Here is a 52657-nt window from a genome sequence, read left to right as displayed (position 1 = left end):
ACGCACAGCGGTTGAGCCTTCAGGCCCTCCATCGCGCTCCCTCCTCGTTATTACTTAGAACTCTACATATTTACGGAGAGAGGGGAACTCCTCCTTCTCTTGCGAGCGAAAGATGTGCGGAGGTTACCCCTGCACCAACCGCACCTGGGTCCCGCAGAGCGTAACCTCTCCGGCGGCGTTCAGAGTGCCGCGTCGCTCGGCCCTCGCTTGGACATCGGCCACATCCCGCACCTTCACGTCGAAGGCCCTAAGCCCTTCGCCGCGGCCGTCCGAAGCCTTCACGAAGCGGATCTCGCCGCCGTCCAGGCCCAGGCTCACCCCGCCGTCGCGGAGCGGCAGTCCCAGCACCTCGCCCCAGCGCTTCGCCATGGCCGGGGGGTCGTCGGCCTGGACCTCGGCGCCGACGATCTCCAGCGAGGTGTCGGTCTTCACGTTCTTCCGCCAATCGGGACCGCCCCACTCCCAGCGCTCGCGCGGCTCCATCCAGTCGACGGAGACGATGGCGCCGCCGACATCCTTCGGATGCAGGTGGGTGAATGCGACGCCCTTGCCGTCGAACTGGTCGGCGATCCGGACGCGCTGTTCGGCGATTCGCGCGCGGGCGCCGGCCAGATCGTCGGTCTGGAGGATGACCATGTAGCCGCCGTCGCCGCTACGCTTGTCCAGCAGGCGGCCGGCCGTCGTGCCGTCCTGGGTCGGCGAGACCACTTCCAGGAACGTGTCGCCGACCGGCCAGACCGCGTTGTGCAGGCCGTACTTGCCGACGCCCGGGTCGGCATAGGCCGCGCCCAGGCCCAAGACGTCGGTGATCTCGGCGCGGGCCGCCTCCAGGTCGGCGCCCACCAATGCGATCTGCCGAAGCCGCATCTTCTTCCTCCCCTGTCTTTTGCCCAGACTAGAGGAGCGGCCGGGATGACGGTCAAGCGCGCCCGCCGTATCGTGCCGCCAACGAACGGACGGAGGAACGCCATGGCCGACATCGACACCGGCACGAACGACCTGCTCGCCAATCTGGAGGCGGGCGTGCTGACGCTGACGCTCAACCGGCCCGAGGCGCGCAACGCCATGTCGGGCGAGATGAACGACGCGCTGGCCAAGACCCTTGCCTGGGCCGAGTTGGAGGCCTCGGTGAAGGTCGTGGTGCTGACGGGGGCGGGCAAGGGGTTCTGCGCGGGCGGCGACGTGAAGGGCATGAACAGCCGCAACGAAGGCGGCGGCGCCGGCGAAGGCATCGACGCGGCCATCCACCGCCAGCGCGTCAACCAGCGGGCCACCGCCGGCAAGCTGTTCAAGATGCCGAAGCCCACGCTGGCCGCGCTGCCCGGCGCGGCCGCCGGCGCGGGCCTGGGCCTGGCGCTGGCTTGCGATCTGCGGATCATGGCCTCCAGCGCGATCATGACCACCGCCTTCGCCAAGGTCGGCTTTTCGGGCGACTACGGTGGCACATACTTCCTCACCCAGCTCGTGGGCTCGGCGAAGGCGCGGGAGATGTACTTCCTTTCGGACCGCATCGCGGCGGACGAGGCGCTGCGGTTGGGCCTGACCAACTGGGTCTGCGAGTTCGACGAGCTGCAGGCCAGGACACGCGAGATCGCGCGACGCCTCTCGAACGGGCCGACCATCGCCTACCGCTACATGAAGGAGAACCTGAACCGCGCGATGGCCGGCGACTGGGACGACTGCCTCGACCTGGAGGCCACCCACCACGTCCACTGCGGCCAGACGGCGGATCACAAGGAAGCGGCCAGGGCCTTCGTCGAGAAGCGCGAGCCGGTGTTCGTGGGGCGCTAGAACACTGACCAACCCATCCGCATCGCCAGCCGCTCCAGCGCCAGCGTGCCGACCTGGGAGTTTCCCACCTCGTTGAGGCCGGGCGACCAGACGGCCACCGCCGCCACGCCGGGCACGACGGTGAGGATGCCACCGCCCACGCCGCTCTTGCCGGGGAGGCCAACCTGGAAGGCGAACTCCCCCGAGGCGTCGTAGTGGCCGCACGTCATCATGATGGCGTTGATGCGCCGCGCATGCTCGGGACTGATCACATGTTCGCCGCTCAGGGGGTCCGTTCCCTCGTTGGCCAGGAACAGCCCCGCCCGCGCCAACTGGCGGCAGGTGATGCGTAGCGAGCACTGGTGGAAATAGGTCTGCAGCACGTCCTCGACCGGACTGTTGAGGTTGTCGAACCCCTTCATGAAGTTGGCGAGGCTGTAGTTGCGGAAGCCGGTGGCGGCCTCGGAGGTCGCGACCTCCTTGTCGATGTCGATGGTCTCGTTGTCGGCCAGCCGCCGCAGGGTGTCGCGGATGTCGGCGACGGCCTCATCGGGCGTCCGGCCGGCCAGCACCGCGTCCGTCACCACGATGGCGCCAGCGTTGATGAAGGGGTTACGGGGCACGCCCTTCTCGGCTTCGAGCTGGACGATGGAGTTGAAGCGCGACCCCGACGGCTCGCGGCCGACGCGCGCCCACAGCGCCTCACCCATCCGCTGCAGCGCCATCGTAAGCGTGAAGACCTTGGAGATGCTCTGGATCGAGAACGGCATCCAGGCGTCGCCGTACTCGGCCATCTCGCCTTCGCAGGTGATCACCGCCAGGCCGAAGCGGTTGGCGTCCACTCGGGCCAGCGCTGGGATGTAGTCGGCGACCTTGCCCTCGCCGCGATGGGCGTCGGCGACCTGCTTGCCCACCTCGGCGACGATCTGGGCAAGGCTGGCGCTCATGGGATCCTCTAGAAGCTGGCCTTCAGGCTTACCGCCACGCGGCTGCCGTAGGTGTCGCCCAAGCTGTGCTTGTCGGTGTCGTGATAGCGCAGATCGACGCCCAGGTGGTCGGTGAGCGCGTAGCCGACGCCCACGTTCCAGGTGGTGTAGTCACCGGCGCCGCTGACTTCCTGGCGGCCCAGGGCGGCGCTGAACGACACCTTCTCGGTCGGCGAGATCGAGCCGTTCACCTCGTAGTAGAAGCCGTGATCCATGCCCGAGTAGTAGTTCGGCGAATAGTAGGCTTGGGCGCCCAGGGTGGCCGGGCCCAACGGCAGGGCGGCGGCGGCCTTGAACTCGAAGTAGTCCAGATCGGCGCCCGAGGGCTGATCGACGTAGCCGTAGTAGAGGACGCCCAGGTCCAGCGAGAACAGGCCGACCGTCGGCTTGAACCCCGCGTAGAGGTCGAACTCGGCGTCCGTGCTGTCGTTGAAGTCCACGTTCGAGACCCAGGTCCCGGCGTAGAACTGGCCCATCGAAAGGTCGGCGCCGGCGAACACCTCTGGGTGCTCGTCGGTCTGGCTCACGCCCCGAAAGACGTAGTCGCTGGCCGCGCCCAGGTTGAAGCTGAAGCTCGGCGCGTCCTGTGCGGCGGCCGGGACTGCGAACGCCAGCGTCGCCAGCGCGGCGAGGGCGAAGGGCTTCTTGCGAAGGGTCATGCGGCGTCCTTGCGAAACCATGGGCCTATCAGCAGCCGATTCACTTAACGGGAGCTTGGCGCGTCACGCCGGCAGCAGCATCTCGGTGAAGTCGCCCCGCATGCAGTGGTTCGAAGCCATAGAGGCGCCGTACGCGCCGGCGTTGATCAGGGCGATGCGGTCGCCCTCGGCCAGCTCAGGCATCAGCTTGCCATGCGCCCAGACGTCGAGCGCTTCGTTGATGTTGCCGGCGAGGCTGACCGGTCGCCACGTCGAGGTGTCCAGGCTTCGGGGCGCACAGGCCACGGGCTCGCAAGGCAGCTCGTAGTAGGCGGGCTCGGGCGCGAGGTTGAAGCCGCCGTCCAGCCCGGCGAACATCACGTCCTTCTTGCGCTCGACGTCCACCACCTGCAGCAGCAGGACGCCGGCGTCCTTGACGATGTACTCCCCAGGCTCGGCCGCGACCGTCACCCCGCGGCCCGCGAACCGGCGCCGCAGAACGGCGCTCCAGGCCGCGAGGTCGAGCGGGACGTCGCCCTCGCGGTGCGGGACACCCAAACCACCGCCGACATTGACCGTCCGCACCCCGGGGCAGGCCTCAAGGAAGCTCGCCGCCGACGCCACCGCCGCCTCCCAGGCGTCCAACTCCCGGCTCAGGTACCCGCAACCCACGTGGAAATGCAGGCTTGTAATGGAAAGGCCGTGCGCCCGGGCCATCGCAAGGGCGTCGGCCCACTGGTCGCGGTAGATGCCGAACTTGGTTACGGCGGCGCCCGCATAGGTGAGCTTCTCGGCGCCAGCGTAGCCCGTGCCGCGCTCGGGATTGACCCGCACGCCGATCGCCCGGCCCGGGGCCCGCTCGCCGATGCGCCGGATCATGCCCACGGAATCGCAGTTGATGGTCAGATCGGGCTCGGCGAGCAGTCGTTCCAGGTCGCGATTGGCGACCGCCGTCCCGGTGAAGCTGATGTCGGCCGGGGCGAATCCGCAGTCGAGGGCCCGATCCAATTCGTTGGGCGAGCAGATATCCGCCCCCCAGCGGCTCGTCCTGGCGATGGACCGCAGCAGCGGCTCGAACCGGTTGGCCTTGATCGCGTAATAGGCGCGCGTGGGACAGCCGCTGGAGGCCAGCGCCTCCCGCAGTCGGGAGAGGTTGGCGTGGACGCGCGCCTCGCTGACCACGTGCAGCGGCCCTTCGACCGCGGCGGCCAGGGCGCCGAGGTCGCGCCCGCCCAGGTGCAGACGGCCCTCGATGAAGCCGAGGTCGTCGCGGGTCCACCAGAAGGCGGCGGCGGGCTGCGGGCCGCTCAAGGCGCCGGCCGGGCGATGTAGGCCCGCCCCTCCGCGTTCGGCCCTTCGAGGCGGCCCGTGATCCAGTGGCGGCAGGTCCGCGCGCCGCAGTGGCAGGCGAACTGCCGGAACAGCACGTCCTCGGTCTCAGCATAGTCGATGGTGAGCAGGTCGCCGGCGGGGATGTCGCGAAGCGCCACAAGCTCCGAGCGTTCCATGTCGAGCCGGCAGTCGGGGTCGCAGCTATGCGACAAGAACCCGATGATACTGGTCTCGGAGATATGCAGCCCCGGCTGGACCTGCAGGCTGTGCTGCTTCAGCTCCGGCCCGACGACGCCGGTGAACCGGTGGATCACCTCGCCCTTGCGCCGCGCCCTCAGCGTGCGGACGCCAAGGCCGTACTCGGAGTCCGTGTCACAGACTTCCAGGGCCTCATCCGGCGCGCCGCGGGCCTGCGATTCGTTGGGTGTCGGCATATCGCCCTAGGATGTCCCGCCCGCCCTCTGTCGGGAAGGCGACGGTGGCGCATAGCTCTTGGAAAACTGCAAACAGTTATGGTTGCCCACGCGCCGGTAGACCACCCGGTCCATCATGCGGCGCACGAGATGGATTCCCAGGCCGCCGACCTCGCGTTCATCCACGCCCAGCGTGGTGTCGGGAGCCTCCGCCGCCAGCGGATCGAAGGCGGGTCCATCGTCGGTGATCGTCAGGGTGACCTGCTCATCGGTGACTTGCCCAGCCACCTCCACCGAGGCATCCGCTCCGCCGTGGTTGCGCACGTTGCTGACGAGTTCGTCCACCGCCAGCAGGACGGAACTCACCGTCGCCATGGGCACGCCGCGGCCGGCCAGTTCCTCTTCCAGGGTGTCGAGCAGGACGGAGGGGCCCTTGCCGCCGGGAGGCAGCGTATGGGCGAAGTCGGGTTCCATAGCGCTCGCCGGCTCGGGGCCCTTGCGGGGACTCACGGTTGCCAGTCTAGTCGGCCCGCGAATTATCTCAACGGCCGCGCGAAGGCCGGACCCGCGAGGTGTCCCATGCAGATCCACGAACAGACCCGCGGCGGCGTACTCCTGCTCACGGCGTCCGGGCGGCTGGATTCCGGTTCGGCCGGAGAGCTGGAGGCCGTCCTGCCTCCGCGCGTCCAGGCGAGCGAGAAGGTGGTCCTGGACCTGGCGGAGGTGCCCTACGTCAGTTCTGCGGGGCTGCGCGTGCTGCTGATCGGGGCCAAGGCCGCCCGTGGCAAGGGCCACAAACTGGTGCTGACCGGCCTGTCGGCCTCCGTCCAGGAGGTGTTCGACATCTCGGGCTTCACCAGCATCTTCGCCATCGAGCTCGACGTGGAGTCAGCCCTCGCCGCGCTGGCCTGACCGCGGCCGGATCGCCGCCGCGACACCCACCGGCTCCAGCAGCGTCGACAGGTCGTCCAGGACGGCCGCCGCCCCCAGCTGGGCCGCAGCGGCGTCGTAGACTTCGGCGCGCTGCGCCTTGTCGCCGTCGATCACCAAAAGCAATCCGGAAGGCGCATCGCCGCTAGCCCACGCCCGCCATGCGAGGCGGGTGATCCCGAACGCGGCGGTCGCCTGCGCGATCAAGGCTTCGCCCTCGCCCGCCAGCCGCGCCTCGAACAGGCGCCTGGCCGCCAGGGCCGACGCCAGCGCGGCGGAGGGGCTTTCCCCGCCGCACTCGCCGACGACCACCGCCGCGCGTCCCGCGACCAGCGACAGCGCATGGAATACGCCTGGGGGAGCGCCGCCCATGACGCGCATCGCGACGCTGGCGCCCGCCGCCTCGGCCGCCTCCGCGGGGAAGGCCGCGTCGCGGTAGGCCGCGGCGCTGACGGCTTCGTCCCGCGCACGATCGCGCCGGGCCAGTTCGCGCCGTCCTCGCGCGATGCGGCTGGCCACACCTGTCGCCATGAGCCGGACCGCCTGGGCCAGGTCTCCGGTCTCCCGGATCGCGAAGCGCCCCGTGGTCTGAGCCGACCCATCGGCTCGGATGGCCGCGATCGCGCCGCTGTTGCGCGCCAGCTCGCCCGTGATGATCCGCGAGATCGCGAGCGCCAGGACGAGGCCGACGAGGCCCGCGGCCGCGACAAGTCCGGCCACCAGTCTCTGAAGACCCTTCACCTGGGCGAACAGCGGCTCGGCGTCGATCTGGGCGATCACGAAGCCCCCGCCCCTCACCGGAGCCAGGCCAGTCGCGCGCCGAAGACCTTTGGAATCGGCTCTGACGCCGGCCGCCGCCGGCGTCCTTGGCGTCTCGAAGCGGCCTGGCCAGTCGCGGGACGGGTCGCCGGCGAGCCGTAACGTCCGGCCATCGGGTCTGACGAGGTAAAGGCCCTGTAGCCCCTTCACCCGCCGAACGGCATCGCTCAGCGCCGCGCCGCGGACCGGATCGGCCAAGGCGCGCGCAAGGTCTTCGGAGGCGTCGGCGAACGCCGCTACCGTGACCGCCGCGGCGATGGCCTGGTTGGCGAGGCCCCGTTCGGCCTCGGCCCGCTCCCAGATGTAGAGCAGCGCCCCGTTCACACCCGCCAACAGCAGGAACAGGGGCGCGATCAGCAGCAGGAAGGTGCGACGGATACTCATCCGGCGGCCCCGTCCAGCAGATCGCGCAGGCCGACGACGAACTCGGGGCATTCCCGGGCGATGGTGAAGACGTGCGGCTTTGCGATGACCAGCGCCTCCAGTCCGTCGGGCCCCGCCACGTGGTCGGTCCGTACGGCGAGGCCAAACAGCAACCCCGGCGCATCGAACACCGCCGGCGCGGCGCTCCCCGCCGTCTCAGCATGTCCGGCCAGGGTGACGAACAGCGCCTCGGCCACCGTCCCCGCGGGAAGCACGAGCTTTCCGGGGCCATAGGCGCGCGGCCGCGCGTGGCGGGCGATCAGCAGCAGCTCGGCGTCATCGAGCCGGCGGAAGGGCCCGGCCTCGCGCAGGGCGAACAGGCGCTGGACGACATCGACGCCGATCATGCCGACGCGTCCGTGAGCTCGCCGTGTACGACGAGCGCCAGACCTCGCCAGGCCTTCGCAAGGGCCGGGTCGGCGGCGACGCGGCGCGCCAGGTCCGCCATGGCCCGATGCTCCAGGCGCGCCTCAAGGCCGTCGTCGAGAGGGCTCCAAACCGCGCCGTCCGGAAAGTTGACCGGCACGGCGGGCGGCAGCGCCGTTTCCAGGCGCGCGGAGTTTCGCACGCGGTCGGCAGCCAGCGTATCGCTCCACGCCTGGCGCATGGCCGTCGTCAGGTGTGTGGCCAACTCGCCGAGGTCGTCGCGAAGCCGGGAGACCTCCCGCGGGCCCTTGAGGCGCGCCGGCGGAGCGCGATCACCCGCGGCGATGCGCAGGGCGTCGGCCTTCAGGCCTTCAATCGGCGCCGCCACCCAGCGCACGATCAGGAAGGTGACGAACGCCGAGGCCGCCAGCGACGCCACGCCGATCAGGGCGCTGGCGAACAGGGCGTTCTGGGTGGCGACCTCGATGACCGAGATGTTCACGTCGGCCCCGGCCGTCGCCACGATCTTCCCCGCGCGGTCGCGTATGGGCGCAGCGGCGGTCTTCAGCAGGCCCCAGTGCTCCTGGAACTCGATCGGCGACACGTATATCGGGCCGCCGTCCATCGTGCGCCGCAGGCCGGCCCGGGTCTCGGGGGTCAGTTCGTCCTCCGACCCCAAGGTAGAGTGTTCGTCCCCGACCGTGGAGTCCAAGACGTAGACCACGTCCTTCAATCCGCCCAGCGCCTGCGAGTAGAGGTAGGTCAGCCCCAGTTCACGGCGGATGCGCCGCATCGGCTCCACGTTGCGCCGGTACTGCGGCATGGCCTCGACGGCGTCGGCCGGCGCCTTGACCATCGCCGCCTGCAGCAGGAAGTCGTGATCGGCGGGGTCGATGAGGGCTCCGGTAAGCGCGCTTGTGGCGATGAGCTTGCGCGAGAAGCCGTCCAGGATCGTTTCGTACAGCCGGCTGTAGACCAGCGCGCCAAGGGCCACGGCGAGCACCAGGATGGCGGGAGTGATCGTCCGCCACAGCAGGGTTTTGATCGGCGTGCCGTCAGAGCGCATAGGATCGATCGTCCCTGGCCTTGAGCATGCTGAGCGCGAGGTCGGCGTAGCGGGCGGCCACCTCGTCCACGTCGGCCCGGCTGAGCCAGAACGAACGTCCGGCCAGCCGCAGCTCCACCGGACGGCGGGCGGGCGGTTCCGGCGTGGCGCGCTCGGCGAGCGCCACCTGGGCGTCGATGGATGCAGCCGCGAGGTCGGGGCTCGCACGCACCGCCGCCACGAGGTCGACCACCGTCGGACGTCCGGAGTCGAGCGCGAGCAGGCTGGCGAAACTGTCGCGGAAGATGGGCGCCATCCCGGGACGAAGCCCGTCGCGCAGGGCGGCGGCCAGTTCTCCCGGCGGAACCATCTCGCGCAGCGCCTGGGCCGCGGCGGCGGCCTCGAAGCCGCGCCCACCCGCCACCGCCGCCTTCAGCAGGTGGGCCAGTTCGCCCAGCGCCGGCGCGGTCTCGCCCGAGCGCCGGATCAGGGGATCGAGCCGCCGCCATGTCGCGTGGCCGACCCCGCTGGCGATGGTCTCGACAGCATTGCCGCGGACCTTCGGGTTGGCCGAGTGCAGCGAGACGATCAGCAGGTCGAAGTCGGGCAGCAGACCGCCAAGGGCGAGCAACTCCAGCGTGAAGTCCACGGACTCGCCGATCTGTTGGCGATAGGCCTCCGCCAGAAGGCCGAGCGCCGCTGAGCGACCGGCTTCCCGGTCGAAGCGTGCGGCGACCGCCAGCCGGCGCCTGGTCTCGTCCAGCTCCTCCCGGACCAGCTTGTCGAGCTGGGAGACGAACTGGGCGTGCGAGAGCGTGCTCAGCGCCCGGGCCGCCACGGCCCGCGCCCGGTAGGGCGTCTGATAGCTCGTGAGCGCCTGCATGAGGCGCGGGATCGCCGCCTCGCCGAGGCCCACCAGCAGGGCTTCGACCGCGCGCAGCTCGCGCGGGCTGAGGCGCGCGGCGGCCGTCAGGATCTGCGGGATCGCCTCCACGTCGCCGATGGCGCCAAGGAGTTGCAGGATGGTTCCGCGGCTCTCGCGATCCATCGCGGGCAGAATACGCGCCAAGGGCTCCACCAGGCCGATGTCGCCCGGGCCCACGAGACTGGTCAGCGCCTGCAGCGCCGAGCGCCGCGCAGCGGGCGAAGGATCGTCCAGCCTGGCGGCGAACGCCTCGGTAGCGTCGGACGCATCGGGCGCGTCCTCACGGGCGGAGACCTGCCGGGACGGGGGATTGAGGAGCGCGCGCGCCGCCGCGGCAGCGCCGGAGTCCGCCCCGGCGAGCCGGCCGCGAAGGGCCGCCTCGGCCTCCGCATCGAACGCCGGCGCGTGCAGGCTGGGGTCGCCGAAATTCAGCCAGCCGCGCCGCATGTTGGCTTCCATCGCCGCCGGATAGAGATGGCGCAGGGCCATCACCACCGCGATCAGGGCCGCGCCCAGCAGCAGGCCGATGCCGGACAGCTCGCGCATGTCGGCGTTCTTGGCCGCGAGCAGCAGGAAGGCGCCCGAAAGCAGGCTGGCCAGCGGCTCGGCCAGGCCCTCCACCACGGTTCGGAAGGGCCGCTTCACCTGCGACGGCGTCGCGTTGAACAGCAGGTTCTGGTTGTTGTATTCGATCGAGGTCAGGACGCCGTGATAGGCGAAGAAGGCCGCCAAGGCGGCCGGCGCGCCGCCCGCCAGGAAGAAGTAGGCGAAGACCGCGAAATATGTCAGCGGCAGGACCAGGGCCACGTTGCGCACGCCGATCCGCGTGACCAGCCGGTTGAACACGAACAGGCAGATCACGAGGTTGAACACGCTGGCGCCGGCGTAGAGCTCGCCGAAGAGCTTGGCGAGGTCGGCTTCCGAGCGCCCTTTCTGCAGGACGGTCGAGTACTGATACTCGGCCAGGTTGGTCATCAGCAGGGTGACGAAGAGGGTCGCCACAAGGGCGACCGCATAGCCCGAACCGCGGAACGCCTTGGCCACCTGGACGAGCTGGCTCACCACGCCCGAGTCCTCGCCGTCCAGGTCGGTGTCGCTGTCGGAGATCCGCTGCCAGCGCCGGCGCAGCATCACGGCCACCGGGGCGGTGGCCAGGGCGACACCCGCCCAAACCAGCAGGAAGCCGTGCATCGGTATGACGGCGGCGAGCCCGCTGACGATCAGCGCGCCGACGGTCGTCCCCAGGGCGCAGAAGGCGGCGAAGAGCGGGAACAGCCGCTTGGCGTCCTGGATGTCGAAATAGGCGTCGGTGAAATTCCAGAACAGCGAGTAGAGCGCGATGTACCACATGGCGAGGTACAGCTTCAGCACGTAGTACAGGCCCGTCTGGAACGGCTCGGGCAACCCGATCTGGATTAGGCCCCAGAGGACGGCGCCTCCCCCGATCAGCGCCGCCAGCGTCACGTCGACGACGTGGTCGATGGAGAAGCGGACCATCAGATACGAGAAGATCGCCGTGTAGACGATCATCACCGCCGGGGTCAGGAGGAAGATCACCGGCAGCTTGTCGGAGCCCACGTGCGTGAGGAAAGCGGCGTCCCCCGCGGCGAACCCGATGCCCATGCCGGTCTGCAGCAGCAGGCCGAACAGGCCGAACTGCAGGAGCTTCGGCCACTCGCCGCGCTCGACCCGGAACAGGCGGTTCAAGAAGACCTGCACGTTCTTCCTCAGACCCGGCCCCCGCCGCTCGCACCGCGTTAACGACCGCGCCCTAATTTTCTATAGACTAGCGGGGATTCCCCGAACCCTCACACACAGGCGCCGCCGCACGATGACCGAGCCCGCCGCAGAGATGGCCGCGCGCCGCCGGCGGTTCGGGTTGAAGACGCAGCTCCTGCTCCTGCTGTTCGCGCTCAGCCTGATTTCGGCCAGCGCCTATTCGGCGATGCTCTACAACATCGACCGCAAGGAGATCATGGCCGGCATCGACGGGCGCCTGCTGACGGCGGTCCTGGCGGTGAACGAGATCGTCCCCGATGAGTATCACGCCCGCATCATCGGTCCGGATTCGATCCCCGAGGCCGAGTACGACCGGCTGCAGTACCGGCTGTCGCGCTTCGCCGCCCGCTCGGACCTGGTCTACGTCTACACCTACATGCGGTTCGGCGATCAGATCCGCACCGTCTCCACCAGCGCGACCCCACGCGAGATCGAGACCCGCAACCAGACGAAGTTCTTCGCGCTCTACGACACGGCGCCGGACACGCTGAAGAAGAGCTTCGACGACCTTCAGGTGCGCTACGACGAGTACAGCGACAGCTTCGGACGGTTTCGCTCGATCTACCTGCCCGTACGCGGCGTGGACGAGCGCACCTATGTCGTCGGGGCCGACGTCGACTTGGCCATGGTGAAGAAGCGCCTGACCGACGCCATGGAGCTGTCGGTGGGCGTGGGCGCCGCGATGTTCGCCCTATCGATGGCGCTCGGCTGGCTATTGGTCGACCGCATCGTCGGACCGCTGATGCGGCTCACCGAATTCACCCGCAACATGGGCCAGCGCAACTTCGAACCCGACGAGCGCGAGCTGGCGGCCATGAACGCCATCAGCCGCAGACGCCCCGACGAGGTCGGCAGCCTGGCCGAGGCCATGACCGCAATGATCGCCCGCCTGCAGCGCTATCTGCTGGAGATGCAGCAGGCCACCGCGGCCCGCGAACGGGTCGAGGGCGAGCTGTCGGCCGCGCGCGACATCCAGGTGGGCATGCTGCCCCGGGTCTTCCCGCCCTTCCCCGAACGGCGCGACCTCGACCTGTTCGCCCTGCTGGAGTCGGCTAAGCATGTCGGCGGCGACCTCTACGACTACGCGCTGCTCGACCGAGACCGGCTGTTTTTCGTCGTCGGCGACGTCTCCGGCAAGGGCGTGCCGGCCGCCCTGTTCATGGCCATGACGACCACACTCTTCAAAGCGACGGCGCTCTCGGCGAACTCGGTCGCCGAGGTGATGTTTCGGGTGAACAACGAGCTGGCGCGCGACAACGCCCAGGAGATGTTCGTCACCGCCTTCTGCGGAATCCTGGACCTGCGAACCGGGACTGTGGAGTACTCGGACGGCGGCCACGAGGCGCCGTTCCTGCGGCGCGCCGACGGCAAGGTGGAGCGGCTGCCGAAACTGAAGGGCATGGCCCTGGGGGTGATCGAGGATGCGCCCTACCCGGCCGCGACCTTCAGGCTGAACCCTGGCGATGCGCTGGTCCTGTTTACCGACGGAGTCTCGGAGGCGGCCAATGCCGAGGACGAGCTGTTCACCACCGGCCGCATCGAGACCGCGCTGGCGACGGCGCGCGCCGAGACCGATGCTCGGGCCCTGGCCGAGGGGCTGGCCGGCGATGTTAGGGTATTTGTCGGGGCCACGCCGCAGTCCGACGACATCGCCATCCTGGTCGTCCGCTACGAGGGCTGAACGGCCCGCTATCCGAGCTTGAGCGGCGGACGGTCGCGACCGTGCATCTTGCGCAGGAAGTGGCGCATGTCCTCGATCAGGCGGCGCAGGTCTTCTGGCGAGGCAGGCGACATGTTCATCGCCCGGGCCATCAGCGGGTCCTGCTCCACCTCCCACGGCAGGAAAGAGAAGCCGTCGTCGGCCGCCCGCATCCAGACGATCGGATAGGGCCGACCGAACATCACGCCCTTCAACGGCTCGCGCCCGATGACGTAAAGCGCCGCCCTGTCCGCGTTGCGTGCGCCCAGGACGATCTCCAGCACGTCGAGCGAGATCACGAGACTGCCGGGCTTGGCGAACTTGCTGATCCTGAAGCCCAGGTCGATGTCGGGGCCAATGAAATCGAGGTGCGCGCCCGTCCCGCTGGACAGCTCCGGGATCTCGATCTGGATGTTCTGACCCTCGAAGTCGGCCAGCCAGGCCGTGCCCTTGAGCCGAAGGGGCAGCTTCTCGAAATGTCGCTCCTCGTAGAGGCGCATGGTCCGCAGCAGCGCGATCAGGATCGAGGTCAATTCCTCCGGAGCCGACGGCTGGCAGACGAACACCACCTCGTCGCCCATGACCTTCCAGACGTCGATCGCCGGCGTGGCGTCGTCGTCCAGGAACTCGATGCCGATCTGGCCGGCAGCCATCAGTGGGAAGCTGGTGAAGAAGGTCTGGAAGATGCCCAGCCAGCCCTCGGAGCCCTGGCCGGTGAAACGGGCCTTGAACTCGGTCGATCCGACCATGTCGACCGACAGGAACAGGCGAAGCATCGAATCCCCCGGCGCTGAAGCGCCGCCATATTAGACAGTTCGGAACCGCGCCATAGCCGCGAGGTCGGGTGACCCACGAAACGTCTGTGCTAGGGTCGCGGCCAGCGTCCGGGGCGAGACATCGGGCAGGGGGAAGCGAAGGGTGGCGGTAGGCACCTCCACAGCAGCGCGCAGCGTCACGGGCGGTCGTCTTGACGCCTGGCTAGCCGGCTATCGGCCGCTGCCCGGCGTTCCCGACGAACTCTTCGACGCCGAAGGCCAGCCGCGCGAGCACTGGCTGGGGTTCCTGCGCGAATTCGCGAGCTATCCGGACGCCGAATCGGACGGGCGCTTCGGCATGGCCGCGCGCCACATCCGCGACAGCGGCGCCTCGTACCGGATCTACGGCGAGGAGACGGAGCGTAGTTGGCCGCTGGACCCGCTGCCGCTGATCATTCCCCAGGCCGAATGGGACCAGATCGCCGCTGGGGTCACCCAGCGCGCCGAGTTGATGGAAGCGATCCTCCGAGACCTCTACGGCGAGGGCCGGCTGGTGAGCGAAGGGGTGTTGCCCGCCGCGGTGGTCACCGGGAGTCCGGACTTCCTGCGTGCGATGCGGGGCGTGGCGCCCCCCGCCGGTCGCTACCTGCAGATCTACGCCGCAGACCTTGGACGTGGCCCCGATGGCCGCTGGTGGGTGCTCGACGACCGGGCGCAGGCCCCGTCCGGCGCGGGCTACGCTCTGGAGAACCGGCTGGTGGTCAGCCGCGCCTACCCTAATCTCTACAACAGCCTGAACGCCCACCGCCTGGCGCCCTTCTTCGACAGCCTGCGCCGAGGGCTCGCCGCCACCGCAGACCGGGCCGAGCCGCGCATCTGCCTGCTGACGCCCGGCCCCTTCAGCCAGACCTACTTCGAGCAGGCGCACCTCGCCCGCTACCTCGGCTTCCTGCTGGTCGAGGGCGACGATCTGGTGGCGCGCGACGGGAAGGTGTGGGTGCGCACCATCGCCGGCCTGAAGCGGGCCGACGTGATCCTGCGCCGGGTGGACGCCGACTTCCTCGATCCGCTGGAACTGAACGCCGCCTCGCGACTGGGCACCCCGGGGATGCTGGAGGCGATCCGCGCCGGCGGGGTGACCGTGCTGAACATGCCAGGGTCGGGGCTCGTCGAATCGCGTGCGTTGATGAGTTTCATGGGCTCGCTCAGCGAACGGCTCCTGGGCGAGCCGCTGAAGCTGCCCAACATCGCCACCTGGTGGTGCGGCCAGCACGCCGAGCAGGCGCTGGTCGAGCAGCGCCTCGATGAACTGGCGATCGCTCCCGCCTTCCAGAACGCCGGCCTCTTCGGAGGCCCGCGCCTCGCGGCTGACCTGGCCCCCGCCGAGAAGGCGGTCCTGCGACAGCGGATGACCGAGCGCCCGGGCGATTTCGTGGGACAGGAGATCGCGCAGCTCTCCACCATGCCCGTACTGCGGGACGGCCGCCTCCAGCCGGCGCCCTTCACGCTCCGCGTCTTCGCGGCCATGACGCCCGAGGGCGTCCGGATCATGCCCGGCGGCTTCTGCCGCACCTCGGACCACGTCGACGCGCGGGTGATCTCCATGGGCGAGGGCGCGCGCACCGCCGACGTCTGGGTCATCGACGACAAGCCGGTGGAACGGCTGACCCTGATCGCCAGCGCCGAGGAGGTGAAGGTCCGCCGAATCCTGGGCCACCTGCCCAGCCGGGCCGCCGACAACCTGTTCTGGCTCGGCCGCTACATCGAGCGGACCGAGGCGACACTGCGCATGGTCCGCGCCCTGTGCTCCAGCCTGATGGATTCCGAATCCTCGCTGCACGGCCGCGGGCAGACCTTCGAATCCCTGCGCAAGGTGCTAGTCGACTGGGGCGCCCTCAACGGCGAGGTTCGGCCGGCCCGCGCCCTCGATTCCGCCCGCGACGCGCTGCACGACGCCACCGCCTGGGGTTCAGTGACCTATCTGGTGCGCGCGGCCAAGCGGACGGCTTCGGGCATGCGCGAACGCCTGTCGGCCGATTTCTGGGGGTTGCTCGTCGATCTAGAGGGCGACCTGGCCGGCGGCGCCGACGGCGTCCATTCCGAGGCCCAGGCCCTTGAGCAGGTCGAGAACGCGCTTCGCCACATCGCTGGCCTCGCCGGCCTCACCCAGGAGAACATGAATCGCGTCGCCGGCTGGCGCTTCCTCGACATGGGCCGACGGATCGAGCGCGGCGCCAACACCTGCCAGCTCGCCCGCACCTTGGCGCACGACAACGCCACCATCGACGACCTCGACCTGCTGCTCGACCTCAACGACAGCCAGATCACCTATCGCGCCCGCTATCTCGTGGGCTTGGCGCTCACCGCCGTCCGCGACCTGGTGATGCTGGACCCCTTCAACACCCGCTCGGTCGCCTTCCAGGTGGCCGCGCTGAAGGACCACCTGGCCGTCCTGCCGACCCTGCAGGAGGATGGCATCCTCGAAGAGCCGTCGAAGATCCTGCTGCCGCTGGCCGCGGAACTGGAGACGCAGGACGCCGCTGCGCTGCATGCCGACAAGGTGCTGGGCTACGAGCGCGCGCTGATGCGCCTTTCCAACGCCATCGCCGATCGCTTCTTCCTGCAGGGCGCGAACGCGGTCCCCACGGTCAAGCTGGTGGGGCTGGCGTGAACTACAAGCTCCGCCACCGCACCACCTACAGCTACCAGGAGGCGGTGCCCTTCGCCCGCTGCGTGCTGCGGCTGACGCCCCGCTCGTCGGCCACCCAGACGGTGCTTGAAAGCGCCGTCACCGTGAGTCCAGAGCCCTCGGCGCGCCTCGAACGCACAGGTCCGTTCGGCGCCGACATCCTGACCGTGACGGTCGACCAGCCCCACACCTCGTTGGTCATCGAGGCCAATTCCCGCATCGACGTCCACGTCCCACCGGCGGGCGATCCCGAAGCCAGCCCGCAGTGGGAGGCCATCCGCGCGCGCGCCCTGACCGTGTGCGACCTCGGTCCCGACAGTCCAGCGTCCCATCTCTTCCCGACACCGCGAACGCCCATCACGCCTACGATCACCGACTATGCGCGGGAAAGCTTCACACCCGGCCGACCCGTCGTGGCCGCCGCGCTGGAGCTCACCAGGCGGATCTTCGCGGAGTTCAAGTACGACCCCGGAGCCACCGAGGTCTCCACCCCGGTCGCCCAGGCCTTCGACGCCCGCCACGGCGTCTGCCAGGACTTCGCCCAGATCATGATCGTCGGTCTGCGGGGGCTCGGCCTGCCGGTGAAATACGTCTCGGGCTACCTGCGCACCATCCCGCCCCCCGGCCAGCCTCGCCTCGAAGGCGCCGACGCGACCCACGCCTGGGTCGCGGTCTGGTGCGGCGACGGGCTCGGCTGGATCGGCTTCGATCCCACGAACGCCATCCTGGCCGGCAACGACCACCTGGTCCTGGCCATCGGCCGCGACTACGCCGACGTCGCGCCCATCGACGGGGTCATCCTGGCCTCGGGCGTCCAAACCCTCAAGGTCGAGGTGGACGTCATTCCGGAGGAAGATCCCGTACCCGCCCATGCGTAGAGTGTCCCGTTCCGCCGCCGCCCTTCTCGCCCTCTCGACCCTCTCGGTAGCGTTCGCCGCCTGCGATCGGCGGCCCGCGCCCCAGAAGATCGTGACGGCGCCGAAGAGCGATTGCCTGCCGCCGCAGCCCATCCCTGCCCGCGCGCCATCCACCGCGGGAATGGTTCTGGTGAAGGGCGGCGAGTACCTGCAGGGCGCGGCGCCAGCCCGGCGAGAGGAAGGCCCGCCTCGCGCCACGCGGGTGGGTTCGTTCTGGATCGACAAGACCGAGGTGACCAACGCCGAATTCGCCCGGTTCGTCGCCGCGACCGGCTATGTGACGCTGGCCGAAAAGCCGCTGGATCCGAAGCTCTATCCGGGCTTGGCGGGCGACGACCTGAAACCCTCAGCCATCGTGTTCGTGGGGGCGAAGAACCCCAACGACGGGCCGGGGCAGTGGTGGCGCGTGATCCGCGGCGCCGACTGGCGTCATCCGGAGGGTCCGGGCAGTTCCATCGAGGGCAAGGAGAACCATCCGGTCGTCCAGATCGGCTACGACGACGCCCTCGCCTACGCGCGTTGGCTGGGCCGCGACCTGCCGACCGAGGCCGAGTGGGAGTACGCCGCGCGCGGCGGTCTCAAGGATGCGGCCTACACCTGGGGCAACCAGCCCCTCGATATGAAGAAGCCCCAGGCCAACGTCTGGCAAGGGCCCTTCCCCCAGGCCGACGCCGGCACGGACGGGTACAAGGCGCAGACCGCCCCCGCGGGCTGCTTCGCCGCCAACGGCTACGGCCTCGTCGACATGGCCGGCAACGTCTGGGAGTGGACCAAGGACTGGTACGCGCCGAACCTCGACCCGACACAGATCGTCGACCCGGTCGGCCCGACCGAGCGGGAGGCCTACCTACCGTCGACCCCGGACGAGAAGCGCCACGTGATCAAGGGCGGCTCGTTCCTCTGCGCCGACAACTTCTGCTTCCGCTACCGGCCGCCGGCGCGGGAGGCTGGGCCGACCGACACCGGCTCGGACCACGTGGGCTTCCGGACCATCCTGCGGGTGAAGGGGTAGGCCCTACTCGCGCCCGCGCCGGACGATCATCAGCATCTGGCTGCGCTCCTCGGCCTCGACGGCGGCGTCGAAGCTGGGCTGCTCGAGCGACGCGTCCATCGCACGCTTCGACAGGCGCAGGGCGTCGGGGGCCGCTTTCAGCATGTCGCGCGCCATGGCCAGGCCTGCCTCGTCCAACCCATCCTCGGCCGTCACCGCAGACACGAGCCCCGCTTCCAGGGCGGCCTGGGCCAGCAGCGGCCGCCCGGCCATCAGCACCTCGCGGGCCTTCGAGATGCCGATCATACGCTGCAGACGCCAGCTCACGCCCAGTTCGGTGCCCGACAGGCCGATGGCGGTGAACGCCGAGTGGAACGCCGCGCTCTCGCTGGCGAGGATGATGTCGCAGTTCAGCGCGATGGCGAGACCCCCGCCGGCCGCAGCCCCCCGCACAGTCGCCACCAGCGGCTGAGGGCACACCCGCATGGCTCGCATCAGGTCGCGCAGCACCCAGTCTCCTCTGGGTCCATCCTGCAGCGCCTCGGGGGTGCCCATGGCCTTCAGGTCGGCGCCGGCGCTGAACGCCCGGCCGGCCCCGCGCACGATCACCACCCGGACATCGCGATTGCGGCGAAGTCCTTCGAAATAGGCCAGCAGAGCCTCGGCCATCGGCTGGTTGATCGCGTTCAATCGATCGGGCCGGTTCATCGTCAGCCGCTGGGCGCCGCCCTCCAGATCCTCGACCGTCAGGATATCGCTCATGCCGTCCTCCGAATGCGTTGAGCGCGACTATGCCCCGGCCGGCGCCTGCCTTCGCGTCACCCGTATGCTGCGGCAAACACAGCATGTCGCGAAACGACATTCGAACTGTCACACACCCTTAAACGACACAGGTCATTTCCACGCTCGCCCGGAGAATAGCGAAAAGACATCGGGCCGTATTCGAACAACGCGTTGCTTCGGCGCTGAGGAATCGGGGGATTTCCGCCAAGCGTCGGGCCCGCATGTCCTGGAGCGGCGAGAGATGTACTTGGAACCCAGCGCGACACCGCCCGCCCATGTGGCGCCTGCCGCGGAGACTGCTTCCAGCCAAGTCGCGGCGACTGTCCCGTTGCACCCAAACTCTGCGGCGTCGCCCCAGACCGCCGAGATCAGCGTGCTCACCTACAACGTCCGCGGCCTGCCCTGGCCCATCGCCCTCGGCCGCGGCGCGGCGCTCCGGGAGATCGGGCGCGAACTGGCCGAACTGCGGCGCGAGGGACGCCAGCCCGACGTGGTGCTGATTCAGGAGGGCTTCCGCGACGAGGTCGCACAGCTCTTCGCGGCCAGCGGCTACCGCTACTGGGCCCAGGGCCCCGGCCGGGCGGAGCGTACCCGGTTCGAAGGCGCGGTGCTCGGCGCCCGCGACGCCTTCCGAGGCGAGGGCGTCGGTAAGCTGATGGGCGGGGGGCTGCACGTGTTCAGCGACGCGCCCATCCTCGATGTGCGAAGCGCCGCCTACAACAATTGCGCCGGCTTCGACTGCCTGGCCAACAAGGGCGCGATGCTGGTCCGGCTGGCCCCCGAGGGCGTGCCCACCACGATCGACGTGGTCAACACGCACATGAACTCGCGCAAGGCCTCGATGGCGCCGCGCTCGCGCACGCTGCCCGCCCACAACGGCCAGGTTCGGGAACTGAACGCCTTCCTGGAGGAAAATCGTGCGCCCGGCGCGCCGCTGCTGCTGGGCGGCGACTTCAACATCCGCAACTCGCCGGCGCGCTACTACTACGACGCGCTGGAGCGACCCTACACGGTGGTGGGCGAGTTCTGCAGCCAGCCCGGCTCGGGCTGCGGCGACGGAGCGGGAGACGCCGCCTCCGAACCCTGGCTGCGCACCCAGGACCTGCAGGCGTTCAGCCAGGGCGCGGTCCGCGTCGAGCCGGTCCGCAGTCAGGCGATCTTCACCACCGTCGGCGCGCGCCGCCCCCTGTCCGACCACGACGGCTACCTGGTGCGATACAGGCTGTCCTGGAACGCCGCGTCCCTGGCGGCGTGGCGGCCCGACCCGTCAATCGAGATGAAGCCCCACAAGCTGGGCGTCCGGATCTCCTGGCGCCGCTGAGGCGCCTTAAGCGTCGAGCGGCCGCAGCGCATGGGCCACGTGGAACGCGCCCGAGTGTGACAGCACGATCCAGTCGCCGCTGTGAGCGACGACCATGCCTTCGGGCGTGCGGACCTGGACGGCCGAGGCTTCGGCCACGGACCGGGCGTCCTCGCCCAGCCACTGCCAAAGCACCGACCAGTTCTTCTTGTCGTGCGCCGGGGGGACCCGGAGCGCGGCGCCGTGGTCGAACGGAGGATGCAGCTGGATGACGCGCATGGCCTTGGTGAATCGAAACTCCAACGACCCGCAGTTCGGCGGTGCTTCGGTTACCAAGACCTTGATCGCGCGTTGATCGCCTGGGGCGAGTTGGTTGCACGACACTCTCCTCAGGGCTGAAAAAGCTTTGCAGTTCCGGAACAAAGGATTTTTAGTCGCAACTTGAACTTGCGGCGTCGGACGGGGACACCGCGTTACAAGAGGACTCTAGGGAAATGGCCGAGGTTTCGACCAAGGCGCCTGACCCGATGGACATCGCGCTCGGGGCCGCGGTGCGCATCCGGCGCAGGACGATCGGGATGTCGCAGGAGGCGCTCGCCGAGCAGTGCGGCGTCAGCTTCCAGCAGATTCAGAAATACGAGAACGGCGCGAACCGCATCTCGTTTTCGCGCCTGGTTCAGATCGCCCGCGCGCTGCGTTGCCGGGTGACCGACCTGATGGACGTCTTCGACGGCGCCGACAAGGAAACGGCCGAGGACCTGGACCTGCTGACGCGAATGCGCACCCCGGGGGCGCTGGAGCTGCTTTCCGCGTACGAGCGGCTGGCGCCGGAGGTGCGCACTTCGCTGGTCAACCTGGTCCGGACCCTGACCAGCCAGCCGGTCGAGACGACCGAAGAGGCGCGCGCGAAGGTTCCGGTCTGAGGACGCGCTAGAGGCCTTCCCAGTCAGGATCAGCCATCCCGCCTGACAAGAAGGCCTCCACGCTCTATCCGCCCAGCGCCTTGTCGATCAGGGCCCGCGCCTCGGCGCCGGACCAGTCGGCCTCGCCCGCCACCCGCGCGACCTCCAGGCCGTCCTTGCCGTAGATCACCGTCGTCGGCGCGCCCGGCGCCGGCGGCGACAGCTTGAACGGAAGCTTCATCTCCCGGTCGTGGTAGAACTTCAGCGGCGCATGCTGGGCGATGAACAGCCGCGCCTTGGACGCCGAGGTTTCGGAATCGATGCTGACGGTCACCACTTCCACCGGCTTGTCGGCATAGGCCGCCTGCAGTTTGGCCAGCGTCGGCATCTCGGTCACGCAGGGCCCGCACCAGGTGGCCCAGATGTTCATGACCACCACCTTGCCCTTCAGATCGGCGATCTTCATCGCCTTTCCGGCCCCGTCGTAGAACGTGTAGTCCGGCGGCGGCGTGGGCTGGGCCGGGGTCGTCAGCTTGCTCGCCAGCGACGCGATGGGCGCGGGAGCTCCGGTCTTCGGTCCGGTGGCCGGAGTCGGCGTGGTGGAAGCGGAAGCGATGATGTAGAGAACCGCCGCGACGCCCACGAGGGCGGCGCCCCAGAGGCCCCAGGTCAAGGCTCTGGCCTTGGGCTTGTCCGCCACCTTCTCGCTCTTCGGACCTTCGCTCATATGACCGACTCTTCCTCCGCATCGCCCGCCCGGCCGTCCGCCCCTGGATCGTCGGGGACGGGACAGGCCATGTGGGGCGGCCGGTTCTCCGACAAGCCCGCCGAGTTGATGCAGGCGATCAACGTCTCCATCGGCTTCGACAAGCGGCTCGCGGCGCAGGACCTGGCGGGGTCTCGCGCGCACGCCGCGATGTTGCGCACCGCGGGCGTGATTACAAGCGAGGACGAGGCGGCGATCCAGGGCGGCCTGGCGGCGATCGAGGCCGAGATCGAGGCCGGGACCTTCGCATTCCGCGACGAGTACGAAGACATCCACATGAACGTTGAGGCCCGCCTGCGCGAGCTGATCGGCCCGGCAGCCGGCCGGCTGCACACGGCGCGGTCGCGCAATGACCAGGTGGCGCTCGACTTCCGCATGTGGGTTCGCGACGCCTGCGACCGGACTGCAGCCCAGATAAAGGCGCTTCAAAACGCGCTGTTGGCCAAAGCCGAGTTGCACGCCGACGCGGTCATGCCGGGCTTCACGCACCTGCAACCGGCCCAGCCGGTGACGTTCGGCCACCACCTGATGGCCTATGTGGAGATGTTCGGCCGCGACGCCGCCCGCTTCGCCGACGCACGGGCGAGGATGAACGAAAGCCCCCTGGGCGCGGCCGCCCTGGCTGGATCGCCGTTCCCGATCGACCGGCATATGACGGCCAAGGCGCTGGGCTTCGACCGACCCACGGCCAACTCGCTGGACAGCGTGGCCGACCGGGACTTCGCGCTGGAGAGCCTGGCCGCCGCCACGATCTGCGCCACGCACCTGTCGCGCCTGGCCGAGGAGATCGTGATCTGGATGACGCCGCAGTTCGGCTTCATCAGGCTGAGCGACGCGTTCACCACCGGCTCGTCGATCATGCCGCAGAAGAAGAACCCCGACGCCGCCGAGCTGATCCGGGCGAAGGTGGGCCGCCTACTGGGCTCGTTCACGCAGCTCAGCGTGGTGATGAAGGGCCTGCCGCTGACCTATTCGAAGGACATGCAGGAGGACAAGGTCCCGACCTTCGAGGCTTTCGACGCCCTGGAACTGAGCTTGCGGGCGATGGCCGGAATGGTCGCCGACCTGGAGCCGGTGCGCGAGAAGATGGCCGCTGCGGCCGGCGCCGGTTTCTCCACCGCCACGGACCTGGCCGACTGGCTCGTACGGGAGCTGAACCTGCCGTTCCGCGACGCCCACCACGTGACGGGCGCCGCCGTGAAGAAGGCCGAGGAGCTAGGCGTCGGCCTGCCCGAACTGCCGCTTTCCGAACTTCAGGCCTTGGATGGACGGATCACCTCGGCCATCTACGATGTGCTCACGCCGGAGGCCTCCGTGGCCAGCCGGAAGAGCTATGGTGGAACCGCGCCGGACCAGGTTCGTGCGCAGATCAAGCGTTGGAAGGAAGCCCTGGCATGAGCCGTCGCACCCTTGCCCTGACCGGGGCCCTGCTTCTGACGGCCTCGGCCCTCGCCGGTTGCGGCAAGGTCGGCCAGCTCGAACGTCCCGGGCCACTGTTCGGCGCGGAGCGGAACCGCACGCGCGACGCGGACGATGCGCAGCGCCAGCAGGACCCGACTCGCCCTGTCGACACCGTCGATCCGCGGGACCGTTCGACCGACCCGGCGCCGCCGCGCACCCTGCCGATCCCCGGGACCAATACGGGCCCCGGCAAGGTCGCGCCGCAAAGCGCTTTGCCCGACCCCTACGCCAATCCGCGATGAACCATTTCGAGCTGCGGGACGGCGAGCTCGCCTGTGAAGACGTTCCCCTCTCCCGCATCGCCGAGGCGGTGGGAACGCCGGTTTACGTCTATTCGTCGGCCACGCTGGAGCGGCACTTCACGGTCCTGCGCGACGCCATGGCGGCGGCGGGGATCGAGGATCCGCTGATCGCCTTCGCCGTGAAGGCGAACTCGAACGTCGCGGTCCTGCGCACCCTTGCCAACCTTGGCGCCGGCGCGGACGTGGTCTCCGAGGGCGAGGTCCGCCGCGCGCTGGCCGCCGGCGTGCCGCCCGAGCGGATCGTCTTCTCCGGCGTGGGCAAAACCGAGGGCGAGATCGCCTTCGCCGTCGAAGCCGGCGTCGCCGAGATCAACGTCGAGTCCGAACCCGAGCTGCACCTGGTCAACCGCGTGGCCCAGCAGATGGGTAAGCGCGCGACCGTCGCGATCCGGGTCAACCCCGACGTGGCGGCAGGCGGACACGCGAAGATCGCTACAGGCAAGGCTGACAACAAGTTCGGCGTCAGCTTCTCCGAGGCCGAGCGCCTCTATGCCAACGCCTCGAACATGGCCGGCGTCCGACCGGCGGGCGTGGCCTGCCACATCGGCAGCCAGATCACCGACCTGGCCCCCATGGAGGCCGCCTTCGTCAAGATGCGCGGCCTGGTCGAGCGGTTGAAAGCCGAGGGCCTCTCGGTCGAACGGCTGGACCTGGGCGGCGGCCTGGGCGTGCCCTATTTCAACCAGCCAGAGCCGCCGGCGCCGTCGGAATACGCCGCCATGATCGGACGGGTGACGAAAGGCCTGGGTGTCCAGCTCGCCTTCGAGCCCGGCCGCATGATCGCCGCCAACGCCGGCGTCCTGGTCGCCCGGGTGAACCACGTCCACGAACGGCCCGAGGGGCGCAAGTTCCTGGTCCTCGACGCCGCCATGAACGACCTGCTGCGGCCAGCCATGTACGACGCCTATCACGACATCCGGCCGGTGCGACCGCGCGAGGGCGAGCCGGTCGTCTACGATGTCGTCGGTCCAGTCTGCGAGACCGGCGACACCTTCACCCGCGACCGGATCCTGCCGCCGCTCCAGGCCGGCGACCTGGTGGCCTTCATGAGCGCTGGGGCCTACGGCGCGGCCATGGCCAGCGAATACAACTCGCGTCTGCTGGTCCCTGAGGTGCTGGTCAAGGGCGACGCGTACGCGGTCGTCCGCCCCCGCCCGACCTACGAGGATATGCTGGAGCGGGAGCGCTCGGCGCCCTGGCTCTAGGCTCGCCCTAAAGGTCCAGGTGCATGAACTGGTTGAACGGACTGGCGACGTAGTCCGAAAACGCGCCGCCCGACGCGAAGCCTCGCGCGCGGTACATGGCTAGCGCCGCCTCGAACGCCTCGCCGCGGCCGGTCTCGAGGCTCAGGCGCTTCAGGCCGCGGGCCTTCGCCGTCTCGATGATCCGTTCCAGGATCGCCGCGCCGACCCCCTGTCTCAGGTGGTCAGGATGGGTGCGCATCGACTTGATCTCGGCCGCGCCGCCGCCCAACGCCTTCAGCGCTCCGATGCCGGCGATCGCCTCGCCCCGCCAGGCGCTCCAGACGGTGACCTCAGGAACCTTCAGGCCCGACAGGTCCAGGGCGAACGAGTGCCCCGGCGGCGAGCTGTCACGCATGCCCGCCAGGTGCAGGCGCAGAAGGTCCTGGGTCTGTGCGCCCGAGAGATCGTCCTCGCGCACGACGAGGGGAGCGATAGCGACATCCATGGTCAGGTCCTCACCAGGGCGACGACGTAGGAGCACGGCAGGGTGCTCTGGTTAGCGATGACCACCGGCGCGGGCGGACCGAAGCCCAGGCAGTCGCCGGCCTGCAGCACGTGGCGCTCCGGGCCCTCGTGCACGACCAGTTCCCCCGCCGTCACCCAGATCGCCTGCCGGATGTGCGCGTAGGCCGAGGCCGGGAATTCCACTTGCCGGCCCGGAGGCAGATCGACGGTCACCATCTCCAACGGATGGTCCGATCGGTTGTAGATTTGACGGCGCGTGTAGCCCGTGTCGGGGTCGCGCCAGACCGACTGTTCCGCAGCCCGGGTCAGGCGGCCCAAGTCGCCCTCGGCGCGAAGCAGCAGGCCGGCCAGCGTCAGGTCGAACGCCGTAGCGAGCCGGACCAGGATCACCGCCGTGGGGCTGACCTCCGCGCGTTCGATCTTGCTGATCGCGGCTTTCGAAACGCCGGACCGCTCGGCCAGATCAGCGAGCGACCAGCTCCGCGCCTCGCGTTCAAGCTGGATGCGGCGCGCGATCCGCACGGAAGAATCATCCACTAAAGTATCCACTCGTCTCTTATGAGAGACGACTCGGCACGTGTCTAGTCCATGGCTCCGATGTACGGCAGGCCGCGCATTGTGCCGGCCACGTCGAGCCCGTAGCCCACCAAGAAGCGCCCTGGCGCCTCCCAGGCCACGAAGTCGGGCTCGATGACACGCTGGGTCGGCCAGGGCTTGCGGGCGAAGACCGCGGTCAGCACTTCCGTGGCGCCGGAATCGCGGACCAGGCGCGCGGCCTCCGAGAGCGACAGGCCCGTGTCGAACACGTCGTCGACCACCAGAGCCTTGCGGCCCGAGATGGGCCGCTGCAGATCGGCCCGCACCTCGCAGCGCCCGCTGGATTGCCGCTCGTCCTTGTAGGACGCCAGCCACAGCGCGTCGAAACGCACCATGCGCCCCTGGCGCGCCAACGCCCGCGTGATGTCGGCCGCGAACCAGATGCCGCCGGTGAGCAGGCACACCACCACGGTGTCGTCGTCGATGCGGGGGGCGATCCGGGCGGCGAGCGCCTCGACGCGGCTTGCGATCTCGGCTTCGGAGATCAGGACGGTCGGCGTCTCAGTGCTGCTCATGTTTCTTCAGGGCGTCCGGGGAATCTGCGGGAAGCGGCTGGGCCTCCACCGGCGCGGGCGCGGGCGGCGCGGCTCCCTCGGCGTGCGCCGCGGGCTCGCCATGCGTCTCGGGCGCGGCCTTCCCCTTGGAGGCGGGCTCGAAGGCGATGTCCAGTTCGCGTACACCGGCGGGCGGATCCGGCAGGGTGACCGCGAAGTAGCGGGTGGCGCCGGGCGGGATCTTGGCGTTGAGCGGCTGGGCCACCATGCCGCCGACCGCCTTGCCGTTGCGATCCAGCAGGCTGATGCGCATCGGCGGCGCCTCGGTCGGCGACTTGTTGACGTTGCGAATACTGCCGGTCACCGACAGCACCGGCCGCCCGGCCTGGAAGGCCGGCTGCGACTTGGCTTCGATCACCAGGCCCAGGGTGTTCACCGGCAGGCCGATCGCCGCGAAGATCGGCGCCGTCGCGGGCGCGATCCCCACGACCTGCTGGCGGAAGATCACCGCCGCGCCCAGGGCCGCCGTCACCACCGCCAGCGCCGTCAGTCCCGCGACCAGCGCCGGCGAGGCCTTCTTCTCGGGCGCGGGCTTGCGGCTCGGCGTGGCCGGCGCGGCCACAAAGTCGATATCCTCCTCGGTCGGAGGCTGGGGCTCGCGCGGCCCCTCGACCAGCATCTCCTCCTCGGGCGGCTCACGCTCGGCGAGCGACCGGTCCTGGAAGGCGCGCCAGCGGTTCCCGCAGGTCGTGCACTTGACCATTCGGCCGCCCCGCGGGATGCGCAGGTCGTCGACGAAATAGCTGGTGGCGCACTCTGGACAGGTCAGTATCATGCGGTCGAATCGGACGCTCCAGCACCCTCACTCCGAGGTCGCCGATTTCGGCCTCCATGTCCAGAAACGCCCATGACGCCGCCGGTTGATACATCGGCCGACGAGATCCTCCGTTTCGCCGGCGTGTCCATGCGCTACGGCCGTGGACCCGAGGTGCTGAGCGACGTTTCGCTGAGCCTGCCGCGCGGATCGTTTCATTTCGTCACAGGGCCGTCCGGCGCGGGAAAAAGCTCGCTGCTGAAGCTGATCTACCTCGCGGCCCGGCCGTCGTCGGGCTCGGTGCGCCTGTTCGGCGAGGACATCGCCGCCACCCCGACCCGCGAGCTCCCGCGCATCCGCCGGCGGATCGGCGTGGTGTTTCAGGACCTGCTGCTGCTGGATCACCTGTCGGCCTTCGACAATACCGCCCTGCCCCTGCGCATCGCCGGCCACAAGCCGGCCGAATACCGCGGCGACGTGGCCGAACTGCTCACCTGGGTCGGCCTGGGCCAGCGGATGAACGCGCTGCCACCCACCCTTGCCGGTGGCGAGAAGCAGCGGCTGGCCATCGCGCGCGCCGTGGTCAACCGCCCCGAGATTCTGCTGGCGGACGAGCCTACCGGCAACGTCGACCACGAGATGGCCCTGCGCATCTACCGCCTGTTCGTCGAGCTGAACCGGCTTGGGACCACAGTGATCATCGCCACCCACGACCAGGACCTGGTCGCGCGCTCGGCCCGCCCGGTGCTGCACCTCGAGAAGGGCCGCCTGCGCCCGCTGCCGCCCCAGGGCCCGCTGGCGGAGCCGGGCGAATGAGCGAGCCGTTCGATCCCTCGCGCTGGCGACCGGCCTCCTTCCTGCCCGAGGAAGACGCTCGTGACCCTGCCCTTCTGTTCGTGGTGGCCGTTCTCTGCTTCCTGGCCTGCCTGACGGGTCTCGGCGTGATCGCCGGCACGCGCGCGGCCCATGGCTGGGCCAGCCAGCTCACGGGCGAGGCCACGGTCATCGTGCGCGCCCGCGGGGGCGAGACCCCGGACGCCGCCGCCGCCCGCGCCGCCGAGGCCCTCGCCGGCGTGCCCGGCGTCACCGAGGCGCGCGCCCTGGAGAAGGAAAAGGCCTACGCGCTGATCAAGCCTTGGCTGGGCGATGTGGCCGATCTCGACGACCTGCCCGTGCCGCGGCTCGTGGCCGTGGGCCTGGACGCCAAGCGGCCGGCGACCGCTGCGACGCTGAGCGCGGCGCTGAAAGGCCAGGGCCTCGACGCCGTCGTCGACGACCACAGCGTCTGGATCGAGGACATCCGCCATGCGGCCGGCGTGGTGAGCTGGACCGCGGCGACGCTGCTGCTGCTGATCGCCGGGGCGGCGGGGGCCGTGGTGGCCTACGCGACGCGGGCCGGCCTGGCGGCGCGTCGCGACGTGGTCGAGGTGCTGCACCTGACCGGCGCCGAGGACAGCCAGATCTCGAATCTCTTCGAACTGCGGTTCGCCCGCATCGCCGCGGTGGCCGGCGCCGCCGGGGCGGCGGGGGCGGCCGCGCTGGGAGGCGTCCTGCGGGTGATTGGCGGAGGCCAGGGGATCACGCCCGCGCTGCCCATCGCGTGGATCGACCTGCTGGCCGTCCTGCCGTGCCCGCTGCTGGCCGCGCTGGTGGCGGCGCTCGCCGCGCGCGTGACGGCTCGGGGCCTGATACAGAAACTCTGATGAAGTCGATCGCCGCCTTCCTGGTCGTGGCGCTGATCTGGTTCTCGGGCCTCCTGGCCTACGCGAGCCGCGTCCAGCACCAGACACCCGCCCGCGCGCCCACCCCGGCCCAGGGGATCGTCGCCTTGACCGGAGCCGGCTCGAACGAGCGGCTGGCGGCGGCCATGGGATTGCTGGAAGACGGCTACGGTCGGCGCGTGCTCGTCTCTGGCGTCAACCGCAAGGCGAGCCGCGAGGACATCCGCAACGTCTCGCGCGCCGTCCGGCGGCTCTACGACTGCTGTGTCGACCTCGGCTTCACCGCCGCCGACACCGTGGGCAATGCCCGCGAGACCCTCGCCTGGGCCCAGGCCATGCGATACCGCCGACTGATCATCATCACAGCCGACTATCACATGCCGCGCGCCATGCTGGAGCTGAACGCCGTGCTGCGCGACACCGGCATCACGGCCCAGACCTACGCCGTCCCCACGGCCGCGCTCAAGGACCGCCGCTGGTGGCGCAATCCGCGAGCCGCCCGGTTGATGGTGGTGGAGTATTGCAAGTATCTGGCGATCCTCGGCCGCGAGGCGGTGCTGGGGCTCGGCCCCCGCGACGCTCCCGCGGCGCAGCAGAAGGCCGGCTCGTGAACGCCCTACGATCCTTCGTCTACGTGATCCTGTTCAGCCTTTGGACGGCGACGGTCGCCGTCGTCTGCACGCCGATCCTGTTCGGCCCGCGCCGCTGGTCGCACGCGATGTTCAACGTCTGGGGCAAGGGCGTGGTGGGCCTCCTGGCGCTGGTGGGCGTGCGGGTTGAGCTGCGTGGCCGCGAACATATTCCGACGGGGGCCGCGCTTGTGGCGCCCAAGCATCAGTGCATGCTGGACGTCTTCGCGCAGTTCAGTTGGCTACCCGCCAACGCCTTCGTGATGAAGAAGGAGCTGGCCTGGATCCCTTGGTTCGGGTGGTACGGGAAGAAGGCGGGGGCCATCGTCATCGACCGCGGCGCCGCCGCCAAGGCGATGCGGCAGCTCATCCGCGAGGGCAAGGAACGCTTCGCGTGGGGCGCTCAGCTCGTGATCTTCCCGGAGGGCACACGCCAGTTGATCGGCGCGCCGCCCGACTACAAACCCGGCATCGCCGCGCTGTACCGGGAGCTGGACGTGCCCGTTTACCCGGTCGCCACAAACGCCGGCGAGCACTGGTCGGCCAAGGGGCTCAAGCTCAAGCCTGGCCTGATCGTCTACGAATATCTGGAGCCCATCCCGCCGGGCCTCAAGCGCGCCGAATTCATGCGCATCCTGGAAGAGCGGATCGAGACGAAGTCCCAAGCCCTGCTGGGCAATTAAAAGGCGACTTCCGCCGCCTCCACCATCGCCAGCAGCCGCTCCATGCCGACGTCTCGCACCCGCATTTCCCGCAGGTGCTCCACGAGGTCGCGCAGGTAGTCGACGTTCTTTCCGGAAAGGCCGCTCGCCCCCGCGATCAGCTCGGCCTGGCGCTCCAGGCTGAGCGCGCCCGCCCACTGTGCGTGACGCACGTCCGACAGGAACACCAGCGACTCGGCCCGGCGTCCATCGTCGAGCCGCACGTGCCGGCGCGCCTCAATATAGGTCTCGGTCGGCTGCTCGCGCTCCAGCAGGTAGGCATAGACGTCCGCCCAGTCCGTCTCGTCGACCCGGTACGCCGCGCCCCGGCACGCCCCGCCCGGCGCCAGGCCCAGCACCAGGCCCGGCCGCTCGTAGGTCCCGCGATGGTGGACCGAATAGATGCAGAAGGCCCGGCGGCGTCCGTGTAAGGTGGCGCCTCGCCGCTCCACGAACGGGAATCCCGGCCGCCACATCAGCGAACCATAGCCGAAGATCCACCGTTCCGACGCCATACGCCCCCCCGAACCCGCACCTGCCAGCCCCCGGAATGTCTGTGCCCGATCCGTCCGCGCCCCGCAAACTCAGCCCCCTACGCATCTACATCGCCTTCGGGATCGCCCTGGTGGCGATAATCGCGTGGACGGCCGCCTGGTTCTGGGCGCGAAACGAGGCGCAGGCGCGCCTGGACGCCGGCGCCGCCGCGCTGCGCGCAGCCGGATACGAGGTCGCGTGGAAGGGTCGCGAGATCGGCGGCTATCCCTTCCGTCTGAACGTGACCCTGACGGACGCGCGCATCCGCGACCGCTCCGGCTGGGCCCTGGAGGCGCCGGAGTTGGAGGGCCAGGCGTTCATGCATGCCCCGACCACCTGGCTCCTCGCCGCGCCGCAGGGACTGACGTTCGTCCGTCCGGTCGGCGGCCCGGTGAGGGTGACCGGAAAGCTGATCCGCGCCAGCCTCAGCCACCTGACGAACACGCCGCCCAACCTCTCGTTCGAGGGGGAGGGCCTGACCTTCCAGCCCGCCGCGGGCGCCCAGCCATTTGGCCTGCAGGCGGCCGAGCGCGTGGAATTCCACCTGCGGCAGGCCCCAGCCGAGGTGGGCGACGAGGGCGGCGTCTGGCTGTCGGTGAAAAATGGGAAGGCCCAGTTGTCGGGCCTGCTGGGCAGGATCGCGGGCGAGAAGCCGATCTCAATCGAGTGGGACGGCCGGATGTCGAAGATCAGCGCCTTCCGGGGCCGGGACTGGCCGGGCGCCGTGCGCAACTGGACCGCCGCCGGCGGACAGATGAGCGTGAAGCGGGGCGGGCTGACGGCCGGCGACGCGCTGATCGGCGTAAACTCCGGCACGCTGCGGGTCGGGCCCGACGGGCGGGCCGTCGGCGTTCTGGACGTCTCGCTGCGCCAGGCGCCGCGCGCCCTGGGCGCCCTGAGCGCCACGGGGACGATCCCGCAGGATCGCGCGGATGCGGCGACGGCGGTTGCTCAGGCCCGCCAGGACGGCGACGTCGCGCGCGCTACGATCAACTTCGAAGCCGGCCAGACGACGCTGGGCCCGGTCGCCATCGCCCCTGCGCCGAAGGTGTACGAACCGAACTAGCGGCGCCATTGTTCGCGGATGGCCTCGCTCTACGACCGCTTCGTCCTTCCGAAACTGCTGAAATGCGCCTGCTCGGCCAAGCCGATGATGAAGCAGCGCGCCAAGGTCGTGCCCAAGGCCGAAGGCCATGTGCTCGAGCTCGGGATCGGGATGGGCTTGAACCTCGGCTTCTACGACGCCGACAAGGTGCAGAGCGTGACCGGCGTCGACCCCGCTCCGGAACTGCGCACGATCGCCGAGGCCGCCCCTCGCGATCCGAGGCTGACCGTGCGGGTGGACGACGGAACCGCCGAGGCTCTCCCCTTCGCGGACGGCGCATTCGACTGCGTGGTGTGCACCTTCACGCTATGTTCGGTCCACACGCCGGCGGCGGCGCTCGCGGAGGCGAAGCGGGTGCTGAAGCCGGGCGGACGCTTCCTCTATTGCGAGCACGGGCTCGCGCCCGATCCCGGCGTCGCCAAGTGGCAACGGCGTATCGAGCCGGTCTGGAAACGGCTGGCCGGCGGATGCCATCTCACGCGCCCCGTCACCAGCGCCATCCAGGCCGCCGGCTTCAGGGTCGAGCGGCAGGACAGCATGTTTGTACCGGGCACCCCACGGTTCGCCGGCTGGAACGAGTGGGGCGAGGCGACGACCTAATTCGCCTCGGTCACCGGCAGCGCGAACGCGCGGAAGCGGCTGGGCAGGCGCATGGCGGCGCGGGTCGCGTCGCGAACGCTCTGGAACTGCTGGGCGGAATGCGAAGCGTCGGTCCACGCGACCGGCGCAGCTTCGGCAAGGTACTCAAGCCCGTCCGACTTGGTCCGGGCCACGACAACGGAAGACACCATAGCAAGGTCTCCATTCGGGCCGGCGTGCCGTTTTGGCTCGCCTAACGCGTTACGCAACAAGCCGCGTGCCAGATGCAGGACGCCTCTGTGCGAGGGGGGCGCGCCGTCATCGAACCGTTGAACACTCGCGTTCTGCGCGCGAATCGGATTCGATTCGGCGACCAATCGGCGAGGGACGCGTCATGGCCCTGGTGAACTACACGGTCGACCTGATCGACGGCGCCTGGAAGGTGGGCCTGAACGGCAAGCACTTCGGCCCCTATTCGAGCCTCGACGCCGCGGTCACCGCCGCCAGCAACGCCGCGCGCAAGGCCGAGGTCCAGGGCTACGACGCCATGCTGACCATCAACACGCCAGCCGACGCCGAGACGGCGGCCCGCGACGCGGCCTGAAGCTGGATTTTCCGGGGTATCTATCGCGCGGCGAGGCCCTGGTGGCGGGGGGCGGGCTCGAACCGCCGACCTGTGGGTTATGAATCCACCGCTCTAACCAGCTGAGCTACCCAGCCAAGCCAGGGCGCTCGCCGCGCGAGGCGCGGTTTATAGGGGCACATGCGCTCCGCTTCAAGCGCTTGGGCAAAGGACGATCTGCCGTTAGGGTCGCACCCGCGATGAGCGTCCTGCACCTCCTGGGAACAGCCGGCGAAGGCGGCGCTGAGACCTATTTCGTCGACCTCGTGGAGGCGCTGCAGCGGGCAGGCATGTCCCAGGCCGCCGCCGTCCGACGCAACGCCGGACGGGAGGCCCGGTTGAGGCGGGCGGGCGTCCCCTGCAAGGTGCTGAGGTTCGGCGGCCCCCTCGACATCCTTACCCGGCCCGCGGCGGCGGGCTTCGCAGCTCTGCAACGCACGAAGGTGGCCGTGGCGTGGATGAACCGGGCGGCGCGACATACGCCGCGCGGGCCGTGGGCGCGGATCGGTCGGCTCGGCGGCTACTACAGCCTCAAGTATTACAAGGGCTTCGACCACCTGGTGGCCAACACCGAGGACATCGCCGAGTGGATCGTGGACCAAGGCTGGCCGGCAGGCCGGGTGACCTGCATCCCCAACTTCGCCGCCGCCCCGCCCGACGCCGCGCCCGTCGATCGCGCCAGCCTCGGCACGCCCGAGGAGGCTCCGCTCCTCCTCGCCATGGGCCGGTTGCATGAGAACAAGGCCCACGATGTCGCGCTGCAGGCGCTGGCCGAACTGCCCGACGCCTGGCTCTGGATCGCCGGCGCCGGCCCACTGGAGGCCAAGCTGAAAGGCATGGCCGAGGCGCTGGGCGTGGCGGGCCGGGTTAGGTTCCTCGGCTGGCGCACCGACGCCTCCGCGCTCTACCGAAGCGCCGACGTCTGCGTCTTCCCCTCGCGATACGAACCGTTGGGCAATGTGGTGATCCAAAGCTGGGCCCACGGCCTGCCGGTGGTCGCCGCCGCGAGCCAGGGGCCCAAGGCTTTGATCGAGGACGGCGATGATGGCCTGCTGATCCCGGTCGACGACGCCGGGGCGCTAGCCCTGGCCGTCCGGCAATTGCTGGACGAGCCCATGCTGCGCGCAAGGCTCGCAGCCGCAGGCGCCGCCCGGGTGGAGGCGGAGTTCTCGGAGGCCGCCGTCGTGGCCCAGTGGAAGGCGCTGTTCGCCGACTACGGGGCCGCCTGATGTGCGGCATCGCCGGCCAGCTCGGCGGGGCGGACAACGCCTCGGCCGAACGGATGATCCACGCCCTGGGCCATCGCGGGCCGAACGGCGTGCGGACCGAGGCGGCTGCCGGCGCCCGCCTCGCACACGCGCGCCTCTCGATCATCGACCTCGACGGCGGCTGGCAGCCTCTGCATGCGGCCGGCGGGACCGTGATCGGCAATGGCGAGATCTACAATTACGTCGAGCTGGCGCGCGACTTCGGGCTCACCACCGCCACCGGCTCCGACTTCGAGCCGTTGCTGCACCTCTACGCCCGGGAGGGCGAGGCCGCCTTCCGTCGGTTGCGGGGCATGTACGCCTTCTGCCTGATCGGCGCAGACGGCCGCGCATGGCTCGCGCGCGACCCATTCGGGATCAAGCCGCTCTACATCATGGAGCACGCGGGCGGCCTGGCCTTCGCCTCCGAGCCGCGGGCATTCTTCGCCGCCGGCCTAGTGCAGCGCGCCTTGGACGAAGGCGCGGCGCGCGAGCTCGTCGAGCTCAACTATGTGCTGGGCGAGCGGAGCCCGTTCCAGGGCCTGCGCCGCCTCGCCCCCGGCGAGGTGATGGAGGTCCGCGACGGACGGATCGTGAGCGGCAAGCGCAGGGCGGCGCTGTCCCTCCCCCTTATGGGGAGCGGACGGGCGGGGGATACAGGTTCAAGCCCGGAGCCCGGTCGTGACTTCCCCGCCCGTCTCGCTGGCGCTCGTCACCCTCCCCCCGAAGGGGAGGGAAAATTGCTCCAGCGCCTCGACGCCGTCCTGGAGGACAGCGTGCGGGTGCATCAGCGGTCGGACGTGCCGTACGGCCTCTTCCTGTCGGGCGGTATCGACTCGGCGGCCATCGCCACGCTTATGGCGCGTCTCAACTCGCGGCCAGTCACCGCCTTCACCTGCGGCTTTGATGCGCCCGGCGCCAAGGACGAACGGGCCCAGGCCGAGAAGGTGGCGCGGGCGCTGGAGCTCGACTGGCGGGAGACGACCTTCGGCGAGGAGGACTTCTGGCGGATCCTGCCGCAGGTCGCATGGGCGCTGGACGATCCGACGGCGGACTATGCGACCCTGCCCACCTACAAGCTGGCCGAGGCGGCCAAGGGAACCCTCACCGTCGTTCTGACCGGCGAAGGTGGGGACGAGCTCTTCGGCGGCTACGGCCGCTATCGCCGCGCCCTGCGCCCCAGGCTGCTCGGCGGCCGGCCGGCCGAGCCGCGGGGCGCGACGCCCGAAGTGCTTGCGGCCTGGCGCGAGCAGGCCCGCGCGCCGCGCGGCCTCTCATCCTTGCAGGCCGCCCAGTGGGCCGACGTGGTGACCTGGCTGCCGAACGACCTGCTGCTGAAGCTGGACCGCTGCCTCATGGCCCACGGGCTGGAGGGGCGCACGCCGTTCCTGGACGCAGAGGTCGCCGCCTTCGCCTGGAGCCTGCCCGACCGCGCCAAGGTGCGCGGCGGCTACGGCAAATGGCTTTTGCGCAAATGGCTGGAACGCGCCTGTCCCGCCGCCGAACCCTGGGCGAAGAAGCAGGGCTTCACCGTTCCGGTCGAAGCCTGGATCGCACCTCGCGCCACGCAGATCGGCGAGCGCCTGGGGCGCATCGAGGCCGTGCGGAGGCTGGGCGGTCCGCCGAGGGACGAGGGAACCCTCTGGCCCTGGCTGTTCTTCGGCGTGTGGGCGCTGATCCACCTGGAGGGCGCATCGCCGGCAGACGCGCTGGCCGCCGCGACGGGAATTTGAAGATGGGGATGTGGATGAAGTCTTTCCTGCTGACCGCCGGCGCCGCCGTCCTGCTCGCCGCCTGCGGCGGGCCGCCCGGCCAGGCCCAGACGAACCCAGCGCAACAGGCGGGCGCGCCGGTCGAAACCCGCCCGCCCAACGGCAAGGACCAGAAGCCCGCCTTCGCCGGCCAGACGCGCGCGCCCGAGATGAAGGCGAACGTGGCCGTCGACGTGACCGACTACGTGACAGGTCTGCAGCGCCCGTGGGGGCTGGCCTTCACCCCGGATGGCGGTCTGCTGATCACCGAGCGGCCGGGACGGTTGCGGCTGTTCAAGGACGGCAAGCTGTCCGAGCCCATCGCCGGCGTGCCCGCGGTGGACGCGCGCGACCAGGGCGGCCTGCTGGGCCTGGCCATCGACCCGCAGTTCGCGAAGAACGGGCTCGTCTATCTCGCCTATGCGGAACCGAAGGGCGACGGGACCAACAACGCCGCCGTGGCTCGCGGCCGGCTGGCCATGGAGGGCGGCGCGCCGCGGCTCGAAAGCGTGACCGTCATCTACCGTCAGACGCCGCCAATGGCCTCGACCAAGCACTTCGGCGGCCGCCTGGTCTTCGGGCGCGACGGCAAGCTGTATGTCACCGGCGGCGAGCGTTCGATCACCGAGGGCCGGATGCAGGCCCAGAACCTGGACGCCACCCTCGGCAAGATCGTCCGCATCAATGCGGATGGCTCGATCCCCAAGGACAATCCCTTCGTCGGCCGCGCGGGCGCGAAGCCGGAGATCTGGACCCTGGGCCATCGCAACGTGCTGGGCGCGGCGATCAATCCCACCACCGGCGAGCTCTGGGAAGTGGAGCACGGCACGCGCGGAGGCGACGAGCTGAACATCGTGCGCAAGGGCAAGGACTACGGTTGGCCCACCATCGCCTATGGCATCGAATACGCCGGCGGCCCGATCACGGGCGGCATCACCCAGAAGGCCGGCATGGAACAGCCGATCTACTATTGGGACCCGGTGATCGCGCCCGGCGGCATGGCGTTCTACACCTCGGACGCGGCGCCGGCCTGGAAAGGCAGCCTGTTCGTCTCGGGCCTCGGCCCCAAGTACCTGTCGCGCCTGACGCTGAAGGGCGACCGGGTCGTCGGCGAGGAGCGCCTGCTGACCGACGTCGGCGAGCGGCTGCGGGACGTGGTCCAGGGACCGGACGGCGCACTCTACCTCGCCACCGACAGCGACAAGGGCCGCGTGATCCGCGTTGCGCCGCGCAAATAGCTGCTACGCTGGCGCCGGTTCGAACCCAAGGGATGACGATGAAGTCTCTGCTGCTGGCGGCCTGCGCCGCGCTCGCGATCGGCTCGGGCGCCACGGCCCAGACGCGGCCCCCGGCGGCAATCTTCACCGACCCGCCCGCGGACGCCCTCAACCCGGCCCGGTCCGAAGTGCTGCATATCCCCTCCGGCGGCGTGCAGATCAATGGCCTGGCCTATCTCGCCGCTGGGGCCGGGCCGCATCCGACAGCGGTCATCCTCCACGGCCTACCGGGCAACGAGAAGAACCTCGACCTGGCCCAGGCGGTCCGCCGCGCCGGCTGGAACGCCATCACGTTCAACTACCGCGGCTCGTGGGGCAGCCCGGGCAGTTTCAGCTTCGCGGGCAACCTCGACGACGCGAAAGCGGTGCTGGCTTACCTCCGCGACCCCGCCACGGCGAAACGCCTTCGGATCGACCCCAGGCGGATCGTCATCATGGGCCACAGCATGGGCGGCTGGGTGACCTCGCAGGTGGCCGCCTCGGACGATGGCCTCCTGGGCGCGGCGCTGATCTCGGCGGCCGACATGGGCGACCGGGCGGGCGCGCCGAAGGCCCAGCTCGTCGCTGTGGCCGCCGACAACATGGAGGCGCTGGCCGGCGTCACCGCCGAGAGCATGGCCGACCAGATGACGACGCTGGGCGCCTACACCTTCGCCGCGGCCGCGCCGGGTTTGGCGAAGAAGCCGCTGCTGGTGCTCACATCGGACGACGGCCTCGCGCCCCAGGCCGAGAAGCTGTTCATGGACGTCAAGCAGCGGGGCGGGCGCGCGGCCATCGTTCACGCCCGCACCGATCACGGCTGGAACACCGCCCGCATCCGGCTGGAGACCGAGATCCTCAACTGGCTGGCGACGCTGCCGAAGTAGTCAGGCCGGCTGGGGCGCCTTGCCGTACTGGCGGCCCAGCTTCGTCACGACCGCCTCGAACTCCTCAACCGTGTCGCGGATGATGTCGGCCACCGGCCGCACGCTGTCGATCCGCCCGGCCACCTGGCCCGTCAGCGCGATCGCGGCCTCCATGTCCCCGCCGAAGTAGAGCGACAGGGCGTTCGCCATCTCGGCCATGATGTTCGGCGGCGGCTCCAGCTCGAAGCGGCTGGTCTTCTCCGTGCGCAGCGCCCGCAGCGCCGGCCCCGGCCCGTGGCGGTTCAGGAAGACGGTGTCCGTTTCCTTGGCGCCCACGATCATGTCCTTCCAGTTCTGGTGCACCGGGCTCTCCGCCGCGGAAACCATCCGCGTGCCCATCTGCACGCCCTCGGCCCCCAGGGCGAAGGCCGCCGCCATCGAGCGGCCGTCGGTGATGCCCCCCGCCGCGATCACCGGGAGGTCTGTCTTCGAGCAGACCAGCGGCAGCAGCACCATGGTCGCCACCTCGCGGCTATTCTTGAAGCCGCCGCCCTCGCCGCCTTCCACGACCAGGCCATCAACGCCCGCCGCGATCGCCTTCTCCGCCGCCGACAGCGACGGCACGACGTGGAACACTGTCAGCCCCTTGCTCTTGAGCGCGTCGCAATACTTGTTCGGGTCGCCGGCCGAGGTGGTGACGAACCGCACGCCCTGGTCCGCGACGAAGCTCACGATGTCCGGGTCGCGCACGAAGGCCTGGGCCACGTTGATCCCCCAGGGCTTGTCCGTGAGGGTCTTCATCTTCGCGACCTCCTCGCGCACTTCGTCGAGTCGGCCCGAAGACGTCTCTATGATCCCGAGCGCGCCGGCGTTCGAAACCGCGCTGGCCAGTTGCGAGCGCGCGATCCACCCCATCGGCGCTTGAACGATCGGATACTCGACGCCCAGCAGGTCGGTGATGCGGTTCTTCATGGGATCCTCCGGTTTGGGCCGACTATCCTCGTTTGGCTGGGAATTTCAAACGCGCGTTCGAGCACCTCACAGGCGAAGAATTCGGCGTTCGTCGGGAAAGTCGGGCCTTCGTCGAACGGCGCGCGCCTCCGGCAGGCGACGAAGCTAGGTGCGGATCAGTGCATCCGTTTAACCGCTCACAGGTGTTTCATGACAAAGCGTTCTTCGGCAAATCCGCCCGCCCTGGGAGGGCCGCGCCGGCTTGCTGCTCCGCTCGCTCTGGCGCTCACACTTACCGCATTCGGCGCTGCTTCGGCCCACGCGGCGACGACGATCCTAGACTTCGAAGGCGTCGCGGGCATCCCGGCTTCGTACGGCGACGGACCAGGCGTCGACGTGAGCTATCAGTACGTCAATGTAAAGACCGGCGCGGTGACCCCCGGCCTCTTCTTCTGGTACAGCGGCTATGGCGACCTTGAGCGCGTGGTGTTCGGCGGCCAGAACTCGACCGACTTCCGTTCGGAGATCGTGTTGAAAGCGTTGCCGGGGTACGAGATCTCGTTGCTATCGTTCGACTTCGCAACGTTCAAGAACCTGACGTCCTCCACACCGATCTCGATCCGGACGCTTGGCGGGACGACACTCTTCTCGGAGACACTCGGGACCAATCCGGGTGGCCACAATCACCTCGCGGTGAACAGCGCCGCGGTGACGGACGGCATTGTGCTGAGCTGGGGGCCGGACGGCTACAACGTCGCGTTGGACAACATCGCGTTCGACGTCCGCCCGACGGGCGCCGCCGCGGTGCCGGAGCCGGCGACCTGGGCTATGATGATCCTGGGCTTCGCCGGCGTCGGCGGCGCGATGCGGCGGCAAAGGCGTGCGCGCTGCGGATCGGCCCGGTTCGTCTAGGCGCCGAGCCCCAGGCGCGCCGCCACCTCCTCGCCGATCGCCAGCGAGGAGGTGAGGCCGGGGCTTTCGATCCCGAACAGCGCCACCAACCCCGGCAGGCCATGGACGTCGGCGGCGTCCAGGCGGAAGTCGGGCTGCTTGTCGCCCGGCCCGTGGATCTTCGGCCGAACCCCCGCGTAGTCGGGGCTGAGCGCGCCGTCCGGCAGGCCCGGCCAGAACTTGCGGATATAGCTGTAGAAGCCCGCGGCGGCCGACGGATCGACCGTGTAGTCCGGCTCGTCGACGTAGGTCAGGTCGGGCCCGAACACCCCCTGCCCGCCCAGGTCGCGGCGGTAATGGGTGCCCAGCGCGCCGGGGATCGGGGGTGGATAGATGAGGCGCGCGAACGGCGCCTTGCCCGCCAGTCGGAAGTACATGCCCTTGCCAAAATGGGCCTCCGGGATCACCGCCTTGGGGAACCCCTCGATCTCGCCCGCCACGTGCTGCGCCGAGAGCCCGGGCGCGGTGACCAGGTACCGGCAGGTGAGCACGGTCGGCTCGGCGCCGCCCGCGCGCACTTCGAAGCCGCCGGCCTCCAGCGGGGTTGCGCCCTCGAACGGGGTAGACAGCACCACCGCGCCGCCCGCGGTCTCGATCTCGCCCTGCATCGCGAGCATGTAGGCATGGCTTTCGAACACACCGCTCTCGGGCGAGAGCAGCGCGCCCTCGCAGGACAGTTCGGGCTCCAGGGCCAGCGCCTGCGCCTTCGTCAGCCGCGCTATGCCCTCGACGTCGTTCTCCAGCGCCTGGGCGAGGATCGCTTCCAGCCGCTCCAGATCGTCGACCGCCTCGGCCACGACCAGCTTGCCGCACCGGTCGTACTCGACGTGATGCGCGTCGCAGAAGGCGTACAGCATCCGCCGCCCCTGGACGCAGAGCCGCGCCTTCAATGAGCCGGTCGGATAGTAAAGCCCCCCGTGGATCACCTCGGAGTTGCGCGACGAGACGCCCTGGCCAATCGCGGCGTCCTGTTCCAGCACCGCGACCGCCAAGCCACGCCTGGACAGCGCCAGCCCGCAGGCCAGCCCGACGGCGCCCGCGCCAACGACCACCGCATCGAAATCGAACTCGGCCATGCCCTCCGCCTAACGCGGAATGCTGCGGCAGGAAACCTCGCGCCGTCGCGAATGCGCGTCGAATGACGCCGGATCGTCAGGCGCCGAGGAAATGCAGCCGGACCGTTTCTCGGAACATCATGGTCTGGCGGCTGATGGCGGTCTCGTCGGCCAGAGCACGGGCGATGGTCATGCCGCCGTAGGTGAAGGCCAGGATCGCGTCGGCCATGTCCACGGTGCGGGCGTAGCCCTTCGGCGGATAGGCGGCCGCGATCTCCTCCAGCCAGCCGATGAAGTGTCCCCGCCAGGCGACGACCTGATCGATCAGGAGTTGCCGCACGCTCTGGTCCCAGGCGTGATCCTGGAAGGTCACGGTGGCCACCATGCATCCGGGATGGGCGGAGGTCATCTCTTCCATCTGCTCGGCATAGAGTTTCAGGAAGATCAGAAAACTGTGCAGCGGATCATCGGACAGCTCCCGCGCGCGCAGCGCCAGGGTGTCCAGGAAATCCATGTTTCGGCCGGTGTAGGTCTCGATGAGCTGCCGCGCGAGGTCGGTCTTGTCCTTGAAGTGGTAGAAGAAGCCGCTCTTGGTGAGGCCCGCCGCCTCCACCAGTTCCTCGATCGACGTCGCCGCGAAGCCCTTCCGGATCACCGCCTCATAGGCCAGGTCGAGGATGCGCTCGCGGGTGCGCTCGCCCTTCGTGCGCCGCGCCGGCTGCACCATAGGTACGGTTTTCTCCGGAGGCGGCGTCGGCATTGTCCTTCACCCTTCTGACGGAGCCGCGACAAGGCTTTCAAAACACGATGGAAACCGGCACGTTCGAAGAACCGACCGCGCAACCGCTAGAGCCGAAATCTCCGAGGCCGTACCCCTCTCCGTCCGAGAAAAGGAGATGCAGATGAAGGTGAAGGATCACCACGGCCTGGAACTGACCGGCGCGAGCGCGGCGGCGGCCGGACTATATCAGAAGGCGCTGGACGCCTACCATTGCTACGCGGGCGATGCGATGACCCCGCTGGCGGCGGCGCTGAGTGAAAGCCCCGGCTGCGTCATGGGCTATGTCCTGCAGGCCTGGATGACCCTCATCGGGTCCAACGCCGAGACCGCGGCGATGGGCGCTCAGGCTTTCGCGGTCGCCAAGGACCTGCCCGGCGCGAACGCCCGCGAGCAGGGGCACCTGGCGGCTATCGGCAGCCTGCTGGCTGGCGAGGTTCGCACCGCGGCGCGGCTGCTGGAGGACGTGAACCTGGCGTGGCCGCGGGACGTCCTGGCGCTGCAGGTCGGCCAGACGCTGGACTTCCTGCTGGGCGATGCGCGGATGCTGCGCGACCGGATCGTCCGCGTGCTGCCGGCATGGACGGCCGACACGCCCGGCTGGCACGCGATCCAGGGTCTGCTTTCGTTCGGCTACGAGGAGGCCGGCGACTACGCCCGCGCCGAGGCCTGCGGCCGCGAAGCCATCGCGCTCCAGCCCCGGAACAACTGGGCGCAGCACGGTGTCGCCCATGCCCTGCTCATGCAGGGCCGCCACGCCGACGGCGTGCGCTGGATGCGCCACGAGAACGAGGCCTGGCAGGCGGAGGCCATGCTGGGCGTCCACAACTGGTGGCACACGGCGCTCTTCCATATCGGCCTGGGCGAGACCGAAGAGGTGCTCCGGCTCTACGACGGCCCCATCTACGGCGCCGCCACGACCTTCAGCTTCGACATGGTCGACGCCGCGGCGATGCTCTGGCGGCTGAAGCTCGCCGGCGTGGACGTGGGCGATCGGTGGGCCGGGCTGGCCGACAACTTCGCCCGCGAGCCTGCCGGCCTCAGCGCCTTCGTCGATACCCACGCGATGATGGCCTATGTGGGCGCCGGCCGCGAGGCGCAGGCGCGGGCGCTGCTCGAAACCCAGTCCGCCGCCCTCAACGGGCCGGGCGATAACGCCTACTTCGTGCGCGAAGTGGGCCAGCCGGCGATCCAGGCGCTGCACGCCTTCGGCCAGGGCCGCTACGGCCAGGCCACGGACCTGCTGAGGGGCCTGCGCGGCAAGCACCATCGGTTCGGCGGCAGCCACGCCCAGCGCGATGTGCTGGACCTCACGCTCCTCTCCGCCGCACGGCTCTCCGGCGACGACAGCCTGCACGCAGCATTGCTTGCCGAACGGGACGGGGCCCAGCCGCTCACCACACCGAAGACCCCGGCCATCGCGGCGTAACCTCGGCGCTCAGGTTGGCGTTGTTCACTCACGCCAACGCCCTTAGCCTCCCCGCCAAAATCGGGGAGGCGTTCGGCATGCGTGGAATTCTCGGAGTGGCTTTGGCGGCGGCGGCGCTGGCGGGGGGCGTGGCGCAGGCCCAGGTCCCCACACGGCCGGGAATTCCTTCGATCCTGGTCTGGGCGCCGCAGCAGCAGTCCGATTGGTACCGGGACATCGAGAGCGTCTATCGGGTCGAGACGGTGAAGCGCGGCGACAAAGTCCATCCGCTGCCGAAGGCCGACAAGCAGATCGACTTCACCTTCGAATACGGCGGCAAGACTTGGTCGGTCGACGACTACATGAAGGCCTATAAGAGCTCCGGCGTGATCGTGCTCAAGGACGGCAAGGTGGTGCTGGAGCGGTACGGCCTGGACCGCAAGCCCGAGGATCGCTGGACCTCGTTCTCCGTGGCCAAGTCCGTGACCTCGACCCTCGTCGGCGCCGCGATCCAGGACGGCAAGATCAAGAGCCTGAACGCGCCGGTGACCGACTACATTCCGGAACTCAAGGGCTCCGGCTACGACGGCGTCACGGTGCGCCAGCTCCTGATGATGAGCTCCGGCGTGAAGTGGAACGAGGATTACACCGACCCTAAGTCGGACGTGGCCCAGTCGGCGACCCTGCCGTTCGAGCCGGGCAAGAACCCGCTGGTCGCCTACATGAGCCGCCTGCCGCGCGCCCATGAGCCCGGGACGTTCTTCAACTACAACACCGGTGAGACCGACCTGGTGGGCATCCTGGTCTCCAACGCGGTGGGCAAGAGCCTGTCTCAGTACGCTTCCGAGAAGATCTGGAAGCCGTACGGCATGGAGCGCGACGCCATCTGGGTGGTGGATCCGGCCGGCCATGAACGCGGCGGCTGCTGCATGTCGATCACGCTTCGGGACTATGCGCGGATCGGGCAGTTCATGCTGGAGGGCGGCAAGGCCGGCGACCGGCAGATCCTCCCCGCCGGCTGGGTCGACGAGGCGACGTCCCCGCAGATCACCAACGGCACGCGCGAGCGCGGCTACGGCTACTTCTGGTGGATGCCCGACAACGGCGCGTTCGAAGCGCGCGGCATCTTCGGACAGTCGATCACCGTCTTCCGCGACGAGCGCATCGTCATCGTGACCAACGCCGCCTGGCCCCAGGCGACCGGACGCGAGCTCAGCCTGGCCCGCGCCGCATTCCTGAACGCGGCCCGCGCCGCGGCGAACGCGATGTAGGCGTCAGTGCTCCGATCCGCGCCAGCGGAAGCGGTCCAGAGGCAGCGCGCCGACCGGCGCGTTGCGCTCGTTGGCCAACTGCACCTCCCGGCCCGCCACGGCCATCACCTTGTAGATGGGCATTCCACCCGGCTCGGCCGACACCACGTCGCCCACGTGGACAGGTTGTTCGGCGGCGTGGTCGAGGAGAACCCAGTCGATGGCGTGAGAGACCGCCATTGTCATCACCTTGCGTCTTTTGCTGCGCGTCCTGCGCGGTTCGGGATGATCATCGCCGCATAGCGTTGAGGAATTGCTGAGGCCGCCGTTTAGGTTCGGTTCAGGATATCTCAGCCTTCGGCGCCGCGGGCGTAGGCCGGAAGCTCGCCGTAGTAGGCGCTGACGCCCTCCGTCATGGCGGTCACCGCCTCACGCTCGGCTTCGCTGAGGTAGGGGTTCCAGCAATCGACGATCAGGACGGCGCGGGGTTGGTCGCTGTCGTTCCACGCCTCGTGCTCGATAGTGTCGTCGAAGACGAATGCCCTCCCCGGCTCCCACTCGCGGGTTTCGGCCCCGACCCGGAAGCCACATCCGGCCGGCACGATCAGAGGGATGTGCGCGATGAGGCGGGCATTGTTGACCCCAACGTGCGGGGGAATGCGGGTGTGCGGCTCCAGGATGGAGAACACGGCCGAAGGGCCGGTCCCTTCCAGGCGGCACTGGGGCCACGCCTCCAGCGCCTTCGCCGTCTTCGGGCAGCGCGCCAGGTTTTCCGCGACCGGCTCCCCGGCCTTCCAAAGGTAGAACACACCCCAGCGCCGCGAGTTGGCGAGCTGGGCCCAGCGCGGCTGCGGTAGCCCATCGACTGCGACGTACGGCTCAATCGCCTCCGGACCGTCGGCGAGCACCGCCAGCAGCTCGCTTCGGATATCGGCTGTCGCGGCCTCGAGCGCGTCGAGCCACGGGAAGAGGTCGCGGTCGTAGAACTCGATAGCCGGCAATTCCGGCACGTACATGAAACTGGGCTGCGGGCGATAGACGCGGCGCTTGCGCAGGAGGATGTCGAGGCTTCTGTCGACGCGATCCAGCCGGGCGTTGTGGTGGCGCGCACGCAGCCCCGCGAGCCGATCCGCGAGGAAGCCTTCGAGCTCGGCGTCGTTCGCATCGCTCACCGCCTTGGCGTGCTCCAGCACCGGCCGCAGGGACGGCGACATGAAGCGGGGCAAGCGCTGCAGGGCCGTACGGTAGGTCGCGGCCGCCGCGCGGCGCTCGCCGCGCACCTCGTGTTGAAGCGCCGTCAGGACCAGCGTCCGGAAATCGCCGGGCTCCATGGCCTCGACGAGCTGGCGGATCTGGAGATCCTCGGGATTGATCACGTTCACTCAACTCAACTCGGGGGAGTGAACGCGCGCTAACACGCGAAATGCGCGCCGATATTTCAGGGTCGTTGAACGCGTTCAGTTCTGCGACGAGCGGTAGTTGACCTTGCGGCGCCTGGACAGACGGCGCCATTCGAGGCGTTGTTCCGACATGCGGATTGTCCCCCTCGCCATCGCCCTGCTCGCTGCGGCGCCCGCCGTGGCCGCGCCCTTCGGTCTTGAACGCGCCGGCTGGACGCTCATCACGGCCAGCGACGACACCTGGGTGTTCATGCGCCACCACGCAAACGGCGAGGACGGCGTGCGCCAGGCCTGGACCGCCTACGACGCCGAGAAGCGTCTGGAGCGCGACGGCTTCGCCTTTCGGTCGGTCGAGAGTCTGGGCGAGTTCGACTGCCGCCGCGGCGTCTCCCGCGTGGTCGACGAGATCTTCCACGAGGAGCCCGGCCTGAAGGGCAAGTCCTGGCGCTCGCCGCGCTTCCAGGCCACGCCCTGGACCGCGCCTCAGCCGGCGTCGGTCGGCGCCGTTCGCATGGCCTTCGCCTGCAAGGCCCTGAGCGAGACCTGACGATGAAGGCCCTGCCGCGGATCCTCGCCCTCTGCCTCGCCGCCGCGTCCCTGGGCGCGTGCGCCCGCGACATTCCCTATCCGAAGCTGGAGGCGAAATACGCCAGTCCGGCATCGCACTTCATGGACCTTCCGGGCGGCCTGCGCGTCCACTACCGCGATCAGGGCCCGCGCGACGCGCCGGTCGTCGTGCTGGTGCACGGTTTCTCCGCCTCGCTGCATGCCTGGGAGCCGTGGGTGCAGCGGCTGCCGGACTACCGCGTCATCACCCTGGACCTGCCGGGCCACGGCCTGACGCGTGCGCCCGACGACTACGTCCCTTCGACCGACCGAAGCGTGCAGGTCGTCGACGACGTGGTGACGAAGCTGGGCGTCCAGAAGTTCGTCCTGGGCGGCAATTCGATGGGCGGCGGGGTGTCGTGGAACTACGCCCTGGCCCACCAAGACAAGCTGGACGGCCTCGTCCTGGTCGACGCCGGCGGCTGGCCGTCCGGCGAGCGCCCGAAGGGGCAGCCGGCCGTCTTCAAGTTGCTGGGCAATCCTGTCGGCCGCTGGATGCTGCGTAACGCCGACCCGGGCCTGATGGCCAAGGGCGGACTGGAAAAGGCCTATGAGGACAAGCGCCTCGTCACGCCTGATCTCGTCACGCGCTACACCGAGCTCGCCCGCGCGCCGGGCCATCGCGCGATCCTGACCGGCGGCCGCGGCGGAGCGCCCCAACACAGGGTCACGCCCGATACCTTCCGGGCGATCACCGTCCCTACGCTGGTGATGGTCGGCGAGAAGGACCAGGTGATCCCCGCCGACAACTCCCGCAAGTTGGCCGGTGCGATCCCCGGCGCGAAGCTAGTGGTCTATCCCGAGGGCGGCCACGTGCCGATGGAGCAGCTCCCGGACAGGTCGGCGGCGGACCTGCGGGCATTCCTGGCGGGACTGAAGGCTCCGGCAGCCTGACGCCCTTCTCCCTGTGCGGGAGAAGGGCGCTCAAGTCAGGTGGACTGGGTCGTGTCAGGCAGGCCCAGGATGCGCTTGGAGATGATGTTGTTCTGGATCTCGGACGAGCCGCCGTAGATCGACATCGCCTTGCCGAACAGCCAGCCACGCACCGTCTCGATCTCCTCGGGCTTGAAGGCGTCGCCTTCCCAGCCCAGCCCCTGGGCGCCCATGATCTCCAGCGTCAGCTCGGCGCGGGTCTGGGCGACGTGGGTCGCCGAGTTCTTCAGAACCGAGGCGGCGTTTCCGGGGCTGTTGTTGCCCTTGGCCTCGGCCATCGCCCGGGCCAGCGTCAGCCCGTGCACCTTGGCGTCCATCTCGTGCCGGGTCAGGCGCGAGCGCAGGTCGGTGTCGGCGATCCGGCCCTGGCCGTCCAGCTCCAGGTATTTCTTGGCGATGACCGACAGCGGCGGCGGCGGCTTCGCGCCCGTCGAGGCCCCGGTCTGGCTGGCGCGCTCGTGCTGCAGCAGGCGCTTGCCGACGGTCCAGCCCACGTTGAGCTGCCCCAGCAGGCCGTCCCGCGCCACCTTGGCGTCGGTGAAGAAGGTCTCGCAGAAGGGCGAGGCTCCAGCGATCAGCGGGATCGGCCGCACCTCGATTCCCGGCTGATGCATGTCGATCAGCATGAAGCTGATGCCCTCGTGCTTCTTGGCCGAAGGGTCCGTCCGCACCAGGGCTCCGCACCAATCGGAATACTGGGCGCCGCTCGTCCAGATCTTGCTGCCGTTCACGGTCCAGCCGTCGCCGTTGTCGACGGCCTTGGTCTGCAGGCTGGCCAGGTCGGAGCCGGCGTTGGGTTCGGAGTAGCCGATGCACCACTGGACCTCGCCGCGGATGATCGGGGGCAGGTGCTTCTTCTTCTGCTCCTCGGTGCCGTAGTCCATGATCGTCGGGCCGACCATCGTGACGCCCATCCCGAACATCAGCGGGTTGAAGGCGCCCAGCTTCGTCATCTCCTGCAGGAGGACACGAGCCTGCTGCGGCGACAGCCCGCCGCCGCCGTACTCCTTCGGCCAGGTGGGCGTGCCCCACCCCTTCTCGCCCATGGCCTTGCGCCACGTTTCGAGATCGGGATCCTTCACCCGCACCTCGGCCGTGCCCAGGCTGGCCTTGCCCTTCAGCGAGGCCGGGAAGTTGGCCTCAAGCCAGCCGCGCGCTTCGCTGCGGAAGGCTTCGAGATCGGTGTCGCCGCCGAAGTCGGCCATGGGATTTCCTCCAGTTTCCGCCAGCTTACGGCTCGCGGGCATGCAATCAACCGAGGCTTAGCGCCGCTGACGCGGCGGCAGAGAAGCCCGAAGACGAGCGGCATTCTTACGCAAGCTTAACTAGGGCGGCGCGCGCGGGTCGGTCATACGGGCCGCCGTTCCCCAACGCCGCCCTCGAAGACCCCACCATGGCCTCCCTCGCCGCCCTCGACCGCCGCTGCTTTCTGGCCCGCGTCCTGAACGAGCGATGCTTCCTGGCGGGCCGCGTGCCCCTGCGGCCAATGCCCTTGAGCGCGCCCGCGAATTCGAAGTCCGACGAACCGTGTGAACGCGCGCCGGCCCGCGCGTAAGGCTGTATGCAGGGGCGATGAACCCCTGGATCCATCTCGACACGGCCCAGATCCCCGGCGGCGGCGAGCTCAAGCTGATGCAGCGCGGCCAGGACTATTCCATCATGTCCGGCCGCATCGAACTGATGAACAGCCGACTCTGCGGCTCCGAAGTCGCGCTCTTCAAACTGGCCTGGGCCAAGCTCGCGGAAGGGAAAGCGCCGCGCGTGCTGATCGGGGGCCTGGGCATGGGCTTCACCCTCCGCGCGGCGCTGGCCGACCTGCCCAAGGACGCGCAAGTCACCGTGGCCGAGCTGGTGCCCGAGGTGATCGGCTGGGCCAGCAGCCATCTGGCGCCGCTCTACGGCGACACGCTCGCCGACCGACGCGGCCGGATCATCCAGGGCGACGTGGCCGACCGGCTGACCGAGGCGAAGCCGCCCTATGACGCGATCCTGATGGACGTGGACAACGGCCCCGACGGCCTGAACCGTGACGCCAACGACGCCCTCTACGGCCTGCGGGGCCTCGCCAACCTGAAGCGGGCCGTGCGGCCGGGCGGCGTGGTGGCGGTGTGGTCGGCGGGGCCGGACCCGGCCTTCGCCAGGCGCTTCTCCAACGCGGGCTTCAACGTGACCGAACATAAGGTGGGCGCCAGCCCGTCGGGCAAGGGTCCGCGCCACGTGATCTGGGTGGGCGTCTCGCGGTGAAGTCCTGCGGGCCGTGCGTGCAATGCTGCCGGGTGCTGGCGGTGGCCGAGCTGGAGAAGCCAATGGGCCGCCTCTGCGCGCACGCGAAGCCCGGCGCCGGCTGCGGGATCTACGCGACCCGCCCGCATAGCTGCCGCACCTTCGAGTGCGTCTGGCTGATGGACCCCGAGATGCCCCACCGCTTCCGGCCCGACCAGACCAAGGTCGTCCTCGACCAGGACCCCGAAGGCGTCTGGCTCATCGCCCGCTGCGACGTGGCCAACCCCCAGGCCTGGCGCCGGAACCCGATGTACGCGGCGCTCAAGGCCTTCGCGACCGAGCACTGGGGCAAGGGCAAGCTGGTCGTGGCGGTCGCCGGGCGGCGGACGTGGGTCGTCACGCCGAAGGAGGACGTGGATCTCGGCGAGATCGATCCGCGGTCAGAACTCAAGGTGGTGGAGGGGACGGATGGGAAGGTGACGGTGGAGCTGGGTGAGCCCATCGCCAGCTAAAGGCATATGTTCCCTTTTTGTTCTTGATTTTCGCTGCAAGCTATGCCATTGCGTTGGCGTAGCTCGAAGGGTGACCGCGCCGCTACAAGCGAAAACATGGAGAGAAGATTTGGCTGGCCCCGGCTCTTACGCCCGAGGCGATCAACCGCGCTCGGTTCCCGACCCTGATGGTCCCGCTTACGCCGCGATGATCGAAAAGCAGAAGGCCTACAATGCGAAGCAGGAGGAGGAGTGGTGGCGCAAGCATCCCGGCGTCGTGGAGTCGGTGGTGCCCGTCTGGGGTTCAGCTCGCGAGGCGGTCGCGGACGCTTACGAGGGGGACATCGCGGGTGCGGCGTTAAACGGCGCGCTTGCGGCTTCTGATCTCTTTCTTGCCGGCGCAGTTGTGAAGGGAGTGGGCAAAGGGGCCTTCAAAGTAGCAGGCTCCCATGCATGGAAGGGCCGCAACGGTGTGCGCGCATGGATGGGCGAGAAGGGTTATCTCGCGCCTGGCCAGCATGGCCACCATTGGGCGATACCGCAGAATGGATGGGGCAAATCTGTTCCAGACGCCATCAAGAACCAACCGTGGAACATCCATCCCATGAAGGACCCTGCGATCCATATGCGGATGAACAAGTCTTGGGATGGAAAACCGCCGCTTACGCTCCCCGAACAGCTCTGGCATGGGCCGCCCCCATGGGCCAAGGTCGGCAGCGCGGCGGCTGTCGGACATCCAGCCGGAGCAGCGAAGGCGGGAATGGAGCGCAATGGTACGCGCCAAGGCAGCAGATAGCTTGCAAGCCATCCAGTTGCTTAGCTTTAAGGGTAGAAGCGAGCGCTCCCAGTTCGGCTGGATCGTCGGGCCGCTAGTGGCTCTGGAAGCTGGCTACGTAGCTTGGCTCGAGAGCATCGCTCCTGACGGGCTCGGCGATTCCCCTTGGTTCTGGCCAAGCTTCTTCGCGCTGTTTCTGCCAATGGCCTTGGCGGCTCCGACCATCGTCCGACGCCTTCACGACCTGGGCCATAGCGCCATCATGATCTTCTTTGTTGGCATCGGGCTTCGGGTCGTGGTCACCGGTTTAGCCTTCGCAGGTCTACCCCAGGCCGAGAACCCTGTTTTGCTCGTGGGGTTTGGTGCGGGCCTTATGTACCTGGCATTCGCTCGGGGAGTCCCTGGTGACAATCAATACGGCCCACGACGGCTCCCTTCCCACTAAGCCACCGGCGCCTTCGCCTCGTCCCACTGCTTCCACAGCCGCTTGGCCTCGGCCTTTGCGGGGCCGACCGAGGCGTCCTTCACGTGGCCGAAGCCGCGGATCTGTTGTGGGACCTGGGCGATCTGGACGGCGAGGTGGTGGCGGCCCTGGTCGAGACCGGCCACCAGGCGGTCGAGGTCGGCTTCGAAGTCGGCGATGAGGCGGCGTTCCATCTTGCGCTCAGCGGTCTTGCCGAAGATGTCCAGTGGCCCGCCGCGCAGGCCCTTGAACTTCGCCAGGGTCGGGAAGGCCAGGTCCAGCATCCAGGGCGAGAACGCCGTCTTGCGCGGCTTGCCGTCCGGGCCCTTGGGCGCGAGCAGCGGCGGGCTCAGCCATACCTTGGCCTTGCCGCCCTTGAAGGTCTGCTCGCGGTATTTGGCGAAGCGGCCGTCGGTGTAGAGGCGGGCGACCTCGTACTCGTCCTTGTAGGCCATCAGCTTGTAGAGGCTGACCGCCGCGGCGCGGGTGAGGTCGGTAGAGCCCAGGGCCGCCTCGGCGGCGCGCACCTTCTCGACCCTGGCCAGGTAGCGGTCGGCGTAGGCCTTGTTCTGGTAGGCCGTCAGTTCGCGGGCGCGATGGGCCAGCAGTTCGTCCAGCGGCATGGTCTCGGGCGTGGGGACGTCGTCCTCGCGCTTGCCCCGCGCCGTCGGGTCGGCGGCGGCCTTGCGGCCCAGTTCGAAAGCCTGGAGGTTGGCCTCGGCCTCGACGCCGTTCAGGCGGATCGCCCGGTAGAGCG

The 52657-nt window shown here is 69.4% G+C and carries 59 protein-coding genes and 1 tRNA gene (1 of these 60 cut by a window edge); 31 read left to right on the top strand and 29 right to left on the bottom strand.

The features are described 5' to 3' along the window. Both Q0L11_RS24185 and Q0L11_RS24180 read right to left on the bottom strand, forming a co-directional pair. Nucleotides 1-32, bottom strand: partial view of a DUF3237 domain-containing protein gene (locus Q0L11_RS24185; RefSeq protein WP_296600743.1) — the 5' end (the start) only. Its footprint begins 454 nt before the window's first position; the window shows 32 of its 486 coding nt (coding positions 1-32); its start codon is at nucleotides 30-32; its stop codon lies off the left edge, out of view. Between the two features lie 91 nt (nucleotides 33-123). Next, nucleotides 124-867, bottom strand: coding sequence for a VOC family protein (locus Q0L11_RS24180; protein WP_296600742.1), 744 nt, complete (start codon nucleotides 865-867; stop codon nucleotides 124-126). Between the two features lie 102 nt (nucleotides 868-969). Here Q0L11_RS24180 and Q0L11_RS24175 point away from each other — a divergent pair, with 102 nt between their 5' ends. Next, nucleotides 970-1791 carry an enoyl-CoA hydratase-related protein gene (locus Q0L11_RS24175; protein WP_296600741.1) on the top strand — a complete coding sequence of 274 codons (822 nt, stop codon included), beginning with the start codon at nucleotides 970-972 and terminating at the stop codon, nucleotides 1789-1791. Here Q0L11_RS24175 and Q0L11_RS24170 read toward each other — a convergent pair. From Q0L11_RS24170 to Q0L11_RS24150, 5 genes are all read right to left on the bottom strand, one after another. Further along, nucleotides 1788-2717 (bottom strand): glutaminase, encoded by a 930-nt coding sequence (locus Q0L11_RS24170; protein WP_296600740.1) that lies wholly within the window; start codon nucleotides 2715-2717, stop codon nucleotides 1788-1790. The two genes, Q0L11_RS24175 and Q0L11_RS24170, sit on opposite strands and share 4 nt — an antisense overlap. Before the next feature lie 8 nt (nucleotides 2718-2725). Beyond that, entirely contained in the window at nucleotides 2726-3415 is a 690-nt protein-coding gene (locus Q0L11_RS24165) for a TorF family putative porin (protein ID WP_296600738.1), read from the bottom strand. A 63-nt stretch (nucleotides 3416-3478) separates the two neighbouring features. Further along, entirely contained in the window at nucleotides 3479-4705 is a 1227-nt protein-coding gene (locus Q0L11_RS24160; RefSeq protein WP_296600736.1) for a diaminopimelate decarboxylase, read from the bottom strand. Beyond that, on the bottom strand, nucleotides 4702-5160 hold the full coding sequence (locus Q0L11_RS24155; protein WP_296600735.1) for an SET domain-containing protein-lysine N-methyltransferase: 459 nt from the start codon (nucleotides 5158-5160) through the stop codon (nucleotides 4702-4704). Before Q0L11_RS24155 ends, Q0L11_RS24160 begins: the two co-directional genes overlap by 4 nt. 6 nt (nucleotides 5161-5166) lie before the next feature. Then, nucleotides 5167-5613, bottom strand: coding sequence for an ATP-binding protein (locus Q0L11_RS24150; protein ID WP_296600734.1), 447 nt, complete (start codon nucleotides 5611-5613; stop codon nucleotides 5167-5169). A gap of 105 nt (nucleotides 5614-5718) precedes the next feature. Here Q0L11_RS24150 and Q0L11_RS24145 point away from each other — a divergent pair, with 105 nt between their 5' ends. After that, on the top strand, nucleotides 5719-6051 hold the full coding sequence (locus Q0L11_RS24145; RefSeq protein ID WP_296600733.1) for an STAS domain-containing protein: 333 nt from the start codon (nucleotides 5719-5721) through the stop codon (nucleotides 6049-6051). Here Q0L11_RS24145 and Q0L11_RS24140 read toward each other — a convergent pair. Genes Q0L11_RS24140 through Q0L11_RS24125 form a run of 4 tightly spaced genes read right to left on the bottom strand, consistent with a single transcriptional unit; the run spans nucleotide 6028 to nucleotide 11366 of the window. After that, nucleotides 6028-7272 carry a hypothetical protein gene (locus tag Q0L11_RS24140; RefSeq protein ID WP_296600732.1) on the bottom strand — a complete coding sequence of 415 codons (1245 nt, stop codon included), beginning with the start codon at nucleotides 7270-7272 and terminating at the stop codon, nucleotides 6028-6030. The genes Q0L11_RS24145 and Q0L11_RS24140 overlap by 24 nt on opposite strands. Continuing rightward, nucleotides 7269-7658: a hypothetical protein gene (locus Q0L11_RS24135; RefSeq protein ID WP_296600730.1), complete on the bottom strand. Its 390-nt coding sequence runs from the start codon at nucleotides 7656-7658 to the stop codon at nucleotides 7269-7271. The genes Q0L11_RS24140 and Q0L11_RS24135 overlap by 4 nt, the downstream gene beginning before the upstream one ends. Further along, a complete protein-coding gene (locus Q0L11_RS24130) occupies nucleotides 7655-8743 on the bottom strand; it encodes a hypothetical protein (protein WP_296600729.1) in 1089 nt (362 codons plus the stop codon). Before Q0L11_RS24130 ends, Q0L11_RS24135 begins: the two co-directional genes overlap by 4 nt. After that, complete coding sequence (locus Q0L11_RS24125) at nucleotides 8733-11366, bottom strand: hypothetical protein (RefSeq protein WP_296600728.1); 2634 nt, start codon at nucleotides 11364-11366, stop codon at nucleotides 8733-8735. The genes Q0L11_RS24130 and Q0L11_RS24125 overlap by 11 nt, the downstream gene beginning before the upstream one ends. 112 nt (nucleotides 11367-11478) lie before the next feature. Here Q0L11_RS24125 and Q0L11_RS24120 point away from each other — a divergent pair, with 112 nt between their 5' ends. Continuing rightward, nucleotides 11479-13107 (top strand): SpoIIE family protein phosphatase, encoded by a 1629-nt coding sequence (locus tag Q0L11_RS24120; RefSeq protein WP_296600727.1) that lies wholly within the window; start codon nucleotides 11479-11481, stop codon nucleotides 13105-13107. Between the two features lie 8 nt (nucleotides 13108-13115). Here the strand turns inward: Q0L11_RS24120 and Q0L11_RS24115 are convergent, their stop codons facing one another. Then, nucleotides 13116-13901, bottom strand: coding sequence for a hypothetical protein (locus tag Q0L11_RS24115; RefSeq protein ID WP_296600726.1), 786 nt, complete (start codon nucleotides 13899-13901; stop codon nucleotides 13116-13118). Between the two features lie 142 nt (nucleotides 13902-14043). Here Q0L11_RS24115 and Q0L11_RS24110 point away from each other — a divergent pair, with 142 nt between their 5' ends. The 3 genes from Q0L11_RS24110 to Q0L11_RS24100 are packed head-to-tail and all read left to right on the top strand — an operon-like array spanning nucleotide 14044 to nucleotide 18498. Continuing rightward, complete coding sequence (locus tag Q0L11_RS24110; protein ID WP_296600725.1) at nucleotides 14044-16551, top strand: circularly permuted type 2 ATP-grasp protein; 2508 nt, start codon at nucleotides 14044-14046, stop codon at nucleotides 16549-16551. Continuing rightward, complete coding sequence (locus Q0L11_RS24105) at nucleotides 16548-17447, top strand: transglutaminase family protein (RefSeq protein ID WP_296600724.1); 900 nt, start codon at nucleotides 16548-16550, stop codon at nucleotides 17445-17447. Before Q0L11_RS24110 ends, Q0L11_RS24105 begins: the two co-directional genes overlap by 4 nt. Continuing rightward, nucleotides 17440-18498, top strand: a complete 1059-nt coding sequence (locus tag Q0L11_RS24100; protein WP_296600723.1) for a formylglycine-generating enzyme family protein — start codon at nucleotides 17440-17442, stop codon at nucleotides 18496-18498. Before Q0L11_RS24105 ends, Q0L11_RS24100 begins: the two co-directional genes overlap by 8 nt. Before the next feature lie 3 nt (nucleotides 18499-18501). Here Q0L11_RS24100 and Q0L11_RS24095 read toward each other — a convergent pair whose 3' ends face one another. Then, on the bottom strand, nucleotides 18502-19239 hold the full coding sequence (locus Q0L11_RS24095) for an enoyl-CoA hydratase-related protein (protein ID WP_296600722.1): 738 nt from the start codon (nucleotides 19237-19239) through the stop codon (nucleotides 18502-18504). A 349-nt stretch (nucleotides 19240-19588) separates the two neighbouring features. Here Q0L11_RS24095 and Q0L11_RS24090 point away from each other — a divergent pair, with 349 nt between their 5' ends. Then, the gene (locus tag Q0L11_RS24090; RefSeq protein ID WP_296600721.1) at nucleotides 19589-20581 is read left to right on the top strand and encodes an endonuclease/exonuclease/phosphatase family protein; all 993 of its coding nucleotides are present in this window, start codon (nucleotides 19589-19591) and stop codon (nucleotides 20579-20581) included. Between the two features lie 6 nt (nucleotides 20582-20587). Here the strand turns inward: Q0L11_RS24090 and Q0L11_RS24085 are convergent, their stop codons facing one another. Then, the gene (locus tag Q0L11_RS24085; RefSeq protein WP_296600720.1) at nucleotides 20588-20839 is read right to left on the bottom strand and encodes a hypothetical protein; all 252 of its coding nucleotides are present in this window, start codon (nucleotides 20837-20839) and stop codon (nucleotides 20588-20590) included. Between the two features lie 215 nt (nucleotides 20840-21054). Between Q0L11_RS24085 and Q0L11_RS24080 the strand changes: the two genes are divergently transcribed. Then, nucleotides 21055-21483, top strand: a complete 429-nt coding sequence (locus Q0L11_RS24080) for a helix-turn-helix transcriptional regulator (protein WP_296600719.1) — start codon at nucleotides 21055-21057, stop codon at nucleotides 21481-21483. 64 nt (nucleotides 21484-21547) lie between these two features. Here the strand turns inward: Q0L11_RS24080 and Q0L11_RS24075 are convergent, their stop codons facing one another. Next, the gene (locus tag Q0L11_RS24075; RefSeq protein ID WP_296600718.1) at nucleotides 21548-22189 is read right to left on the bottom strand and encodes a TlpA family protein disulfide reductase; all 642 of its coding nucleotides are present in this window, start codon (nucleotides 22187-22189) and stop codon (nucleotides 21548-21550) included. Here Q0L11_RS24075 and argH point away from each other — a divergent pair, their 5' ends adjacent. From argH to lysA, 3 genes are read left to right on the top strand one after another with little or no spacing between them, the layout of a single operon-like run. Then, nucleotides 22190-23626, top strand: a complete 1437-nt coding sequence (argH, locus tag Q0L11_RS24070) for an argininosuccinate lyase (RefSeq protein ID WP_296600717.1) — start codon at nucleotides 22190-22192, stop codon at nucleotides 23624-23626. After that, nucleotides 23623-23931, top strand: a complete 309-nt coding sequence (locus Q0L11_RS24065) for a hypothetical protein (protein WP_296600716.1) — start codon at nucleotides 23623-23625, stop codon at nucleotides 23929-23931. Before argH ends, Q0L11_RS24065 begins: the two co-directional genes overlap by 4 nt. Continuing rightward, complete coding sequence (gene lysA / locus Q0L11_RS24060; protein WP_296600715.1) at nucleotides 23928-25196, top strand: diaminopimelate decarboxylase; 1269 nt, start codon at nucleotides 23928-23930, stop codon at nucleotides 25194-25196. Before Q0L11_RS24065 ends, lysA begins: the two co-directional genes overlap by 4 nt. A gap of 7 nt (nucleotides 25197-25203) precedes the next feature. Here the strand turns inward: lysA and Q0L11_RS24055 are convergent, their stop codons facing one another. Genes Q0L11_RS24055 through Q0L11_RS24040 form a run of 4 tightly spaced genes read right to left on the bottom strand, consistent with a single transcriptional unit; the run spans nucleotide 25204 to nucleotide 27626 of the window. Beyond that, nucleotides 25204-25680: a GNAT family N-acetyltransferase gene (locus tag Q0L11_RS24055; protein WP_296600714.1), complete on the bottom strand. Its 477-nt coding sequence runs from the start codon at nucleotides 25678-25680 to the stop codon at nucleotides 25204-25206. Between the two features lie 2 nt (nucleotides 25681-25682). Further along, nucleotides 25683-26237, bottom strand: coding sequence for an XRE family transcriptional regulator (locus Q0L11_RS24050; RefSeq protein WP_296600713.1), 555 nt, complete (start codon nucleotides 26235-26237; stop codon nucleotides 25683-25685). Between the two features lie 44 nt (nucleotides 26238-26281). Beyond that, entirely contained in the window at nucleotides 26282-26812 is a 531-nt protein-coding gene (locus Q0L11_RS24045) for a phosphoribosyltransferase (protein WP_296600711.1), read from the bottom strand. Then, on the bottom strand, nucleotides 26799-27626 hold the full coding sequence (locus Q0L11_RS24040) for a DUF3426 domain-containing protein (RefSeq protein ID WP_296600710.1): 828 nt from the start codon (nucleotides 27624-27626) through the stop codon (nucleotides 26799-26801). The genes Q0L11_RS24045 and Q0L11_RS24040 overlap by 14 nt, the downstream gene beginning before the upstream one ends. A 72-nt stretch (nucleotides 27627-27698) precedes the next feature. Between Q0L11_RS24040 and ftsE the strand changes: the two genes are divergently transcribed. The 4 genes from ftsE to Q0L11_RS24020 are packed head-to-tail and all read left to right on the top strand — an operon-like array spanning nucleotide 27699 to nucleotide 30638. Next, nucleotides 27699-28421: a cell division ATP-binding protein FtsE gene (gene ftsE / locus Q0L11_RS24035; RefSeq protein WP_296600709.1), complete on the top strand. Its 723-nt coding sequence runs from the start codon at nucleotides 27699-27701 to the stop codon at nucleotides 28419-28421. Beyond that, a complete protein-coding gene (locus Q0L11_RS24030; protein WP_296600708.1) occupies nucleotides 28418-29308 on the top strand; it encodes an FtsX-like permease family protein in 891 nt (296 codons plus the stop codon). The genes ftsE and Q0L11_RS24030 overlap by 4 nt, the downstream gene beginning before the upstream one ends. Continuing rightward, entirely contained in the window at nucleotides 29308-29937 is a 630-nt protein-coding gene (locus Q0L11_RS24025; protein ID WP_296600706.1) for a YdcF family protein, read from the top strand. Before Q0L11_RS24030 ends, Q0L11_RS24025 begins: the two co-directional genes overlap by 1 nt. Beyond that, nucleotides 29934-30638, top strand: coding sequence for a 1-acyl-sn-glycerol-3-phosphate acyltransferase (locus Q0L11_RS24020; RefSeq protein WP_296600704.1), 705 nt, complete (start codon nucleotides 29934-29936; stop codon nucleotides 30636-30638). The genes Q0L11_RS24025 and Q0L11_RS24020 overlap by 4 nt, the downstream gene beginning before the upstream one ends. On the opposite strand, the gene Q0L11_RS24015 is transcribed toward Q0L11_RS24020, so the two are convergent. Then, nucleotides 30635-31171, bottom strand: coding sequence for a gamma-glutamylcyclotransferase (locus Q0L11_RS24015; protein WP_296600702.1), 537 nt, complete (start codon nucleotides 31169-31171; stop codon nucleotides 30635-30637). The two genes, Q0L11_RS24020 and Q0L11_RS24015, sit on opposite strands and share 4 nt — an antisense overlap. A gap of 41 nt (nucleotides 31172-31212) precedes the next feature. On the opposite strand from Q0L11_RS24015, the gene Q0L11_RS24010 reads away from it, so the two are divergent. Continuing rightward, nucleotides 31213-32256, top strand: a complete 1044-nt coding sequence (locus Q0L11_RS24010; protein ID WP_296600700.1) for a DUF2125 domain-containing protein — start codon at nucleotides 31213-31215, stop codon at nucleotides 32254-32256. Nucleotides 32257-32274: 18 nt separating this feature from the next. Then, nucleotides 32275-32895, top strand: a complete 621-nt coding sequence (locus Q0L11_RS24005) for a class I SAM-dependent methyltransferase (protein ID WP_296600698.1) — start codon at nucleotides 32275-32277, stop codon at nucleotides 32893-32895. Here Q0L11_RS24005 and Q0L11_RS24000 read toward each other — a convergent pair. Next, entirely contained in the window at nucleotides 32892-33086 is a 195-nt protein-coding gene (locus Q0L11_RS24000; RefSeq protein ID WP_296600696.1) for a hypothetical protein, read from the bottom strand. The two genes, Q0L11_RS24005 and Q0L11_RS24000, sit on opposite strands and share 4 nt — an antisense overlap. A 182-nt stretch (nucleotides 33087-33268) precedes the next feature. On the opposite strand from Q0L11_RS24000, the gene Q0L11_RS23995 reads away from it, so the two are divergent. Further along, entirely contained in the window at nucleotides 33269-33478 is a 210-nt protein-coding gene (locus tag Q0L11_RS23995; protein ID WP_296600695.1) for a hypothetical protein, read from the top strand. A gap of 39 nt (nucleotides 33479-33517) precedes the next feature. On the opposite strand, the gene Q0L11_RS23990 is transcribed toward Q0L11_RS23995, so the two are convergent. After that, nucleotides 33518-33594, bottom strand: a tRNA-Met gene (locus tag Q0L11_RS23990). Between the two features lie 102 nt (nucleotides 33595-33696). On the opposite strand from Q0L11_RS23990, the gene Q0L11_RS23985 reads away from it, so the two are divergent. The 4 genes from Q0L11_RS23985 to Q0L11_RS23970 are packed head-to-tail and all read left to right on the top strand — an operon-like array spanning nucleotide 33697 to nucleotide 38637. After that, nucleotides 33697-34725, top strand: a complete 1029-nt coding sequence (locus Q0L11_RS23985) for a glycosyltransferase (RefSeq protein WP_296600693.1) — start codon at nucleotides 33697-33699, stop codon at nucleotides 34723-34725. After that, nucleotides 34725-36476, top strand: coding sequence for an asparagine synthase (glutamine-hydrolyzing) (gene asnB, locus Q0L11_RS23980; protein WP_296600691.1), 1752 nt, complete (start codon nucleotides 34725-34727; stop codon nucleotides 36474-36476). Before Q0L11_RS23985 ends, asnB begins: the two co-directional genes overlap by 1 nt. A gap of 14 nt (nucleotides 36477-36490) precedes the next feature. Beyond that, nucleotides 36491-37732 (top strand): PQQ-dependent sugar dehydrogenase, encoded by a 1242-nt coding sequence (locus Q0L11_RS23975; RefSeq protein WP_296600689.1) that lies wholly within the window; start codon nucleotides 36491-36493, stop codon nucleotides 37730-37732. A gap of 38 nt (nucleotides 37733-37770) precedes the next feature. Further along, nucleotides 37771-38637 (top strand): alpha/beta fold hydrolase, encoded by an 867-nt coding sequence (locus Q0L11_RS23970; RefSeq protein ID WP_296600688.1) that lies wholly within the window; start codon nucleotides 37771-37773, stop codon nucleotides 38635-38637. Here Q0L11_RS23970 and Q0L11_RS23965 read toward each other — a convergent pair whose 3' ends face one another. After that, the gene (locus tag Q0L11_RS23965) at nucleotides 38638-39588 is read right to left on the bottom strand and encodes a nitronate monooxygenase (protein ID WP_296600687.1); all 951 of its coding nucleotides are present in this window, start codon (nucleotides 39586-39588) and stop codon (nucleotides 38638-38640) included. A gap of 189 nt (nucleotides 39589-39777) precedes the next feature. Between Q0L11_RS23965 and Q0L11_RS23960 the strand changes: the two genes are divergently transcribed. After that, entirely contained in the window at nucleotides 39778-40479 is a 702-nt protein-coding gene (locus Q0L11_RS23960) for a PEPxxWA-CTERM sorting domain-containing protein (RefSeq protein WP_296600686.1), read from the top strand. Here the strand turns inward: Q0L11_RS23960 and Q0L11_RS23955 are convergent. Further along, complete coding sequence (locus Q0L11_RS23955; protein WP_296600684.1) at nucleotides 40476-41594, bottom strand: NAD(P)/FAD-dependent oxidoreductase; 1119 nt, start codon at nucleotides 41592-41594, stop codon at nucleotides 40476-40478. The two genes, Q0L11_RS23960 and Q0L11_RS23955, sit on opposite strands and share 4 nt — an antisense overlap. Nucleotides 41595-41670: 76 nt before the next feature. After that, entirely contained in the window at nucleotides 41671-42300 is a 630-nt protein-coding gene (locus tag Q0L11_RS23950; RefSeq protein ID WP_296600682.1) for a TetR/AcrR family transcriptional regulator, read from the bottom strand. Between the two features lie 175 nt (nucleotides 42301-42475). Between Q0L11_RS23950 and Q0L11_RS23945 the strand changes: the two genes are divergently transcribed. Together Q0L11_RS23945 and Q0L11_RS23940 are read left to right on the top strand one after the other, a co-directional pair. After that, on the top strand, nucleotides 42476-43780 hold the full coding sequence (locus tag Q0L11_RS23945; protein WP_296600681.1) for a tetratricopeptide repeat protein: 1305 nt from the start codon (nucleotides 42476-42478) through the stop codon (nucleotides 43778-43780). A 77-nt stretch (nucleotides 43781-43857) separates the two neighbouring features. Further along, entirely contained in the window at nucleotides 43858-45030 is a 1173-nt protein-coding gene (locus tag Q0L11_RS23940) for a serine hydrolase (protein WP_296600679.1), read from the top strand. A gap of 3 nt (nucleotides 45031-45033) precedes the next feature. Here Q0L11_RS23940 and Q0L11_RS23935 read toward each other — a convergent pair whose 3' ends face one another. Both Q0L11_RS23935 and Q0L11_RS23930 read right to left on the bottom strand, forming a co-directional pair. After that, nucleotides 45034-45249: a hypothetical protein gene (locus tag Q0L11_RS23935; RefSeq protein WP_296600678.1), complete on the bottom strand. Its 216-nt coding sequence runs from the start codon at nucleotides 45247-45249 to the stop codon at nucleotides 45034-45036. A gap of 110 nt (nucleotides 45250-45359) precedes the next feature. Further along, nucleotides 45360-46391: an aspartyl/asparaginyl beta-hydroxylase domain-containing protein gene (locus tag Q0L11_RS23930; protein ID WP_296600677.1), complete on the bottom strand. Its 1032-nt coding sequence runs from the start codon at nucleotides 46389-46391 to the stop codon at nucleotides 45360-45362. A gap of 148 nt (nucleotides 46392-46539) precedes the next feature. On the opposite strand from Q0L11_RS23930, the gene Q0L11_RS23925 reads away from it, so the two are divergent. Beyond that, the gene (locus Q0L11_RS23925) at nucleotides 46540-46956 is read left to right on the top strand and encodes a surface-adhesin E family protein (protein WP_296600675.1); all 417 of its coding nucleotides are present in this window, start codon (nucleotides 46540-46542) and stop codon (nucleotides 46954-46956) included. A 2-nt stretch (nucleotides 46957-46958) separates the two neighbouring features. After that, a complete protein-coding gene (locus Q0L11_RS23920; RefSeq protein WP_296600674.1) occupies nucleotides 46959-47909 on the top strand; it encodes an alpha/beta hydrolase in 951 nt (316 codons plus the stop codon). 35 nt (nucleotides 47910-47944) lie between these two features. Here the strand turns inward: Q0L11_RS23920 and Q0L11_RS23915 are convergent, their stop codons facing one another. Continuing rightward, entirely contained in the window at nucleotides 47945-49153 is a 1209-nt protein-coding gene (locus Q0L11_RS23915) for an acyl-CoA dehydrogenase family protein (protein ID WP_296600672.1), read from the bottom strand. A gap of 367 nt (nucleotides 49154-49520) precedes the next feature. Here Q0L11_RS23915 and Q0L11_RS23910 point away from each other — a divergent pair, with 367 nt between their 5' ends. From Q0L11_RS23910 to Q0L11_RS24720, 4 genes are all read left to right on the top strand, one after another. After that, the gene (locus tag Q0L11_RS23910; protein WP_296600670.1) at nucleotides 49521-50192 is read left to right on the top strand and encodes a spermidine synthase; all 672 of its coding nucleotides are present in this window, start codon (nucleotides 49521-49523) and stop codon (nucleotides 50190-50192) included. After that, the gene (locus Q0L11_RS23905) at nucleotides 50189-50683 is read left to right on the top strand and encodes a YkgJ family cysteine cluster protein (RefSeq protein ID WP_296600668.1); all 495 of its coding nucleotides are present in this window, start codon (nucleotides 50189-50191) and stop codon (nucleotides 50681-50683) included. The genes Q0L11_RS23910 and Q0L11_RS23905 overlap by 4 nt, the downstream gene beginning before the upstream one ends. A gap of 187 nt (nucleotides 50684-50870) precedes the next feature. Next, nucleotides 50871-51458 carry a hypothetical protein gene (locus Q0L11_RS23900; RefSeq protein WP_296600667.1) on the top strand — a complete coding sequence of 196 codons (588 nt, stop codon included), beginning with the start codon at nucleotides 50871-50873 and terminating at the stop codon, nucleotides 51456-51458. Further along, nucleotides 51349-51882: a DUF805 domain-containing protein gene (locus Q0L11_RS24720; protein ID WP_367183482.1), complete on the top strand. Its 534-nt coding sequence runs from the start codon at nucleotides 51349-51351 to the stop codon at nucleotides 51880-51882. Before Q0L11_RS23900 ends, Q0L11_RS24720 begins: the two co-directional genes overlap by 110 nt. Here the strand turns inward: Q0L11_RS24720 and Q0L11_RS23895 are convergent. Next, nucleotides 51879-52657: DUF6537 domain-containing protein (locus Q0L11_RS23895; protein ID WP_367183481.1), on the bottom strand; the 779-nt coding region annotated here is incomplete at its 5' end. The two genes, Q0L11_RS24720 and Q0L11_RS23895, sit on opposite strands and share 4 nt — an antisense overlap.

This window comes from Phenylobacterium sp. (genome assembly GCF_024508875.1).
Lineage (GTDB): Bacteria > Pseudomonadota > Alphaproteobacteria > Caulobacterales > Caulobacteraceae > Phenylobacterium.
The sequence above is the reverse complement of the archived record's forward strand: the minus strand, read 5'-3'. Positions and strand labels throughout refer to the sequence as shown.

What these genes read in the sequence shown, in the direction of transcription:
- Q0L11_RS24155 (WP_296600735.1), bottom strand. Translation starts at nt 5,160, where the DNA reads ATGCCGACACCCAACGAATCGCAGGCCCGCGGCGCGCCGGATGAGGCC.
- Q0L11_RS23915 (WP_296600672.1), bottom strand. Translation starts at nt 49,153, where the DNA reads ATGGCCGACTTCGGCGGCGACACCGATCTCGAAGCCTTCCGCAGCGAA.
- Q0L11_RS24000 (WP_296600696.1), bottom strand. Translation starts at nt 33,086, where the DNA reads ATGGTGTCTTCCGTTGTCGTGGCCCGGACCAAGTCGGACGGGCTTGAG.
- Q0L11_RS23985 (WP_296600693.1), top strand. Translation starts at nt 33,697, where the DNA reads ATGAGCGTCCTGCACCTCCTGGGAACAGCCGGCGAAGGCGGCGCTGAG.
- Q0L11_RS24170 (WP_296600740.1), bottom strand. Translation starts at nt 2,717, where the DNA reads ATGAGCGCCAGCCTTGCCCAGATCGTCGCCGAGGTGGGCAAGCAGGTC.
- Q0L11_RS24165 (WP_296600738.1), bottom strand. Translation starts at nt 3,415, where the DNA reads ATGACCCTTCGCAAGAAGCCCTTCGCCCTCGCCGCGCTGGCGACGCTG.
- Q0L11_RS24720 (WP_367183482.1), top strand. Translation starts at nt 51,349, where the DNA reads ATGGGCCGCCCCCATGGGCCAAGGTCGGCAGCGCGGCGGCTGTCGGAC.
- Q0L11_RS23955 (WP_296600684.1), bottom strand. Translation starts at nt 41,594, where the DNA reads ATGGCCGAGTTCGATTTCGATGCGGTGGTCGTTGGCGCGGGCGCCGTC.
- ftsE (WP_296600709.1), top strand. Translation starts at nt 27,699, where the DNA reads ATGACGCCGCCGGTTGATACATCGGCCGACGAGATCCTCCGTTTCGCC.
- Q0L11_RS23910 (WP_296600670.1), top strand. Translation starts at nt 49,521, where the DNA reads ATGAACCCCTGGATCCATCTCGACACGGCCCAGATCCCCGGCGGCGGC.
- Q0L11_RS23900 (WP_296600667.1), top strand. Translation starts at nt 50,871, where the DNA reads ATGATCGAAAAGCAGAAGGCCTACAATGCGAAGCAGGAGGAGGAGTGG.
- Q0L11_RS23970 (WP_296600688.1), top strand. Translation starts at nt 37,771, where the DNA reads ATGAAGTCTCTGCTGCTGGCGGCCTGCGCCGCGCTCGCGATCGGCTCG.
- Q0L11_RS23950 (WP_296600682.1), bottom strand. Translation starts at nt 42,300, where the DNA reads ATGGTGCAGCCGGCGCGGCGCACGAAGGGCGAGCGCACCCGCGAGCGC.
- Q0L11_RS24150 (WP_296600734.1), bottom strand. Translation starts at nt 5,613, where the DNA reads ATGGAACCCGACTTCGCCCATACGCTGCCTCCCGGCGGCAAGGGCCCC.
- Q0L11_RS24025 (WP_296600706.1), top strand. Translation starts at nt 29,308, where the DNA reads ATGAAGTCGATCGCCGCCTTCCTGGTCGTGGCGCTGATCTGGTTCTCG.
- Q0L11_RS24080 (WP_296600719.1), top strand. Translation starts at nt 21,055, where the DNA reads ATGGCCGAGGTTTCGACCAAGGCGCCTGACCCGATGGACATCGCGCTC.
- Q0L11_RS24095 (WP_296600722.1), bottom strand. Translation starts at nt 19,239, where the DNA reads ATGAGCGATATCCTGACGGTCGAGGATCTGGAGGGCGGCGCCCAGCGG.
- asnB (WP_296600691.1), top strand. Translation starts at nt 34,725, where the DNA reads ATGTGCGGCATCGCCGGCCAGCTCGGCGGGGCGGACAACGCCTCGGCC.
- Q0L11_RS24180 (WP_296600742.1), bottom strand. Translation starts at nt 867, where the DNA reads ATGCGGCTTCGGCAGATCGCATTGGTGGGCGCCGACCTGGAGGCGGCC.
- Q0L11_RS23935 (WP_296600678.1), bottom strand. Translation starts at nt 45,249, where the DNA reads ATGGCGGTCTCTCACGCCATCGACTGGGTTCTCCTCGACCACGCCGCC.
- Q0L11_RS23965 (WP_296600687.1), bottom strand. Translation starts at nt 39,588, where the DNA reads ATGAAGAACCGCATCACCGACCTGCTGGGCGTCGAGTATCCGATCGTT.
- Q0L11_RS24045 (WP_296600711.1), bottom strand. Translation starts at nt 26,812, where the DNA reads ATGAGCAGCACTGAGACGCCGACCGTCCTGATCTCCGAAGCCGAGATC.
- Q0L11_RS24115 (WP_296600726.1), bottom strand. Translation starts at nt 13,901, where the DNA reads ATGCTTCGCCTGTTCCTGTCGGTCGACATGGTCGGATCGACCGAGTTC.
- Q0L11_RS24120 (WP_296600727.1), top strand. Translation starts at nt 11,479, where the DNA reads ATGACCGAGCCCGCCGCAGAGATGGCCGCGCGCCGCCGGCGGTTCGGG.
- Q0L11_RS24055 (WP_296600714.1), bottom strand. Translation starts at nt 25,680, where the DNA reads ATGGATGTCGCTATCGCTCCCCTCGTCGTGCGCGAGGACGATCTCTCG.
- Q0L11_RS24100 (WP_296600723.1), top strand. Translation starts at nt 17,440, where the DNA reads ATGCGTAGAGTGTCCCGTTCCGCCGCCGCCCTTCTCGCCCTCTCGACC.
- Q0L11_RS24140 (WP_296600732.1), bottom strand. Translation starts at nt 7,272, where the DNA reads ATGAGTATCCGTCGCACCTTCCTGCTGCTGATCGCGCCCCTGTTCCTG.
- Q0L11_RS24040 (WP_296600710.1), bottom strand. Translation starts at nt 27,626, where the DNA reads ATGATACTGACCTGTCCAGAGTGCGCCACCAGCTATTTCGTCGACGAC.
- Q0L11_RS23925 (WP_296600675.1), top strand. Translation starts at nt 46,540, where the DNA reads ATGCGGATTGTCCCCCTCGCCATCGCCCTGCTCGCTGCGGCGCCCGCC.
- Q0L11_RS23995 (WP_296600695.1), top strand. Translation starts at nt 33,269, where the DNA reads ATGGCCCTGGTGAACTACACGGTCGACCTGATCGACGGCGCCTGGAAG.
- Q0L11_RS23945 (WP_296600681.1), top strand. Translation starts at nt 42,476, where the DNA reads ATGAAGGTGAAGGATCACCACGGCCTGGAACTGACCGGCGCGAGCGCG.
- Q0L11_RS23975 (WP_296600689.1), top strand. Translation starts at nt 36,491, where the DNA reads ATGAAGTCTTTCCTGCTGACCGCCGGCGCCGCCGTCCTGCTCGCCGCC.
- Q0L11_RS24015 (WP_296600702.1), bottom strand. Translation starts at nt 31,171, where the DNA reads ATGGCGTCGGAACGGTGGATCTTCGGCTATGGTTCGCTGATGTGGCGG.
- Q0L11_RS24085 (WP_296600720.1), bottom strand. Translation starts at nt 20,839, where the DNA reads ATGCGCGTCATCCAGCTGCATCCTCCGTTCGACCACGGCGCCGCGCTC.
- Q0L11_RS24065 (WP_296600716.1), top strand. Translation starts at nt 23,623, where the DNA reads ATGAGCCGTCGCACCCTTGCCCTGACCGGGGCCCTGCTTCTGACGGCC.
- Q0L11_RS23940 (WP_296600679.1), top strand. Translation starts at nt 43,858, where the DNA reads ATGCGTGGAATTCTCGGAGTGGCTTTGGCGGCGGCGGCGCTGGCGGGG.
- argH (WP_296600717.1), top strand. Translation starts at nt 22,190, where the DNA reads ATGACCGACTCTTCCTCCGCATCGCCCGCCCGGCCGTCCGCCCCTGGA.
- lysA (WP_296600715.1), top strand. Translation starts at nt 23,928, where the DNA reads ATGAACCATTTCGAGCTGCGGGACGGCGAGCTCGCCTGTGAAGACGTT.
- Q0L11_RS24005 (WP_296600698.1), top strand. Translation starts at nt 32,275, where the DNA reads ATGGCCTCGCTCTACGACCGCTTCGTCCTTCCGAAACTGCTGAAATGC.
- Q0L11_RS24130 (WP_296600729.1), bottom strand. Translation starts at nt 8,743, where the DNA reads ATGCGCTCTGACGGCACGCCGATCAAAACCCTGCTGTGGCGGACGATC.
- Q0L11_RS24145 (WP_296600733.1), top strand. Translation starts at nt 5,719, where the DNA reads ATGCAGATCCACGAACAGACCCGCGGCGGCGTACTCCTGCTCACGGCG.
- Q0L11_RS23960 (WP_296600686.1), top strand. Translation starts at nt 39,778, where the DNA reads ATGACAAAGCGTTCTTCGGCAAATCCGCCCGCCCTGGGAGGGCCGCGC.
- Q0L11_RS23920 (WP_296600674.1), top strand. Translation starts at nt 46,959, where the DNA reads ATGAAGGCCCTGCCGCGGATCCTCGCCCTCTGCCTCGCCGCCGCGTCC.
- Q0L11_RS24175 (WP_296600741.1), top strand. Translation starts at nt 970, where the DNA reads ATGGCCGACATCGACACCGGCACGAACGACCTGCTCGCCAATCTGGAG.
- Q0L11_RS24075 (WP_296600718.1), bottom strand. Translation starts at nt 22,189, where the DNA reads ATGAGCGAAGGTCCGAAGAGCGAGAAGGTGGCGGACAAGCCCAAGGCC.
- Q0L11_RS24030 (WP_296600708.1), top strand. Translation starts at nt 28,418, where the DNA reads ATGAGCGAGCCGTTCGATCCCTCGCGCTGGCGACCGGCCTCCTTCCTG.
- Q0L11_RS24135 (WP_296600730.1), bottom strand. Translation starts at nt 7,658, where the DNA reads ATGATCGGCGTCGATGTCGTCCAGCGCCTGTTCGCCCTGCGCGAGGCC.